Source organism: Pantoea stewartii subsp. stewartii (assembly GCF_008801695.1).
Lineage (GTDB): Bacteria > Pseudomonadota > Gammaproteobacteria > Enterobacterales > Enterobacteriaceae > Pantoea > Pantoea stewartii.
In genome coordinates, this window is sequence record NZ_VZPF01000034.1 from 1 (window position 1) to 48,589 (window position 48,589).

At 52.9% G+C, this 48,589-nt stretch carries 65 protein-coding genes and 4 pseudogenes; 50 read left to right on the plus strand and 19 right to left on the minus strand.

What is annotated here, in order from left to right; all coding sequences use genetic code 11:
* Positions 1–128: 128 nt before the first annotated feature.
* A pseudogene (locus tag F7Q90_RS11650) lies at positions 129–245 on the minus strand (LacI family DNA-binding transcriptional regulator); the annotation flags it as partial.
* Between the two features lie 217 nt (positions 246–462).
* Between F7Q90_RS11650 and F7Q90_RS11655 the strand changes: the two are divergent.
* Entirely contained in the window at positions 463–1,770 is a 1,308-nt protein-coding gene (locus F7Q90_RS11655; protein ID WP_006117594.1) for an MFS transporter, read from the plus strand.
* Between the two features lie 10 nt (positions 1,771–1,780).
* Positions 1,781–4,133: pseudogene (locus F7Q90_RS11660) on the plus strand (TIM-barrel domain-containing protein).
* A gap of 70 nt (positions 4,134–4,203) precedes the next feature.
* Here the strand turns inward: F7Q90_RS11660 and ftnA are convergent.
* On the minus strand, positions 4,204–4,710 hold the full coding sequence (gene ftnA, locus F7Q90_RS11665) for a non-heme ferritin (RefSeq protein WP_006117595.1): 507 nt from the start codon (positions 4,708–4,710) through the stop codon (positions 4,204–4,206).
* A 423-nt stretch (positions 4,711–5,133) separates the two neighbouring features.
* Between ftnA and F7Q90_RS11670 the strand changes: the two genes are divergently transcribed.
* Positions 5,134–5,733, plus strand: coding sequence for a pentapeptide repeat-containing protein (locus F7Q90_RS11670; protein ID WP_006117596.1), 600 nt, complete (start codon positions 5,134–5,136; stop codon positions 5,731–5,733).
* A gap of 637 nt (positions 5,734–6,370) precedes the next feature.
* Positions 6,371–7,576 carry a tyrosine-type recombinase/integrase gene (locus tag F7Q90_RS11680; protein ID WP_151160896.1) on the plus strand — a complete coding sequence of 402 codons (1,206 nt, stop codon included), beginning with the start codon at positions 6,371–6,373 and terminating at the stop codon, positions 7,574–7,576.
* Here F7Q90_RS11680 and F7Q90_RS11685 read toward each other — a convergent pair.
* The 14 genes and pseudogenes from F7Q90_RS11685 to F7Q90_RS11745 form a co-directional block, all read right to left on the minus strand.
* The gene (locus tag F7Q90_RS11685; RefSeq protein ID WP_023331974.1) at positions 7,566–7,760 is read right to left on the minus strand and encodes a helix-turn-helix domain-containing protein; all 195 of its coding nucleotides are present in this window, start codon (positions 7,758–7,760) and stop codon (positions 7,566–7,568) included. The genes F7Q90_RS11680 and F7Q90_RS11685 overlap by 11 nt on opposite strands.
* Positions 7,761–7,767: 7 nt before the next feature.
* A complete protein-coding gene (locus tag F7Q90_RS26675) occupies positions 7,768–7,914 on the minus strand; it encodes a hypothetical protein (protein WP_170283815.1) in 147 nt (48 codons plus the stop codon).
* Entirely contained in the window at positions 7,911–8,228 is a 318-nt protein-coding gene (locus tag F7Q90_RS11690) for a hypothetical protein (protein ID WP_151160898.1), read from the minus strand. The genes F7Q90_RS26675 and F7Q90_RS11690 overlap by 4 nt, the downstream gene beginning before the upstream one ends.
* Positions 8,225–8,383, minus strand: a pseudogene (locus F7Q90_RS27865) (ATPase); the annotation flags it as partial. The pseudogene F7Q90_RS27865 and the gene F7Q90_RS11690, both read right to left, overlap by 4 nt.
* A gap of 431 nt (positions 8,384–8,814) precedes the next feature.
* Positions 8,815–9,027, minus strand: a complete 213-nt coding sequence (locus F7Q90_RS11700; protein ID WP_151160902.1) for a hypothetical protein — start codon at positions 9,025–9,027, stop codon at positions 8,815–8,817.
* Complete coding sequence (locus tag F7Q90_RS11705; RefSeq protein ID WP_151160904.1) at positions 9,024–9,248, minus strand: hypothetical protein; 225 nt, start codon at positions 9,246–9,248, stop codon at positions 9,024–9,026. Before F7Q90_RS11705 ends, F7Q90_RS11700 begins: the two co-directional genes overlap by 4 nt.
* Positions 9,249–9,296: 48 nt before the next feature.
* On the minus strand, positions 9,297–10,124 hold the full coding sequence (locus F7Q90_RS11710) for an SPFH domain-containing protein (protein WP_135494767.1): 828 nt from the start codon (positions 10,122–10,124) through the stop codon (positions 9,297–9,299).
* The gene (locus F7Q90_RS11715; protein WP_151160906.1) at positions 10,121–10,309 is read right to left on the minus strand and encodes a hypothetical protein; all 189 of its coding nucleotides are present in this window, start codon (positions 10,307–10,309) and stop codon (positions 10,121–10,123) included. Before F7Q90_RS11715 ends, F7Q90_RS11710 begins: the two co-directional genes overlap by 4 nt.
* Before the next feature lie 8 nt (positions 10,310–10,317).
* Positions 10,318–10,710 carry a hypothetical protein gene (locus F7Q90_RS11720; protein ID WP_151160908.1) on the minus strand — a complete coding sequence of 131 codons (393 nt, stop codon included), beginning with the start codon at positions 10,708–10,710 and terminating at the stop codon, positions 10,318–10,320.
* Positions 10,700–10,939 (minus strand): hypothetical protein, encoded by a 240-nt coding sequence (locus F7Q90_RS11725; protein WP_151160910.1) that lies wholly within the window; start codon positions 10,937–10,939, stop codon positions 10,700–10,702. The genes F7Q90_RS11720 and F7Q90_RS11725 overlap by 11 nt, the downstream gene beginning before the upstream one ends.
* The gene (locus F7Q90_RS11730) at positions 10,929–11,276 is read right to left on the minus strand and encodes a hypothetical protein (protein ID WP_249042820.1); all 348 of its coding nucleotides are present in this window, start codon (positions 11,274–11,276) and stop codon (positions 10,929–10,931) included. Before F7Q90_RS11730 ends, F7Q90_RS11725 begins: the two co-directional genes overlap by 11 nt.
* A 380-nt stretch (positions 11,277–11,656) precedes the next feature.
* Positions 11,657–11,995 (minus strand): hypothetical protein, encoded by a 339-nt coding sequence (locus F7Q90_RS11735; RefSeq protein WP_249042821.1) that lies wholly within the window; start codon positions 11,993–11,995, stop codon positions 11,657–11,659.
* Positions 11,992–12,273: a hypothetical protein gene (locus F7Q90_RS11740; RefSeq protein WP_151160914.1), complete on the minus strand. Its 282-nt coding sequence runs from the start codon at positions 12,271–12,273 to the stop codon at positions 11,992–11,994. The genes F7Q90_RS11735 and F7Q90_RS11740 overlap by 4 nt, the downstream gene beginning before the upstream one ends.
* Before the next feature lie 97 nt (positions 12,274–12,370).
* A complete protein-coding gene (locus F7Q90_RS11745; protein WP_151160916.1) occupies positions 12,371–13,045 on the minus strand; it encodes a LexA family protein in 675 nt (224 codons plus the stop codon).
* Positions 13,046–13,134: 89 nt separating this feature from the next.
* Here F7Q90_RS11745 and F7Q90_RS11750 point away from each other — a divergent pair, with 89 nt between their 5' ends.
* From F7Q90_RS11750 to F7Q90_RS11775, 6 genes are all read left to right on the plus strand, one after another.
* The gene (locus F7Q90_RS11750) at positions 13,135–13,353 is read left to right on the plus strand and encodes a YdaS family helix-turn-helix protein (protein WP_151160918.1); all 219 of its coding nucleotides are present in this window, start codon (positions 13,135–13,137) and stop codon (positions 13,351–13,353) included.
* Positions 13,354–13,625: 272 nt separating this feature from the next.
* On the plus strand, positions 13,626–13,919 hold the full coding sequence (locus F7Q90_RS27190; RefSeq protein WP_151160919.1) for a hypothetical protein: 294 nt from the start codon (positions 13,626–13,628) through the stop codon (positions 13,917–13,919).
* Positions 13,920–14,291: 372 nt separating this feature from the next.
* Positions 14,292–15,875 carry a DEAD/DEAH box helicase gene (locus tag F7Q90_RS11760; protein WP_249042822.1) on the plus strand — a complete coding sequence of 528 codons (1,584 nt, stop codon included), beginning with the start codon at positions 14,292–14,294 and terminating at the stop codon, positions 15,873–15,875.
* Entirely contained in the window at positions 15,872–16,843 is a 972-nt protein-coding gene (locus tag F7Q90_RS11765; protein WP_151160923.1) for a toprim domain-containing protein, read from the plus strand. The genes F7Q90_RS11760 and F7Q90_RS11765 overlap by 4 nt, the downstream gene beginning before the upstream one ends.
* A complete protein-coding gene (locus F7Q90_RS11770; RefSeq protein WP_151160925.1) occupies positions 16,843–17,250 on the plus strand; it encodes an antiterminator Q family protein in 408 nt (135 codons plus the stop codon). Before F7Q90_RS11765 ends, F7Q90_RS11770 begins: the two co-directional genes overlap by 1 nt.
* Before the next feature lie 117 nt (positions 17,251–17,367).
* The gene (locus F7Q90_RS11775; protein ID WP_151160927.1) at positions 17,368–17,562 is read left to right on the plus strand and encodes a hypothetical protein; all 195 of its coding nucleotides are present in this window, start codon (positions 17,368–17,370) and stop codon (positions 17,560–17,562) included.
* Here F7Q90_RS11775 and F7Q90_RS11780 read toward each other — a convergent pair.
* Positions 17,552–17,845, minus strand: a complete 294-nt coding sequence (locus F7Q90_RS11780; RefSeq protein WP_151160929.1) for a DUF2622 domain-containing protein — start codon at positions 17,843–17,845, stop codon at positions 17,552–17,554. The two genes, F7Q90_RS11775 and F7Q90_RS11780, sit on opposite strands and share 11 nt — an antisense overlap.
* Positions 17,846–17,919: 74 nt before the next feature.
* Here F7Q90_RS11780 and F7Q90_RS11785 point away from each other — a divergent pair, with 74 nt between their 5' ends.
* The 37 genes from F7Q90_RS11785 to F7Q90_RS11965 all read left to right on the plus strand — a co-directional run bounded on the left by F7Q90_RS11785 (position 17,920) and on the right by F7Q90_RS11965 (position 44,559).
* Positions 17,920–18,471, plus strand: coding sequence for a motility associated factor glycosyltransferase family protein (locus tag F7Q90_RS11785; protein WP_151160931.1), 552 nt, complete (start codon positions 17,920–17,922; stop codon positions 18,469–18,471).
* Complete coding sequence (locus tag F7Q90_RS11790) at positions 18,468–19,406, plus strand: hypothetical protein (RefSeq protein WP_249042823.1); 939 nt, start codon at positions 18,468–18,470, stop codon at positions 19,404–19,406. The genes F7Q90_RS11785 and F7Q90_RS11790 overlap by 4 nt, the downstream gene beginning before the upstream one ends.
* Positions 19,312–19,926 carry a methyltransferase domain-containing protein gene (locus F7Q90_RS11795; protein WP_151160933.1) on the plus strand — a complete coding sequence of 205 codons (615 nt, stop codon included), beginning with the start codon at positions 19,312–19,314 and terminating at the stop codon, positions 19,924–19,926. Before F7Q90_RS11790 ends, F7Q90_RS11795 begins: the two co-directional genes overlap by 95 nt.
* A 69-nt stretch (positions 19,927–19,995) precedes the next feature.
* Entirely contained in the window at positions 19,996–20,328 is a 333-nt protein-coding gene (locus F7Q90_RS11800) for a phage holin, lambda family (RefSeq protein WP_151160935.1), read from the plus strand.
* Positions 20,325–20,936: a glycoside hydrolase family 19 protein gene (locus F7Q90_RS11805; RefSeq protein ID WP_151160937.1), complete on the plus strand. Its 612-nt coding sequence runs from the start codon at positions 20,325–20,327 to the stop codon at positions 20,934–20,936. Before F7Q90_RS11800 ends, F7Q90_RS11805 begins: the two co-directional genes overlap by 4 nt.
* The gene (locus F7Q90_RS11810) at positions 20,933–21,481 is read left to right on the plus strand and encodes a DUF2514 domain-containing protein (protein WP_151160939.1); all 549 of its coding nucleotides are present in this window, start codon (positions 20,933–20,935) and stop codon (positions 21,479–21,481) included. Before F7Q90_RS11805 ends, F7Q90_RS11810 begins: the two co-directional genes overlap by 4 nt.
* 137 nt (positions 21,482–21,618) lie before the next feature.
* A complete protein-coding gene (locus tag F7Q90_RS11815) occupies positions 21,619–22,068 on the plus strand; it encodes a hypothetical protein (RefSeq protein ID WP_151160941.1) in 450 nt (149 codons plus the stop codon).
* Complete coding sequence (locus tag F7Q90_RS11820) at positions 22,049–22,231, plus strand: hypothetical protein (RefSeq protein ID WP_151160943.1); 183 nt, start codon at positions 22,049–22,051, stop codon at positions 22,229–22,231. Before F7Q90_RS11815 ends, F7Q90_RS11820 begins: the two co-directional genes overlap by 20 nt.
* 317 nt (positions 22,232–22,548) lie before the next feature.
* Positions 22,549–23,310 (plus strand): tyrosine-type recombinase/integrase, encoded by a 762-nt coding sequence (locus F7Q90_RS11825; protein WP_170283816.1) that lies wholly within the window; start codon positions 22,549–22,551, stop codon positions 23,308–23,310.
* Between the two features lie 244 nt (positions 23,311–23,554).
* Positions 23,555–24,157: a hypothetical protein gene (locus F7Q90_RS11830; protein WP_151160947.1), complete on the plus strand. Its 603-nt coding sequence runs from the start codon at positions 23,555–23,557 to the stop codon at positions 24,155–24,157.
* 207 nt (positions 24,158–24,364) lie between these two features.
* Positions 24,365–25,981 carry a TerL protein gene (locus F7Q90_RS11835; protein ID WP_151160949.1) on the plus strand — a complete coding sequence of 539 codons (1,617 nt, stop codon included), beginning with the start codon at positions 24,365–24,367 and terminating at the stop codon, positions 25,979–25,981.
* 1 nt (position 25,982) lies between these two features.
* Positions 25,983–27,452, plus strand: a complete 1,470-nt coding sequence (locus F7Q90_RS11840; RefSeq protein ID WP_151160951.1) for a DUF1073 domain-containing protein — start codon at positions 25,983–25,985, stop codon at positions 27,450–27,452.
* Positions 27,453–27,522: 70 nt separating this feature from the next.
* Positions 27,523–28,056 carry a phage head morphogenesis protein gene (locus F7Q90_RS11845; RefSeq protein ID WP_151161010.1) on the plus strand — a complete coding sequence of 178 codons (534 nt, stop codon included), beginning with the start codon at positions 27,523–27,525 and terminating at the stop codon, positions 28,054–28,056.
* A gap of 263 nt (positions 28,057–28,319) precedes the next feature.
* Positions 28,320–29,600 carry a DUF2213 domain-containing protein gene (locus F7Q90_RS11850; protein ID WP_151160953.1) on the plus strand — a complete coding sequence of 427 codons (1,281 nt, stop codon included), beginning with the start codon at positions 28,320–28,322 and terminating at the stop codon, positions 29,598–29,600.
* Between the two features lie 11 nt (positions 29,601–29,611).
* Entirely contained in the window at positions 29,612–30,115 is a 504-nt protein-coding gene (locus F7Q90_RS11855) for a structural cement protein Gp24 (RefSeq protein WP_151160955.1), read from the plus strand.
* A gap of 10 nt (positions 30,116–30,125) precedes the next feature.
* On the plus strand, positions 30,126–31,073 hold the full coding sequence (locus F7Q90_RS11860) for a DUF2184 domain-containing protein (RefSeq protein ID WP_151160957.1): 948 nt from the start codon (positions 30,126–30,128) through the stop codon (positions 31,071–31,073).
* Between the two features lie 45 nt (positions 31,074–31,118).
* Entirely contained in the window at positions 31,119–31,517 is a 399-nt protein-coding gene (locus tag F7Q90_RS11865) for an STY1053 family phage-associated protein (RefSeq protein ID WP_151160959.1), read from the plus strand.
* On the plus strand, positions 31,489–31,899 hold the full coding sequence (locus tag F7Q90_RS11870; RefSeq protein WP_151160961.1) for a DUF4054 domain-containing protein: 411 nt from the start codon (positions 31,489–31,491) through the stop codon (positions 31,897–31,899). The genes F7Q90_RS11865 and F7Q90_RS11870 overlap by 29 nt, the downstream gene beginning before the upstream one ends.
* Entirely contained in the window at positions 31,896–32,408 is a 513-nt protein-coding gene (locus tag F7Q90_RS11875) for a hypothetical protein (RefSeq protein WP_151160963.1), read from the plus strand. Before F7Q90_RS11870 ends, F7Q90_RS11875 begins: the two co-directional genes overlap by 4 nt.
* Positions 32,408–32,812, plus strand: a complete 405-nt coding sequence (locus tag F7Q90_RS11880) for a head-tail adaptor (RefSeq protein WP_151160965.1) — start codon at positions 32,408–32,410, stop codon at positions 32,810–32,812. Before F7Q90_RS11875 ends, F7Q90_RS11880 begins: the two co-directional genes overlap by 1 nt.
* Entirely contained in the window at positions 32,805–33,353 is a 549-nt protein-coding gene (locus tag F7Q90_RS11885) for a phage neck terminator protein (RefSeq protein WP_151160967.1), read from the plus strand. Before F7Q90_RS11880 ends, F7Q90_RS11885 begins: the two co-directional genes overlap by 8 nt.
* A gap of 2 nt (positions 33,354–33,355) precedes the next feature.
* Positions 33,356–34,507, plus strand: a complete 1,152-nt coding sequence (locus F7Q90_RS11890; RefSeq protein ID WP_151160969.1) for a DUF3383 family protein — start codon at positions 33,356–33,358, stop codon at positions 34,505–34,507.
* Between the two features lie 9 nt (positions 34,508–34,516).
* A complete protein-coding gene (locus F7Q90_RS11895) occupies positions 34,517–34,957 on the plus strand; it encodes a DUF3277 family protein (protein WP_135494887.1) in 441 nt (146 codons plus the stop codon).
* 3 nt (positions 34,958–34,960) lie between these two features.
* The gene (locus F7Q90_RS11900) at positions 34,961–35,416 is read left to right on the plus strand and encodes a phage tail assembly chaperone (protein ID WP_151160971.1); all 456 of its coding nucleotides are present in this window, start codon (positions 34,961–34,963) and stop codon (positions 35,414–35,416) included.
* 17 nt (positions 35,417–35,433) lie between these two features.
* Complete coding sequence (locus F7Q90_RS27195) at positions 35,434–35,610, plus strand: DUF6889 family protein (protein ID WP_135494931.1); 177 nt, start codon at positions 35,434–35,436, stop codon at positions 35,608–35,610.
* Positions 35,600–37,612 (plus strand): transglycosylase SLT domain-containing protein, encoded by a 2,013-nt coding sequence (locus F7Q90_RS11910; protein WP_151160973.1) that lies wholly within the window; start codon positions 35,600–35,602, stop codon positions 37,610–37,612. The genes F7Q90_RS27195 and F7Q90_RS11910 overlap by 11 nt, the downstream gene beginning before the upstream one ends.
* Positions 37,612–38,199, plus strand: a complete 588-nt coding sequence (locus F7Q90_RS11915) for a phage baseplate protein (RefSeq protein ID WP_151160975.1) — start codon at positions 37,612–37,614, stop codon at positions 38,197–38,199. The genes F7Q90_RS11910 and F7Q90_RS11915 overlap by 1 nt, the downstream gene beginning before the upstream one ends.
* The gene (locus tag F7Q90_RS11920) at positions 38,199–38,501 is read left to right on the plus strand and encodes a phage baseplate plug family protein (protein WP_151160977.1); all 303 of its coding nucleotides are present in this window, start codon (positions 38,199–38,201) and stop codon (positions 38,499–38,501) included. The genes F7Q90_RS11915 and F7Q90_RS11920 overlap by 1 nt, the downstream gene beginning before the upstream one ends.
* 2 nt (positions 38,502–38,503) lie before the next feature.
* On the plus strand, positions 38,504–39,568 hold the full coding sequence (locus tag F7Q90_RS11925) for a hypothetical protein (RefSeq protein ID WP_151160979.1): 1,065 nt from the start codon (positions 38,504–38,506) through the stop codon (positions 39,566–39,568).
* Positions 39,568–39,900, plus strand: a complete 333-nt coding sequence (locus F7Q90_RS11930; protein WP_151160981.1) for a hypothetical protein — start codon at positions 39,568–39,570, stop codon at positions 39,898–39,900. Before F7Q90_RS11925 ends, F7Q90_RS11930 begins: the two co-directional genes overlap by 1 nt.
* Complete coding sequence (locus F7Q90_RS11935) at positions 39,897–40,238, plus strand: hypothetical protein (protein ID WP_151160983.1); 342 nt, start codon at positions 39,897–39,899, stop codon at positions 40,236–40,238. The genes F7Q90_RS11930 and F7Q90_RS11935 overlap by 4 nt, the downstream gene beginning before the upstream one ends.
* Positions 40,239–40,299: 61 nt before the next feature.
* Positions 40,300–40,953, plus strand: coding sequence for a Gp138 family membrane-puncturing spike protein (locus F7Q90_RS11940; protein ID WP_151160985.1), 654 nt, complete (start codon positions 40,300–40,302; stop codon positions 40,951–40,953).
* 3 nt (positions 40,954–40,956) lie between these two features.
* Complete coding sequence (locus tag F7Q90_RS11945) at positions 40,957–41,310, plus strand: hypothetical protein (RefSeq protein WP_151160987.1); 354 nt, start codon at positions 40,957–40,959, stop codon at positions 41,308–41,310.
* Positions 41,311–42,510, plus strand: coding sequence for a baseplate J/gp47 family protein (locus F7Q90_RS11950; RefSeq protein WP_151160989.1), 1,200 nt, complete (start codon positions 41,311–41,313; stop codon positions 42,508–42,510).
* Positions 42,507–43,187, plus strand: a complete 681-nt coding sequence (locus F7Q90_RS11955; RefSeq protein WP_151160992.1) for a DUF2612 domain-containing protein — start codon at positions 42,507–42,509, stop codon at positions 43,185–43,187. Before F7Q90_RS11950 ends, F7Q90_RS11955 begins: the two co-directional genes overlap by 4 nt.
* Positions 43,187–43,972, plus strand: coding sequence for a phage tail protein (locus F7Q90_RS11960; protein WP_151160994.1), 786 nt, complete (start codon positions 43,187–43,189; stop codon positions 43,970–43,972). Before F7Q90_RS11955 ends, F7Q90_RS11960 begins: the two co-directional genes overlap by 1 nt.
* Positions 43,972–44,559: a tail fiber assembly protein gene (locus tag F7Q90_RS11965; RefSeq protein WP_151160998.1), complete on the plus strand. Its 588-nt coding sequence runs from the start codon at positions 43,972–43,974 to the stop codon at positions 44,557–44,559. The genes F7Q90_RS11960 and F7Q90_RS11965 overlap by 1 nt, the downstream gene beginning before the upstream one ends.
* A 110-nt stretch (positions 44,560–44,669) precedes the next feature.
* Here the strand turns inward: F7Q90_RS11965 and F7Q90_RS11970 are convergent, their stop codons facing one another.
* A complete protein-coding gene (locus F7Q90_RS11970; RefSeq protein ID WP_151161000.1) occupies positions 44,670–44,918 on the minus strand; it encodes a DinI-like family protein in 249 nt (82 codons plus the stop codon).
* A gap of 178 nt (positions 44,919–45,096) precedes the next feature.
* On the opposite strand from F7Q90_RS11970, the gene prfC reads away from it, so the two are divergent.
* The 3 genes from prfC (at position 45,097) to F7Q90_RS11990 (ending at position 47,817) form a co-directional block, all read left to right on the plus strand.
* A complete protein-coding gene (gene prfC, locus F7Q90_RS11980; protein ID WP_151161004.1) occupies positions 45,097–46,686 on the plus strand; it encodes a peptide chain release factor 3 in 1,590 nt (529 codons plus the stop codon).
* 255 nt (positions 46,687–46,941) lie between these two features.
* Positions 46,942–47,556 carry a molecular chaperone OsmY gene (gene osmY, locus F7Q90_RS11985; RefSeq protein WP_006117598.1) on the plus strand — a complete coding sequence of 205 codons (615 nt, stop codon included), beginning with the start codon at positions 46,942–46,944 and terminating at the stop codon, positions 47,554–47,556.
* 99 nt (positions 47,557–47,655) lie between these two features.
* Positions 47,656–47,817 (plus strand): DUF1328 domain-containing protein, encoded by a 162-nt coding sequence (locus tag F7Q90_RS11990; protein ID WP_003848537.1) that lies wholly within the window; start codon positions 47,656–47,658, stop codon positions 47,815–47,817.
* Positions 47,818–48,005: 188 nt separating this feature from the next.
* Here F7Q90_RS11990 and F7Q90_RS11995 read toward each other — a convergent pair.
* A pseudogene (locus F7Q90_RS11995) lies at positions 48,006–48,479 on the minus strand (IS630 family transposase); the annotation flags it as partial.
* Positions 48,480–48,589: the final 110 nt, after the last annotated feature.

Genomic DNA, 48,589 nt, shown 5'->3' on the forward strand with positions numbered 1-48,589 from the left:
AATGGAGGCGAAGCGCCTCAAGGAGCCATGTCCGGTGTTTCACGCGATAGTGTCCATTAAAAAATGATGGACACTATTTTCCCGGAACCGGAGCCCGCTGCACAGACGGTTTAAATGTGACGCTTACGTACCTTGTCGCGCGTGGCAGGGCGAATGTTGGCTTTGCCGGCCAGAACGCGTGAAACCGTGCTCACCGACACACCGCTCAGGGCGGCAATTTCGCTCACTTTTAAGCTTTGTTTCATTCTGTGATCGCCCTCAAGTCTGCAAATGAAAAATTTTTCATAAAGTGCTGAATCGTGTCCTTTCTGGTGTGAACGGACATTTTTGTTGTGCTGCAAGCTTGCCATGAAAAGAGTTGCAAAAAATTGGCTGTACCCACGTTTTGCGCTTTTTTAAGGTCGGGGCAGAGAGAAGTTTGTTCACGGCAACGTGATAATCACTGGCTACAGGAGCGTCATCATGAGTCTCGACTCAACCTCTGCCCGCAGCGCATCGCGCCCGCTGCGGATCATAAAAAATCTGCGCTGGTGGATGCTGGGCATGTTTCTGCTTGGCGTGACGGTGAACTACATCACCCGAAACTCCCTGGGCATTCTGGCCCCTGAACTGAAAAACACCCTGAATATGAGCACCGAGCAATATTCCTGGGTCGTTGCCGCCTTCCAGCTGGCCTACACGTTGTTTCAGCCCGTGTGCGGTTGGTTAATCGATGTCATCGGTCTGAAGATGGGCTTTCTGATTTGCGCCGTCATCTGGTCGATCACCTGCCTGCTGCACGCCGGGGCGGGAAGCTGGCTGCATCTGGCGCTGCTGCGCTTTGTGATGGGTGCCTCCGAAGCGGCGGCGACGCCGGCCAACGCCAAGGCCATCGGCGAGTGGTTTCCGAAAAAGGAACGTCCGGTTGCGGCAGGCTGGGCGGGCGTGGGGTTCTCTATTGGCGCGATGCTGGCACCGCCCATCATCTATGTCGCCCATATCTCCTTTGGCTGGCAGGGCGCGTTCCTGCTGACCGGCGGCCTTGGCCTTATCTGGGTCGCGCTCTGGTGGTGGGGTTATCACTCACCGGAACGCCATCCTCGTTTGTCGGATGAAGAGCGGGATTTTATTACGCAGGACAAGGAAGTCATCGGTGAAAAGTTACCGTTCTTTACCGCGCTGAAAGTCATCGGCAAAGAAAAGAAATTCTATGGCATTGCCATTCCGGTCTTTTTAGCCGAACCCGCCTGGGCCGTGCTGAGCTTCTGGGTGCCGCTCTACCTCGCCAATGAACGCGGCATGGATCTGAAACAGATCGTGATGTTTGCCTGGCTGCCCTTCCTGGCGGCAGATATTGGCAGCGTGGCCAGTGGTTATCTGACCAAAATCTATGTGCGCTGGTTTGGCTGCACCCGGGTGAACTCGATCGTTGCCAGTTCGATCACCGGTGCGGTGCTGATGATCTCGCTGGCGTTAATGACGCTGGTTAAAGATCCCTACCTGGCCATCGCGCTGATCTCCATTGGTGGCTTCGGTCATCAGGTGATCTCCTGCATGTTGAGTGCGCTGTTGGTAGAGCGTTTTGATCGCCGCCAGATGGCGACAGTCAACGGCATGCGCGGATCCTGCGCCTGGATCGCCAGCTTTATCTTCTCGCTGATTATCGGCGTCACCGCCGACACGATTGGCTTCAATCCCCTGTTTATTGCCATGGGTTTCTTTGACCTGATTGGCGCGGTTTTCCTGGTGATGTTTATCGCCGAACGCCGCCAGAATATTGCTAAAAATTGAGGGTAACCTGATGAAAACGCTTAAGACATGGACGCTCCATCAGCAGGCAGCGCACTTCGTCGAACTGAAAACCGAGCAGCGTCACTTTTTACGTATTTACGTATTGGAAAGCGGGCTGATGCGCGTGTTATTAAAACGCGACGGGGAGCTGGCATTAAACCGGACCTGGAGCATTGCGCCTCAGGATGATGTGCCCTGGCAGGGGCGCGATCGGGAATCGCTGGAAGGCTTTTCGTTGCCCGCATTCACCTTTGAACAGGGGGCGCAGTTTGTTCGCTTGGCCACCGACCGGCTGCGCGTGACGGTGCACTCGCCGTTGTACCTTAGCTGGGAGCATTTCGATGGCACAGAGTGGCAGCCGCTGGCGGCCGATCGTCATACCGGGGCTTATCTGCTGAACATGCATGGCGATGGCGTTGAACATTACCAGCGCCGTCAGCCGCAGGATCGGGTGTATGGCCTGGGCGAAAAGAGCGGGGATCTTAACCGGGTTAATCGCCGCTATGAGATGCGTAATCTGGATGCGATGGGCTATAACGCGGCCAGCACCGATCCGCTCTATAAACATATTCCCTTCACGCTGACCCAGCGCGACGGCGTCAGTTTTGGACTGTTCTACGATAATCTTTCCAGTAGCTGGCTCGATCTGGGCAATGAGCTGGATAACTACCATCTGCCTTATCGCCGCTATCGTGCAGAGGCGGGCGATCTGGATTACTACATGATGCTGGGGCCGACGCTGCTGGATGTGACCAAGGCGTTTGTGCGCCTGACGGGCCGAACGCTCTTTCAGCCAAAATGGAGCCTGGGCTATAGTGCACTACACCGATGCGCCGGATGCGCAACACCAGCTGCTCTCCTTCATCCAGCTGTGCCGTGAGCATGAGATCCCCTGTGATTCGTTTCAGCTGTCATCCGGTTATACCTCGATTAATAACAAGCGCTATGTCTTTAACTGGAACTACGACAAAGTGCCCAATCCCGAGGCGATGACCGCCGCGTTCCATGATGCCGGGATGAAGCTGGCAGCCAATATCAAACCCTGTCTGTTACAGGATCATCCGCGCTATGACGAGGTGGCGGCTCAGGGACTGTTTATCCGCGATTCTGAGCAGGATCAGCCAGAACGCTCCGTGTTCTGGGACGACGAAGGTTCGCATCTGGATTTCACCCATCCCAAAACGGTGGCGTGGTGGCAGGAAAACGTCACGGAGCAGTTGCTGAAAAAAGGCATCGACGCGACCTGGAACGACAACAATGAATATGAAGTCTGGGACGGCGAAGCGCGTTGTCATGGCTTCGGCCAGCCGATTGCCATTAAGCATATTCGTCCGGTCATGCCGTTGCTGATGATGCGCGCCTCGCTGGAAGCCCAACAGCGTTTTGCCCCGGAAAAACGCCCGTACCTGATTTCCCGTTCGGGTTGTGCCGGTATGCAACGCTATGTGCAGACCTGGAGCGGGGATAACCGGACCAACTGGCAGACCCTGCGCTACAACATCCGCATGGGACTGGGCATGAGCCTGTCAGGATTGTTTAACGTGGGGCACGATGTCGGCGGCTTTGCCGGGGATAAACCGGATCCGGAGCTGTTTGTGCGCTGGGTTCAGAATGGTGTTATGCATCCGCGTTTTACCATTCACTCATGGAATGACGATCACACCGTGAATGAGCCGTGGATGTATCCGGAAGCCACGCCAATGATTCGCGAGGCGATTCGCCTGCGTTACCGGCTGATGCCGTATCTGTATACGCTGGCATGGCAGGCCAGCGCGCACGATGAACCGATGCTGCGTCCGACTTTCCTGGACCATGAGAACGATGCACGGACCTATGATGAGTGCGATGACTTTATGCTGGGACGCGACCTGCTGGTCGCCAGCGTTGTGGAGCAGGGCGCGCGTACCCGATCCGTATATCTGCCCGAGAATCCACACGGCTGGTATGACTGGCATAACGGCAACTGGCTGGCGGGCGGACAAACAGTTACGCTGGATGCACCGCTGCATCGCCTGCCGCTGCTGGTGCGCGCAGGTGCCGCGCTTCCGCTTGGCCAGTGTGAAACCACCACCGATGCGCAACGTGACAACGTGCGTGAACTGCAGGTATGGCCTGCGCCGGGCAACGCCACGACCCACGGTGAGCTGTTTGACGATGACGGCGAGTCGCACGGCTGGCGCCAGGGCAATGCACTCTGGCTGAGCTGGACGTTAACCAGTAGCGCGTCGCGGCTGGATCTGACGGTCGAGAAGCGCGGGGATTATCTGCCAGCATGGCGGGAAATGACGGTTATCTTACCGCCGGGTGAGAAACGTACGTTGTGGATCAACGGTGAAATGACGTCATGCTATCGGCTGGCATAAGCCGTAACGTGTCAGACCGGTAGGGTTTGTCACAATAACCACCGGCCCACCTGCGTGGGCCGGTTTGTATTCAGGCTGAGTGCGTTTCAGTGCTCATGCGTCCCAGGTCTTTATCTACCAGGAACAGGCCATTGCCGCCTTCACCGACCATCGCCAGTTTGTCCAGTACGGTTTTAAACAGCTTCTCTTCTTCATGCTGTTCCGCAACGTACCATTGCAGGAAGTTGAAGGTCGAATAGTCCTGGGTGGTCATTGCCGCATGGGCCAGCTCGTTAATCTTACTGGTGATCAGCTTTTCATGATCCAGCGCCTGAATCAGCACTTCGTTCAGTGAATTGTAGGCAACAGGCGGGGCTGCGATGGTACCCAGCACCGGCATCGCACCGGTATCGCTCAGGTAGTTAAACAGGCGCTGCATGTGTTCCATTTCTTCACGTGAGTGCATTTTCAGGAAGGACGCTGCGCCCTCATAGCCTTTATCGCTGCACCACGCACTCATCTGTAAATAGAGATTCGCGGAGAAAAATTCCAGGTTCAGCTGGTCGTTTAAACGCCCAGTCATTTCAGCAGTCAGCATGGCCGCGTCCTTATTTCATTGTAAATAGACAGGTGATAAGTGATGAATTATGCATCAGGCTAATAAGAAATGTGAAGCGTTTTGTTAAAAAAATACCATTTTATCTGATTGATTTAAAAAGAATTATTTCAACTCTTGAATGCGAGCAATTATCATTGTGGTCTGCTTTTCTGCCTGTGTCTGAGCCAGGTTGTGCCGGACGCGCGGGCGTGAAGGCGGTTTATCCAGTCGGCCCGGATCCGTCAGTGGACCGCGTTCTGCGGCGTTCTGCTACTGTCCGGCAACCGCTTTTTCCCGTCCCGGTGATAAGGTAAGGCCATAATCGCGTCAGGAAGCATGAGCAGCATTACACTGGTGTGCCTGGCCGGGGTTTACTATGCGGAGCGGGGCCTGTGTCTTCGCACGAAAGAGGATGGCGTAAAAATGCAATCTTTGGAAAGCAACACTGAATACTATGATGCGTGTTTTACCACCTGCGATCTCAGCGAACGGGTGCTCACGCAGGCGCATTTTGAAGACTGTGAATTTACGCACGTTAACTTTACCTCGGCGCGCTTTTCAGCCTGTAAATTCATTAACTGCGTCTTTACGCACTGTAACCTCAGTCTGGTCGATCCGTCCGGCACCCGCTTCTTTGGCGTTCACTTTAACGACTGCAAGCTGACCGGCATGGACTGGACGAAAGCCTGGTGGCCTGATTTTTACCTGGACCATGAATTGCACTTTTCAACGTGTATCCTGACCAGCGGATCGTTTTTTGGTCTGCGGCTACACGGCGTGAAAATGGAAGGATGCAAACTGATCGAGGTGGATTTCAGAGAGTGCGATTTAACGGGTGCCACGCTGACCGAATGTGACATGACGGGCAGCCTGTTTCATCACACCGTGCTGCGCGGGGCCGATCTGACGGAATCCTGGCATTACGCCATCAACATCTTTAACAACACAGTCGAAAAAGCCCGCTTTTCGCGGCTGGAGGCGGTTTGCCTGCTGGAAAGTCTGGGCATTGAGCTGGTGGATTAACCCGCTGGCGAGGCGGCGGGATGAATACCGTAAAGACGGGAGAAAACCCGGCGTCATTTCCCCCGCGTTGGCTTCACCAGCAGCCATCTGCTGCACGGTGACCCGCTGTTTGCCCGTGGCGCGACTTTCTCTTCCGTCCGCTGTAGGCCAATAGCGCAAAATATTGTATGCTATGCCGCCTTAAAGTTGACCAGGTAACCGGAATCACGCCAATGTAACTTTGCGCTCATCCCGCGACGACAGAAAGTCGCATCTGGCACCGTTTACTCGCCGGTAAAATTCTGCCGGCCACCGTGATTTATCTGCTGCGCCTGAGAGTGCGTGGCTACGTTGAGAAGAATTCACTCATGTCTAATCCCTTTTTAGAAGAGGTGGCACGCCGCCGCACCTTCGCGATTATCTCGCACCCCCACGAATCCCCCCTCATTAAGTAAAATAAAAACCTGTCAGATTTTTCAAACTCCTTTCACAAATCACCTGCCATTCCTGCTGCATCAACGATTCATTACTTTAATCCGCTTTAACTCCTTTCAATTGATCACGCTTTAATGCGATTGCTTTTAGCAAAATTCTGTACATGCGCTTGTACATAATGTACAAACCGAAGATGATTTTTTAAGTTTGTACAAGGTGGTTTATGGCGCTGTCTGATACATGGTTGCGTTCGGTCTCAGGGAAGGAACGCGATAAGGTAATGGTAAAATCCGATCGTGACGGCCTATCTGTCAGAGTGTCACCGAAAGGACGTGTTGTGTTTCAATATCGTTATCAGTGGGCCGGGAAAGGCGAGCGTATCGATATTGGTTCTTATCCTGCTACCGGGCTCAAAGAGGCTCGCGATGAAGTGATCCGGTTGCGTGGTGAGCTGGAAGCTAACCGAAATCCCAAGTTGGTCAGGATGGCTGAAAAACGGCGTGCTACGGGCGCGTTAACCGTTGAATCTGTGATCAGAGCTTGGTATGACACCTACTGTCTGAAAAATAAGAAAGGCGCGGAACAAATACTCAGATCTTTCGAAATTCACCTGTTCCCCAAAATTGGCAATTTGCCGCATGACATTGCCAGCCTTCACGATTGGCTGGAAGTACTGGAGCCAATCAGCGATCGGTTGCCTGGAATAGCTGATAGGCTACTGGTGAATGCAAAGCAGGCTCACGTATGGGCTTTCAAAAGAAAGCTGGTGGAGAATCGGCCTTTATCCGATATAACCAGCAAAGATATGGACATCAAAAAAGGTCAGGGTGAAAGATTCCTGAGCCATGAAGAAATCAAGATTCTATACGGTGCTGTTGATGGCTCCCGCTTAGTCCCCAAATACAGAGTCTTTATTAAGCTGCTGCTGCACTTTGGTTGTCGGCCTGCTGAGCTGATTGGGGCCAGAGTGAGTGATTTCGACCTGAGCAGCAAGGTATGGACGGTTCCAGCTGAGCGGCATAAAACGGGGGCGGTAACTGGGAAGCCACTCAAGCGCCCAATTATCGGGCCAGTCGAAGAGTTAGTGAAGTATGCCATTTCCATGAATAATGGCTCAGCTATGGTATTCACGAAAGAGAATAGCCGGGAGCCGGTTGGCAGATCATCATTACAGTCATTACCGTATAACCTGACGAAATATGCGTGGCGGCGGCTGGGGTATCAGTTCCCACACTGGTCACTGTACGATTTGAGAAGAACGGCGAGAACAAATTTTTCTGATCTGACAGAGCCACACGTTGCTGAAATAATGCTCGGCCATAAACTGCCAGGTGTCTGGCAAGTTTATGACAAGAGCGATTATATGGAAGAACAACGCAAAGCCTATCAGGCATGGTGGGATCGGGTGGAATCTCTCGTTACTGGATAACTCCGGCGAACCTGTGAATTTTATGTGCCGCCCATTTGTTCGGGCAGGATTTTATATCCGGATCCGGGAACTCTGGGCGGTACTTCTGGCCGGTTTTACCGTTGATGCTGTTCCAGCGCAGCACCGTTGACACCGAAACTCCGCAGTAATCGGCCACCTGCTTTGTTGTCATTAAATCGCTCATATGTACCTCACACTACGCTCAGGCCACGGCAGTGGCACCACACATCAAACATCCGCTTAACCACTTCCCGGCAGTAAAAGCCGTCACAATCTCGCGTCAGGTCGTAGCGGTTTCCGTACCGCTTGCGAACCCACATTTCAAAAGCCTTGTTCATCCGATTGCTCCCGTAGATAACGTGGTCACGATCGCGTGCTGTTCTTTTGGGAACACGATAAACATTGCTCGCCCGCTACTCAGCGTATAACCGCCGGCGCGGTCGGCCGCAGCAGCTGAAGCACAACATCTGCGAGAGTGGCCTCTTTGGTTAAAATCGAACAACCATGAACTGTCTATTTCCGCGATCATGTCTCCGGCATCGCCGCCAATACGCTCGATATAACGTTCGAGCGCGTGAACTGTGATCAGATAATGGCGATGGCGAATGCGGCCTGACGCTACCATCTTGGGTTCTGGGGCGTGGCTAATCATTTCACTTTCACCTCAATACCTGCGATAACGCAATTACGCTCGATCGCTTCTTTCACCCATCGGCGATAGGTTTCAGGGTGGAAAACCTCACTCTTACCTGTACCGCTCCAGAATGCCTTCGAGCTGGCATCGGGCAGGTTTATCGTCAGAGTTTTGGCTGTGGCCGCCACCGATGAGACAGAGGGCAGCATTGCTTTAAACGCTTCAATGCTGGCGTCACGCTTCATGCGTTCCTCTGGGGTCATGGCGTCAATTTCAGCGTAATAGTCGTCGCGACGTTGCAGTGCAGTAAGCAATGTCTCTGTTTTACAGCCTTTTCCGATAATCAGACCGGGTTTTAATTCAACGGTGCAGGGTAACAACTTTGGATACTCGGGTTGCTTATGGGCTCGCAGACGTTCGATCTCTGCTGCCATGTAGTAGCCGGTTTTGCTCCAGGTATCGACAGCATCCCCCGTCATATCCGGTTCCATTGTTGCCATTAAAACAGCATCGCGGTAGTCACTGCTGCCGCTGGTTATTGCGACGGCGTAGGTATCGCTATTTTCTCGTTTGTGAATAATCACCACGGGGTTCTGAATTTTGCTCACTTTGCCGTCTCCTTCTCCGCTTCAATAATGCTGTCGACCACCATCATTAGTGATCCGGCCATGTCGTCGTAATCATCCCAGGCGTTGCTTTCGAAGAACTGCGCAGCGACTACGGGCGCAAGCTGACTAACCAGGTGCTGGCGGTATGTCATGCCGTAGGGGGTTGCGTTACTGGGGCATGGATAGGCTGGTTGTTGGCCTTTGCTCATCGTTTCACCTCACGCTGTACGGTTTTATAAGCTCGCATCGCATCGCGGGTTTTCCCTGAGATAAACGTCTTCATGAAGAAGGAGCCGCGCCGTTCGCTGACCACTCCCGGGACCAGAAACAGAGTGGTGTCGACCACTCGGTTATGCTTGCGAAACTCAAAAATAGTGCTGGTGATCGTCACCGATGCCACGGCTCCGTAGTCGTTGAAGTCAATTTTCATTTCAGCCTCATTTTTTTGTTAGCCCGGCGCTACACCGGGCTGGTGCGATTACTTAACCTGGATAAATGGAGTGCCAGCGCCGCTGGTCATGTATTGCGGCAGGGTGCCATTCCATTTGTTAATAGCTTCCAGCTGCAGCACTTCGGGGTTCTCACGCATGGCCTGCCCACGGATCTGGATAGATTTCGCTTCAGCTTCTGCAAGCTTCAGTTTTGCATCTGCCTGGCCATCGGCTTCCGCGCGCAGCATATTGGCTTCAGCCTCACGCTGTTTCACCTCCTGCTCGCGCTGCAGCGTCTTTTGGTTGGCGGTGACTTTGGCGTTGATACTGTCGATAACTGTCGGCGGATACTCCGGGCGGCCAACATAGGAGAGGCTAATAACCTGAATGCCGACCGGCCCCATGTCGGACTGGATCTCTTTCAGGGCACTTTCCAGCAGATCAGCTTTGCCGCCATCAATAAACTTGTCGGTGCTCATGCGGCTGGCAAGGCGGTTAAGCGCATCGGCGATCTTCTGGCGAAGGTCAGTATCGGTAATGTCGTCCACACCTTTCCGGTAGGTCTGGAAAACGGTGGTGACTTTGGTCGGATCCACTTTGTACGCCACGCCGATGTGATAACCGATTGTCGTACCGTCGCTCATCTGGAAATTGAACGCGTCGTCGTAGGTTTTCATCTGTTTGAAGGTCGGGAAGATGTAGACCTCCGTGTTCCAGCCGGTCCAATAGCGGCCAACGCCGACAACCTCACCAACGCCTTTGTCGTCGCCCAGCTTGTTCACCTTGATACCCACGTTGCCGGGCTCGACGCGATCGCAACCAGTCAGGCCAGCAGCGGCGGCGGAAATCAGAACAGCGAAAATAACCTTTTTCATTTTTTATCCTTTCCGGAAGACAGACCCATAAAAATGGCGTAGAGGCACGGCGGGGTCAGAAATGCCAGTGCTAAGCCAGAGATAACGGACACGGTGTCCTTCATCGAAATGAGAGAAGGAACAAGGAGCCCGTAGACGCTGGCAAAGATCACCAGCGCGATAACGATGCGGAGATAAAGTTTCATCAGCGCCCTCAAAACGGTTTCAGCTTCATCAGCTCGTCACGCTGCGAGACCCATGCGTCGTACTTCTCACACCATTTCTGCATTTCACGCTTACGGGCCAGAATGCGACGCAAACGACGTTCACAGCGCTGGTGGGCGGCAAGGTAAGCCGTAGTAGTTTCGCCATCGCGCCACACTTCCATATCGTCACGATCAATTCGTACTCGCGGGTGACGGCATTTAAAGCCAGATGCTTCGAATGACCAGGTCGTCATGAAAAACGCCAGGTAGCGAATCGCGGTATCGCGGCTAAAGCACTTCTTAATGCGTCCGTTGCGTTTGGCGACGAATAGCGGGCCAACTGGGGTGTCGTGCTTCTGGAGCGCCAGGTCAATTGCGCTGACGGTGCGGTTATCGAACATTTGAAATCTCCTCAATGTGAAGCCCTGCTTTGCGGGCTAATTCGATAAAGGTGTCCAGCCCACAAATATGTTCGTCGTCGTGCACCCGGCGGTCGCATTTCACTTTGCCGCTCTCGATGTAGAGGACGATGCGCCCTGTAAAATCTGGAAGCACATGCAAATCAACATTCAAAACCGGACGAGGAATTTGCATTCCGCGATGCGTTATCATTTGTTGGTTATGCTGCATTCTGGTTTCTCCGCTTTTTCATTGCTTCTTCTGCGAGTGTTTCAATCAGTGCATCCATGAAATACACGGCATCAGGCGTTAATTTGCTTTTCCCGAGACAGTCCGAGTAATACCCGGAAATAATTGATTCCGCTTCGGAACGTTTATGTGTGTCATAAATCATTCCTTCGAATAGTTTTATCAGCGCCTTAGTTAATATTTCTTCGGATAACTCGACCGGAAACAACGTGCCGTTATCAAGTTTCGCCATCTGAATATTTCCGCCAGTTCTTCGCATAACAGAATCAAGCTTTGCATGAACGAGACGGCGGCGGCGAGTTTCAATTAATTTATCCACGTCGAACCTCTTCAGCATTCATCCAGTTGTCTACATGCCCAGATATTTCCCAAGCGATTTCTAACAGATGAAAACGCTGTGCATCTTCAAGCCTGTAATAGTTTTTCTGTAACTGTTTGCAGCAGGTAATACAGACGCTCTGTTACAACACTTATTTCGGTGAGTGTCATATTACTGCATGGTTTGGTTGTTGGATTGCGCTCACTCATAATTAGAGCCCATAAGCTTTGCGCAGAAACAGATTTGCAATAACGTCATAACCTGCATCAATAAATTGCCTTGCTGTTTTATATGCGCTTTTATCTTTGATACATGTCATTTCTCTTTCCTCAGGGTGCAGAGAGCCCCAGCGGTTAAGCTGTATTTAAATTTATTTTTGGTTAACTTAATTTAGATTGAATATTTTTTAATTCATTACGGGATTTTTCTGCATAGTCACGAATCGTAGCGGCTAAATATGTTTCTTGCCGTTCATTATCTTCATCTGTGAAGTATTGTTCACAATAAACGCCAGTAAGTGCCTCTAGCTTTCGGGCTGTAATGACTGCATCAAAAAAGAGATCATCAATGTCGCTTATAGCCGAACGTACATCTGCTATCAGAGTCATTGCTCTGTAAAGCCCTTCACCAGTATCTTTATCATGTGTGCCATTTTCGAAAATATCAGTAATGATTTTTTCAGCCTGAATAATAGCGTCATTTGCTGGAGTATTAATCATTTGCTTTCTCTCACTCCGCTATGATAGCTGGACTCGTTTGAAATTTTATTTGTTACCATGGCTAAATCTGCCAAGTCGGCGATAATACCTGACAGCGCGTTAATTTTTGTATTGCTCCCCTTTGAACTTTCGCTCATTTCCATAATTTTGAGGCTTATAAAATTTATAGCCTCAAGCAATGATGTTGTTTGATTTTCCGCTTCACTTGCAAGGTCGGTTACATTGATATCTCTGGTTAAGTCAATTTCAATTAACTGGATTATGTTATTGATGCTCATGATGTACCTCTTTGTCTTTGTGATAGGTACATTATGTACCTTAAGGGTACACTGTCAAGTATAAAAAAACCTGCCGCAGCAGGTTTCGTAGTTTATTTTATGGTTTGCTTATGTATCTTCTTGGTTTTCCAGAAAATATCACAGTACCAATGATTGAACAGTTTCCATCAATTTTTATATATGGCTCAGGCCAGTTCTGATTTAGAGCTTTGAGGTACCTGCTTCCACCATCTTCTATAAGTCTTTTAAAGGTGGTTTCTCCAGTGTCATGCATCAATGCAACTACATCATCACCATGAATTGCAGGTATTTCAGGATCTACAAAAATCATGTCTCCGGGACGGTATTCATCAACCATCGAATCACCTATTACCCGTAGGATATAGGTCATAGGACCACAAGGAACGGGGCATGGGTAGGTTTCAGTGCTATACAAATCAACCTCTTGATCATCCACTCTTGTCCACGCGCCAGCTTGAACCCACGAGATGACGGGGACCTTTCGAATATTTCTATTAGTATCTGAAACATCGGGGTTTTTTGCAATATTGGTTGTTTGATGCTCTTGATCCAGCCAGCCAAGGGGGAGGTCGAAACATTTTTCAATGTGCCGTGCCATGGCATCACCAATATTTTTGGTCGCGCCATCGCTCATAAACCTACTTGTTTGAGTAGGCTCCCGGTCGATCATGTTGGCAAAAAACGAGTTTCCACCAACTCCGTCTCGTAATTTTCTAGCGTTTATACGCCTGATTTCATGAACAGTTTTCATACAGTTATTCTCTCAGTTTGTATCCTTGCGGTACAAGTTCCTTTACGGTTCATTATTTTGATGTAATATGTACCACGGAGGTACATTTAATGAAAGCGTACTGGAACTCATTAACGAAGGCTCAGCAGGTTCGTTTAGCTAAAAACGTAGGCTCAACACGGGACTACCTGCGTTTGGTGTTCAACGGGCATAAAAATGCCGGATTCAATCTTGCTATACGACTCGAGCAAGAAACGGCAGGGGCGATCACTAGGTCGGAGTTGCGGCCTGATATTTATCAGCTCTCCGTGAAGCAGGTTGGGGCGTGACATGTCACCGGAAGAATTTATCAAAAAGCACATCTCTGATGCGCTGCTGCGTGAAGGCTTTCCGGCGGAAGTCGTCATGGGGGGGGGGCAGAGTGTGGCGTTGATTATTACCGTTGCTGCTCTCAGGCCACCCGTAAGGGGAGCATGTTTGCTGATTGTCTTTTCCGCGCCCGTCAGTGGGCTATCGGACAGACCACAGTGGCCGAACGGAGTGCAGGAAAGAAGCCAGCGCAACGTAAGGGCCAGAGCAGCCTGTTTTAACCGGAGGCGATATGTACCCGGATTATGTGCAGGTTGATCTGCCATCGGTCTACAGCCAGGCAGATGCAGCGTGGATCCAACAGCAGTTACTGAGTTTGCCTCCGTCCCTCCGACGCAAAGTCGCGCTGAAGTACGCAGAGGTTTACGAAATTACGCATGACGCCGAACCGGTTTCATACCGCAAGGAGAACCGGGCAAGGCATGAGGCCAATGTGAGGCTTCGCAGGTTCGTTGAAACACACGGGCGGGCAATTCAGGGCTACACGGCCCAGCCGCCTCTGGCAGGAACGCAACAGCGCTCCTGACGATACCCGGCTTAAAGGGGCCTGGTTGCAGTCTGACTTAAAGGCGTCAGCTGCTGATGAAGTAGGAACCACCCACTTACTTTTTTTTGCCCTTTCGTACTAGGTTGCTAGTACATGAATAAGGGAGAGGTAAGAGGGGGGTAAGGGGGGAGATCGGAGAGGGATGGGAATAGGCCTTTTCCAACAGGCAGCTCCATTGGTTAGACAGGTGCTGATCTATGAGACAGAGCCTAAAAATCGCCACTGTACTAGCAATGTGATACGAAATTACAGGGCAGAAACCGGGAATGGTTTTTCCTGGAAGAGTGAAACTTAAAGGGGTTGATAATGCTGAACATCACACCAAATTTTGCACAGGAACGCGCGCTTAACATGCTGCGCCGTGACTGGAAGGCATACGAATCTTTCATGATGTACATGCCAACCGGCAGCGGCAAAACGGGGCTGGCGGCATTTGTTGCTGATGGTCTGGTGAGCCGTGGCATGCGTGTGTTGTTTGTCGCCCCTTACACCATCCTGATTAACCAGACGGCGCAGCGTTTTGCACAGTACGGCCTTCCGGAGGACCAGATCAGCTTTATCTGGCGCGACCACCCAAATTACGACCCCAGCCTGCAGATTCAGATCGCCAGCGCCGACACCTTGATCCGCCGGGAATTCCCGCAGGATATCGATCTGCTTATTATCGACGAAGCCCATCTGCGCAAACGTCGCATTCTCAAAGAAATTGAGCGGATCACCACGGAAACCAAAGCGAAGGTTATCGGTCTGTCCGGAACCCCATTTTCCCCCTTCCTGGGGAATTACTACCAGCGCCTGATTAAGCCAACCACCATCGGCGAACTTATCCAGCGTGGCGATCTGAGTAATTACGAATTTTTCGCGCCAACGAAGCCAGACCTGAAAGGCGTTAAAACTAAAGCGTCGATGGAGTACGGCAGTGACTACGACGAAACGCAGCTGGCGGAGATTATGTGCGGATCCGATCTGGTGGGCGATATTGTCGATAACTGGCTGCGCAACGGCCGGGACCTTCCGACAGTGGCGTTCTGTGTTAATAAGGCCCACGCCAACTACGTGACCATGCAGTTCAATAAAGCGGGCGTTAACGCCGAAGTCATGGTTGCAGAAACGCCGCACGAAGAAAGACAGCTGATGATCCACCGATTCGAAACTGGCGCGACAAAAATCATTGTCAGCGTCGGCGTTTTGGTGGCGGGCTTCGACAGTGATGTTCGCTGTGTCATTTACGCCAGGCCAACTAAAAGCGAAATTCGCTGGCTGCAGGCGCTGGGGCGCGGCCTTCGTACAGCTCCTGGCAAAGATGCCTGTCTCATCTTCGATCACAGCGGCACAGTTCATCGCCTGGGGTTTCCTGACGCTATTGAGTACAACGACCTCCCATCCAAAAACGATGGCATGAAAGAGGCTGCTGCCCGTACAGCTGAGGAACGAGAGGAAAAACTTCCGAAGGAATGTCCGGAATGTCATTTCATGAAGCCTGCAGGCGTGTACGTCTGCCCGAAATGCGGGTTTAAGCCGCTGGCCGGCGAGGACGTGGAAACCGACACGCAGCGCAATATCAAAAAGCTCGGCAAGGGCGGAAAGGTTTACACCAAATCGGACAAACAGTCCTGGTGGAGCCAGATCAAATTTTATCAGCGCCAGCGTACTTCTATGGGAAAACCCATCAGTGATGGATGGTGTGCGCATACCTACCGCGAAAAATTCAATGAATGGCCCAACGGCCTGAGCGATTTCCCAATGGAGATTACCCCAGAGGTTAATAACTACATCAGGCACAAACTCATCAAATTTGCGAAGGGCAAGGAGAAGTCAGCTGAAAAGACTGAAGCCTCACACACCAACAACGATGCAGGAACCACCAGCAGGATTATTAACGCAAAACGCCAGGTAGAAAATATTCGCAGTACGCTTGGGAGAAGAACAGCGTGAAGACAGCAGAAGCGGCGAAGGGCCGCTGGTCAGAAATTTTTGAGCATTACGGCCTGCCACCGATAACCGGAAAAAATCACTATAAGGGAGAATGCCCGGTATGCAGCGCCCGGGGTAAATTCCGTATTGACGACCGTGACGGGGCGGGGACGTGGATCTGCGTATGCGGCAGCGGTGACGGCATGAAGCTGCTTTCAGCTACACAGACCAACAAAACCTTTTCGGCACTCTGCGCTGAGGTGGATCAGCTTATTGGCAATGACTACCAGCGCGAGAAAATTCCCGCGCACAGCTCTGCAGCGAAGTTGCGCCAGCGGGTCATCAGTAAATTTTCAAAGCTGCCACCCTTGCAGGGCACAAACGGTGCCGGATATCTCCGGCAGCGCGGGATCAACAAACTACCCGCTGAAGCCATCAGGTTCTGCGACAAGCAGCGCCATGCAGGCAAGATTTATCACGTCCTCTACGCCCTCGCCACCGATGATAAAGGTGAGCTGTGCTATCTCCACCGAACGTTACTCGAAGGGGACCGCAAAGCGCCGCTGGGCGAAAGTGCCAAACGGCAAAAATCCCTGCAGGAAGAAAACTATCTCGAATACGCCCGCTCAGTCGCCATTCGCATGTTTCCGGTTTCCTCAACGCTGGGAATTGCGGAGGGCATCGAAACAGCGCTGTCCTGTTATCAGATCTACGGTGTGAATACCTGGGCGGTGATGAACAGCAATTTCATGAAGAAATTCCGTGCGCCAGCAGGAGTAAAACACTTGGTTATTTTTGCTGATATGGATAAACACTCTGCCACCGGCCAGGCGGCGGCGTTTGAATGCGCCCACGCTAATTTACTGGCAAAAAATGACCTTGTGAAAGTCAGCGTTCGCTGGCCGGACAATGGGGATTTTAACGATATGCTCATGAACGGCGATCAGGTCCGTGAGCTGGTCTTCTACAAGAAAAAGGCGGCAGCATAATGCGAGACATACAACAGGTATTAGAACGCTGGGGAGCGTGGGCAGCCAATAATCATGAAGATGTTGCCTGGGCACCGATTGCCGCTGGATTTAAAGGACTTCTTCCGGCCCGGGTAAAATCACGGACGCAATGCTGTGATGATGATGCGATGGTCGTCTGCGGGTGCATCGCCAGGCTGAACAAAAACAACCGAGATTTGCACGATCTGCTGGTGGATTATTACGTGATGGGGATGACGTTTATGGCACTGGCCCGTAAGCATGGTTGCTCCGACGGCCATATTGGTAAAAAGCTTCAGAAAGCTGAGGGAGTTGTCGAAGGCATGCTGATGATGCTCGATGTCCGGCTGGAGATGGACAGATATGTTTCCCGTGAGCCTGAATCCAGATTGGCGGCGGGCGCATAAAAAAGTTTACGTACGTAAAAAACCGGATATCCTGTTAAGAGTGGTCACTTCGACACAACGCTTAATAATCGGAACCCTGCCAGCAATGGCGGGGTTTTGTCGTTTCTGGAGCCAGTAATGAAATTTAACGAATTGTCTTCTGAATCCCGCTACCAGGCAAAAATCGCACTGGGCCAGCTTATTGTGGCACGCGGTGAGTCGGGAGAGGCAGATTGTGAAAACCTGGGTCGTTGCGTGGCCGCCGCGTTTATTGCAATGGAGCGCCACGATAGCGCCCCTGTGGTTAAAATCGGTGATGGAACTACTTCTTAGGCGGTCGCAATCCAAGCACCTCTATGCTTGCAGCCTCAGTTACCAGTACACCAGGATTTGATTTGACGGAATCCGCAATCTTATAAACCTCGCTACCAATATCAGCTGTGCTCATTCCGGTTGCGGGATAGCGTATATATTCAGCATCCGGTAGCTGATAATTTTTGCCTGAATCCGCAATGATCTGGCGTTGGTATCCAGCACTTTCCATCTTGTCATGAAGTTCATCATAGTCTTCTGGTTCAGCATCATGCAGTTCGACGCGAACAATAAATGTACTCATTTAATCCTCCATATTTGATGTGGTTACTTTTGGCGATTTAACAATATCAAACTGAGGGTGGGGCATCTACCTAGATGAATACGGTCATTATCTGCGCATCTGGCCCATCTCTCACTTCTGAGGATTGCCAAACGGCTATCAGCAATGGCTTTCCCGTCATCGCTGTTAACTCAACCTGGCGAGCCGTGCCTGATTGTGAATACATTTACGCGGGCGATCTTCGATGGTGGGATGCAAATATCGACCTTCTGCCATCCTCCGCCTCTCGCTGGACCTGCAATTACCGGGCTCATAAACGCTATGGACTAAATCTGTTTGATACAGATACCCGGTGGGCCTTCAACTCCGGGCAGCGCTCGATTCTGTTTGCTGCCAGCCTCGGGGCGAAAAATATCATCCTTCTCGGTTTCGACTGCTCTATCACTGGTGGCAGCCACTGGCACGGGGAGCATGCGGGGCTCGATAACCCAACGGCGGAGTGCGTCGAGCGTTGGCGCGGCGAGTTCGCCAGTACAGCCAGAGCACTGGCCGGGAAGGTCAACATCATCAACAGCAGCCGCCAGACTGCGCTGAAGTGCTTCCGGCGGCTCGGCCTCAATGAGGCGCTTCGCGAGGTCGCACTTTGAACGTTCCTCTTTTCATCGATGGCATGCTGGGCATGGGCGACAGCATCTACCAGCGTGCTTTCGTTAAGCAGTTACCGCCGGGGAGTTACATCAAAACTGCCTGGCCTGAAATCTACGAAGATTTACCCGTTCTACCCGTTCGTAGCTTTACAACGCTCCGAACGCAACGCAAGAACGAATATCGGACACAAGCTGCTTTCCAGCAGCCGCCGGATATGCGGCAGACAAAGCGCATTTTCTACGGACCACAGCACCTGCGACGCGGCTCAATTTTTGACGCTATGCGCCAGCAGTTCGGCGTAGAGCCAGCAGCGCTGGATCTGCCTTCTTTCGGCCCGGCTGAATTCACCCATCAAAAGCCGATTGCGGTGATTCGTCCGGCAACAGTGCGATCTGAGTGGCGTAGCGACTCTCGCAACCCTGATCCTGATTATCTGATACAGGCCTCCCGGCTACTGAGGAAACATTTCTGTGTGATCAGCGTGGCTGACCTGCAGGAGGGGGAAGAGTGGGCGGTCGGCGAGCTTCCCGAAGCGGATCTGCGGCTGCACTCCGGACAACTCAATTTTAAATCGCTGATGCGCCTGATTGAACATGCTGCTGTAGTGGTTTCGCCGGTTGGCTGGGCGCTTCCTGCTGCCATCGCCTACAGAACGCCTGTTTATGTTGTTGCTGGCGGGCGGGGCGGCCACAACGCGCCGGAAATCGTGACAGATCCAGCGATGGACCTCTCGCGAGTCGGCTGGGCCATTCCGGACAACTACTGCCGCTGCGAAGAGTGGGATCACCACTGCGACAAGCGTATCTCTAATTTCGACTCAATATTTGAGGCCTGGCTGGATGAAGTCGTTTTATCAGGAATTAAACAGCGGGCTGGTATTTCTTCCCGAACTGGGGATCGGTCGTTATCCGGTCCCGCCAGCTCGCCCTTATGACGAAAGCTATTTTGCGAAGTATCAGCAGCTGGCAGATACCGACACCGGACGGGCGTTAACGCAATCCCGAATTGAGCTGGTGGAACGACACTTTCACGGTCCTGTGCTCGATGTTGGTATTGGTGCCGGCCAGTTTGTTTCTACTCGCCCGGGAACGCTCGGGTATGACGTAAACCCCGCAGGTGTCACTTGGCTGAATGAGCGGGGCGCATTCGCAGACCTTTACGCCAATCAGTGGCGGGCGTTGACGATGTGGGATGTTCTGGAGCACATCGACGAGCCAGAACTGGCGGTTCAGCAGGCCTCTGAATTCGTGTTTGTCTCGATCCCCATCTTTACCGATGCCGGCGACATTATCCGCTCTCACCATTACCGGAAGGCGGAGCACATCTGGTATTTCACCGATGCCGGTATTCAGCGCTGGTTTGCAGAACAGGGCTTCGAGTGCGTCGAACAGAACACCATCGAATGCCAGTTAGGGCGTAAAGGCGTCGCTTCGTACGCTTTCCGTCGGAAATAACCTCTTTTCTTCCCCACTTGGGCAACTCCAGTTTCACACACAGCACCCGCAAACAGGCGAGGTGGACCTATGAATGACTCTCACGGGATTTTTGAACAGACAATGAAATGGATCGCGCTATATCTGCCGTCAGTCTACGCCGGGTTATGCGCTCTGGGCATCTCAGCACTTATCGATATTCGCGCCGGGAAGCCAAAACTTTACACCGCCACCGGCGCGCTGATTTGTGGGATTTTCGCCCTTGCTGTTTCTGCGTTGCTGGAGTACCTGGGATTGCCTGCTAATTCGGGTGCATTCGTCGGCGCGCTGGTGGGGTTTGTTGGAGCGGACAGGTTGCGTGACATGGCTCTCGCCGTTGTTGCCAGACGTGCCGGAGTAAGCACCACCGAGGAAAATAAATGAACAAATCACAGTTTGAAAAGGCCGCAAATATCAGCGCTGAGCTGGCTGCACGCTGGTTTCAGCCAGTAAATGCGGCGATGGCTGAGTTCGGGATCGTATCAGCTGACGATCAGGCGATGTTTATTGCTCAGGTCGGGCATGAGTCCGGCGGTTTTACCCGTATTGTCGAAAACCTGAACTATTCCGCTGATGGGCTGCGAGCGACATTCGGCAAATATTTCACCCCAGAAACTGCGCAGCAATACGGACGAACGTCAGAGCATCCGGCAAACCAGCAGGCGATCGCCAATATCGTCTATGCGAATCGCATGGGGAATATTGAGAAAAACGATGGCTGGAATTATCGCGGTCGCGGTCTGATTCAGATTACCGGGCATGACAATTACAGCGATTGTGGCGCGGGCCTGAAGGCTGATTTGCTACTCGTGCCGCAGTTGCTTGAGCAGGATGATTATGCGGCGCGTTCGGCTGCATGGTTCTACAGCTCGAAAGGTTGCCTGAAGCGCACCGGCGATATTGTGGCCGTAACAAAAGTTATTAACGGCGGCACTAACGGCCTTGATGACCGAAAAGCGCGCTATGAAAAAGCGAAATCGGTACTGGTATGAGCGCGCTGATCGCCCTGACAGAAAAATACTGGAGGCCTCTGGCGCTGATGCTGCTGGTGGCCGGGGCGTTTATTGCCGGTGATACTTGGACGGATCGTGCATGGCAAAAAAAGTGGGCTGACCGCGATAGCAAAGAGTCTTCACAGGCTGCGAACGCGCAGACCGCCGCCCGCATGATTGAACAAGGGCGGATTATTGCCCGTGATGAGGCTGTCAAAGATGCTCAAGCACAAGCCGCAAAAGCTGCTGCCAATGCTGCTGGCCTGTCTACCACTGTTAGCCAGCTGCAGCAACAAGCCAGAAAACTCGCTACCCACCTGGACGCCGCAAAGCACACCGCAAATCTTGCCGCTGCCGTCGGAAGCAAAACAGCCAGCGCCAACGCCGCAATGTTCGCCGACATGCTCGGAAGCCTTGCAGACGAAGCTAAATATTATGCTGGACGAGCTGACGAAAGCTACCGCGCCGGAATGACGTGCGAGAAGGTTTACGAGTCGGTGAGGGTATCAAACAACAAGCCCGTTAATCAGGAGCCTCGTAAATAGCGGGGCTTTTTCTTGCGCATCGTACGCGCGCTATCAACGAGAGTCTTTCAGTAGTGAGCCTGGGGAGTGCTGCAAAGGTGGCGACCTCTCTCGGGCAGTACTTCCGTACGACAGGCTCACACCTTAAAGGAAACGCAATGAAAAAGTTTATGACAAAAGCTGTGTCGAACATCGTTTCGTACAGTCTTTTATGCCTCCTCGCTTTTGGCTCTGTCACGGGGGCAAAAGCTCTGGTCAGCATTACTGTAGCAGCTTACTGGGTGATCATTCTCCTCGGCTTGTTTGTGGGATTGCTCATTCTTGTGCTTAGTTATGCGAAAGAACTCGTAAAAGACGAAGAAGCAAAACAGAAGGTTGTCGATCTTGTCCGGGAAGCCGTAAAGCGGAAATCAACGTTTATGCGGTTTATTGACTGGATCTGCCTGGCCGCCATCGCCGTTTTACTGGCATATTCCGGCTGGGTATTTACTGGCGTCTGTTATGTGCTGATGGCGCTTATCGTGAAGTTTTGCCTCTCAATGGCCCGCGATAATGTTGCAACACTCAATGATAAAGAGGTGGGGCGAGATGGCACGATTAAATGTTGAAGTAATCCCGCCAGACAGCGAGCAGGTTAATCAGGTCTTCGACTGGATTGAGCAAAAATATGCGCGACTCCCGGTTAATCCTCGGAACATTGACGAGATGGAACGCGAGGCCGCTCGCCTCATTCGGCGGTTGATCCAGACGAAAGTCACCTACGTTAAATAATATCATTACAGAGGTCCTTCACCGAGGGGCCTCGATAATGCTTTGATTATTTTTAATACCGGAATCTGTTCAGTATGGCATCGATAAAACAATCTGCTGATGCCAATGGACAATTAAAATATTACGTTCACTGGCGGGATGAAAAATCCGGACATGGGCGTCGTCGTATTTTTAAGAATATTGATGATGCTGCATGCTATTTCTGGCAAAAACAGAATATCGAACTGGATTGTCGAACTGCCAACTGGAGCGGAATAGACCATTCATGGACTTTTCGGAAGTTAATCCTGTTTTTTCTTGGCTATCAGGCCGGGAAAATGGGAAAAAATGTTATACGACTGTCAACCTATACCAAATGCCGTCATGATCTTCTCGCAGTTGAAGGGCCAATACTGGAAAAAAACGTTCTCCATATCAGCCATCACGATATTGCAGAATCAGTCCGCTCTGGTTGCCAGCGTTGGATCCGTTCGGCATTTTTCCTGCTGATTGAAAAGCGGCTTATCACGTTTAACCCGGTGGATCGTCCGGTTCGGCGGCACCGTAGGCCGATAACCATTCCCACCAGAGAGACGGTGCGGCAACTCCTTAACACAGCACCACAGCGGGAACGCATTGCGTGCTGGCTGGGGATTTGCGGTCTGCGCCTCGGTGAAGCGCTGGCGGTGACCTACGAGGATGTTTCACCCGAGATAATCCAGATCCGGCGGCATATCGTTGACGGTGTTATCCACGAAGGGCTGAAACGCGGCGTTGAACGTCAGGTGAGAATGCCCCGTGAACTTCTGACGCTGCTGGATGAATCATTGTTCGGTACGCCTCAGCCGCTGGTATCAAACAGTTTTACCCGGGCCCCGCTGTCTATCAACTACGGCACCCAGGGCATATTGCAGAAAACGCTGTCAGCTCACGGGATTAAGAGATTTCACCATCTCCGCCATTTTGCTGTGTCTCGTCTGGCTGCCAGAGGTGTCGATATCACGCATGTTTCCCGTCTTATCGGGCATGTGAATATCAAGACCACCATTGACGTCTACGGGCATCTGTTTTGCGCGCCAGTAGACATGGATCTGGACTGAGTTATTCAGATAATGGAAATAATAGGGTGATCCACTATCTCCCCATTTCATGCGGTCTGCGGGCATCAAATCGCAGTTTTGCCAAAAAATACCATATGCCGCATTTTTACCCCCTTTGATATGCCGCACTCGGCACCAGAGAGGACAAGGCCTGCAAGCCAGAAATTGCAGCGTGATACGCCGCACTCGGATCCGGGAAATTGAGATTTGAACAAAAAATAAACACATTGACTTAGGCGGGCGTATGGCTCCTAAAAAAAGCTTCAAAAAAGCCTACGTCGGTATCGTTATGGACATGGCATTAGCCCGCAGCAAGATCAGTAACCGGATGGTTGCTCAGCGCTTAGGTGTGGATGAGACGACGATCCGCCGCTGGCGTAAAGAGAATATCGACTTCGAGCGTGCTTTTACCGAGGCTCGCGAAGTGCTGGCGGAGAAGATAAACAACGTCGCGGGAAAAAGCCTGAACGTTCGTAAGCGGAAAACCATCACCACTTCGCCTGATGGTGTGAAGACCACAGTTGAAGATGTACTACCAACGCACAATGATGTTGCCCTGTTTGCCAAATCCCTTGGGCTCGGTCGCAGCGTGTACGGGGAAGAAGATCGGCTTCGTGATGTGCTGCGTGACGTGATGAAGCATAAGGTGGCCGGGAAGTATACCGCGCTGGAGGCGGCGCAGCTGCTTGAGGCTGAGGGGATAAAAGTCCCGGAAACCTTGCTGATGGAACTGGAGACGCCGAAGCGATTCGAGCTATCTGGCCCCGGCGGTGGTGCGATTAAAACGGAGACAACAAACCTCTCTCCGCAGGAAGCTGCCGACATATATAAAAACGTCCTGGGCTGAAAATGCAAAAACAGGCGTTTCGACCATTGAAAACGCTATGCATTTTAGCCCCTGTTTTATGCACGCTTTATTCACTCGTTTTTCCCCCTCTCCGGGGGCTTAACCCGCACTTATAAACATCTCACGCATTTAACGTAATGAGTCCCCTTTTGATAGTTCGTGTAACGGTCATTATGTTAAATAGGGCCGATTTTAAGGAATTTATCTGTGCCAATCCCGTTCCCCTTCGATTTCAAAAAGCCTGATTACACACAGGTCTTCGAGTGGCGGATGGAGCGTTTGCAGCGCATTCGCCAGAACCCAGAGGTCCTTCCGGCGCTTCGGCAGTTCTACCGCGATAATCCGGCGCAGTTCATTATCGACTGGGGCATGACAACGGACCCGCGCAACCTCGACTACGGGCTCCCGGTATCCATCCCGTTTTTGCTGTTCCCGAAACAGGAAGAGTGGATCCACTGGATAATGGACCGACGCGGTAACCTGGAGAACGGTATTACCGAGAAAAGCCGTGAGATGGGGCTCAGCTGGACCTCGATCGGCATGGCCTGTTCACTTTGCCTGTTTAACCGGGAAATGGTCATTGGCTTTGGCTCCCGTAAAGAAGAGTACGTGGACAGCACCGGCAGCCCGAAAGCGCTGTTCTGGAAGGCACGAAAATTTGTTGAACTGCTGCCGGCAGAATTTCGCGGCAGCTGGAACGAGAAGAAGCACGCGCCGTATATGCGGGTTGAGTTTCCCGACAGCGGCGCAGTTATCACCGGCGAGGCTGGCGATAATATCGGTCGTGGTGACAGAACCACTATGTACTTTGTCGATGAGGCGGCTTTCCTGCCGCGTCCGTTGCTCATTGATGCTGCACTTTCCCAGACCACGCGCTGCCGTATAGACCTCTCATCGGTCAACGGCATGAACAATCCGTTCGCCCAGAAGCGACACAGCGGAAAAATCCCTGTGTTTACCTTCCATTGGCGCAGCGACCCGCGTAAGGACGATGAATGGTACAGCAAAGAATGCCTGAAGATTGATAACCCGGTCATCGTTGCCCAAGAACTGGACCTGAACTACAGCGCATCGGCAGAGGGCATCCTGATCCCTTCCGAATGGGTGCAGGCTGCCGTCGATGCGCACATCAAGTTGGGTATTCAGCCCAGCGGCCAGCGCCTCGGCGCAATGGATATTGCGGACGAAGGGAAAGACAAAAACGGCTTTTCTGCCCGCTATGGCTTCCTCCTGCAGAACGTCCACGAGTGGTCCGGCGAGGGGAGCGACATTTACGCCTCCGTCGTTAAATCGTTTGGTTTCTGTGACGACTACGGGCTGGATGAATTCCGGTTCGATGAAGATGGCCTGGGCGCTGGCGCGCGTGGCGATGCCCGCGTGATAAACGAGCACAGGCAGGCTGAGGGGCGGGCGACGATAACGGCCACGCCTTTCCGTGGTAGCGGCAGCGTGTTCGATCCTGACGATGAAGCGGTTCCCGGCGATAACGGGAAAGCGGCGCGTCTGAATAAAGATTTCTTTGCGAACGCAAAAGCGCAGAGCTGGTGGCATCTTCGCAAGCTGTTTCGTAACACCTTTCGCGCGCTGAATGGGATGGATTACAACCCTGACGAAATCATTTCGATAAGCGGCGAGATGGAGAACAAAGACCGCCTGCTGATGGAGCTTTCACAGCCCACATGGTCGAAAAATGCCGTCGGGAAGATCCTCGTCGACAAACAGCCGGACGGCACTAAATCACCGAACCTTGCGGACGCCGTAATGATTAATTACGCGCCGATGGACTCCTCTCTTGATGTTTGGGCCAAACTGGCCGGAGCGTGACATGTCCCGAAAGAAACGCCAGAACGGCGCACAAAAGCCCGTTGCGACTGCTGACGGGTACAATAATTTCAGAGCCAACCTTGGCAATAACACCAGGAACATCCAGACCGGCGGCACTTACATGCCAGGCTACATCACCCGTAACAGGGTGATGCTGGAGTTCGCCTATCGTTCGTCTTTCCTCGTTGGCGCTGGCGTTGACTCGATGGCGGACGACATGACACGCAAAGGCGTGTCGATCACCTCGAAGCTTGAGCCGGGGCAAAAGGGCAAGGTAGACACTTTCTGGGATGATCTCGCCATCTGGGATGGGCTCAACGACACCCTGAAGTGGTCACGCCTCTACGGTGGCGCGCTGATGGTGGTGCTTATTGAGGGGCAGGATATGTCCACGCCCCTGAAGCTGGACCGTATTAAAGAAGGCCAGTTTAAAGGGGTAATGACCCTTGACCGCTGGATGGTCAACCCGAGCTATTACGACCTTGTGACTGATTACGGTCCCGAGTTCGGTAAGCCGAAATTCTATAAGGTGATCACCAATCAGCAGGGTATTCCGCCCTGGAAGATTCACCACTCACGTCTGATTCGCATGGAGGGTGATTCGTTACCTTTCCAGCAGGCCCAGACGGAGAACGGCTGGGGAATGTCGGTGGTTGAGCGCATTTTCGAGCGTATTGAGGCGTTTGATACTGCGACCGTCGGCACCACACAACTGATCCACAAAGCGCACCTGCGTACCTACAGCATCGAAAAACTGAGGAATATTCTTGCCACCGGCGGCGACCTCGAAAAAGCGCTGATGAAGCATATGGACATGATCCGCGAATATCAGACCATCGAAGGCATGACCATTATGGATGCCTCCGATAAGTTCGAGACGCACAGTTATTCGTTTGCGGGTATCGCCGATGTTCTGCTGCGCTTCGCTGAACAGGTATCCGGCGCAACCGGCATCCCTCTTGTCCGTCTGTTCGGCCAGTCTCCCGCCGGGTTCAGTACTGGCGACGGTGATCTGGAGAACTACTACAGCCGCGTGAACTCATTGCAGGAGCGCCGCCTCCGTCGCCACATTCGCTGGCTGATGGATATTTCGTGGCGTTCTCTCTTCGGGCAGCCATTGCCAGACGACTTCAACTTTGAGTTTAACAAGCTCTGGGAAATGTCAGACACCGACCGCGCGACGATGGCGAATAACGTCACGACTGCACTGGCGACAGCCGTTCGTGAACTGGACATGCCACCTGCAGCAGCACTAAACGACCTCCGTAATTTGTCCGAGGTGATTGGCATCGGTGGTTCTATCACCGACGAGGATATCGAAGATGCGAAGACCCAGTGGCAGGAGGATGAACCTGAAGCCATCCCAGCGCCGCCGCTCGGAAATTCAGTACCGCAAAAGCCTGTTGGCGATAGCGAACCAAATCGGGCAAATCGTCGATGGTTCTTACGATGGTTCACAGGAAAGCGCTGACAACGTTTCAAAAATCCTGCTGGACTACGCCGAGATATTGACGCCGTGGGCTGAAATGGTGGCGACCAAAATGTTCGCCCAGGTCGAGCGGGAAGAGTGGGATCAGTGGAAATCGGTATCTGAAGAAATCGGTGCTGGTCTGCGTGATGTGGTGGGCAATACGCCCGTCGGCGCGGTGGCGCAGGACATTGTATTTCGCCAGATCCAGCTGATGAAATCCCTTCCACTTGAAGCGTCAGATCGCGTGATGGAGATTCAACAGCGTGCTCTGCAGGCGGTTGTCAGTGGTGAGCGTCCGGATCAGCTTTACGAGATGATTATGGAGTCTGGTGATGTGGCCGCCAGCCGGGCGCAGCTGATTGCTCGTACGGAGATTGGCCGCGCCACTGGCGCGCTGACACAGGCCCGCGCGCTGTCGGTCGGTTCAGAGGGTTACTGGTGGCGCATCCACGGCGCTGGCACGCGCAAATCTCATCGAGGCATGAAGGATAAATTTGTGCGCTGGGATAACCCGCCGACGCTGGATGGTATGACCGGTCACGCTGGCTGTCTGCCGAACTGCGAATGCTGGCCTGAAGTGCAGATTCCACCACCGAGAAAATGAAAAATACGGATTTGAGCAGGTATTCCATGCGAACGGCAATATCCGCGAAATGTTATGAAAATGTTGTATTTGAAAATCTCCATTTTCAGGCCCGATAACCGCGACTTTTACGGCTTAAGAGGGACATTTTAATCGAGTCCATTTTTCGCAGTACGTGTAAGAACCCTTATGTTAAATAGCCCGTTATTTTGAACATTTTTCCCATCCTACAAGGTCGCGCACTGAGCGGCCTTTTTTGTTGCCCGTAATCGAGCAGGTAACCCATGAAATATTTCTTCACCACACGCCTGGGCGAGACGCGCTATCTGCAGCCGGATGGTTCACTGCTGTGCAAAGACGTGCCAATAGCCCGAACAGGCACACAGGTTTATTTACCTGAGGAAATCGACCTTGAACCGGACGCCAGCGGTACCGTTACTGTCTGGCGCATGGAAGACGAGGTGTTTTCACCGGAGACGATGGCGAGCTTCGAAGGTGTGGCCGTCACGCTGGGGCATCCAGAGGATAGCCTGGGCAACATCGTTTTCGTTAACCCGTCCAATTTTTCTGAGCTGGCCCACGGACACATTCAGAACGTCCGGCGCGGCACCGGTGATAAATCAGATCTGCTTATTGCTGACGTGCTGATTAAGCGGCAGGAGGCAATCGACGCGGTGACCTCTGGGCTGACCGATGTCAGCTGTGGTTATGACGCGCAGTACAAGCAGCTGGCTCCCGGCAAGGGCAAGCAATATCAAATCACTGGCAATCATCTGGCCGTCGGCATTGACCGTGGGCGAGCTGGTGGCCGCTGTGCAATCGGGGATTCCACCCCATCACCCAAAGGAAGAACGATGAAACAACCAACGTTAATGCAGCGGATTTTGACAGCTATCCGCACGCGTGATGACGATGCGCTGGCGAAGCTGGTGGATGAGGCGGCTGATCTGCCGTCTGATGCTATGGGTGGTATCCCTGGCTCGACCATCAACATTAACCTCCCGTCACAGGCGACGGCGCTCCCGGAAGCGGAACGCACCACTACGGATAACACGCCGGGAACGGCAGATCCGAAGAAAGAGCAGACTGCTGATGAAGAGGCTCCTGCCTGGGCGAAAGCGCTTATTGCCCGTATCGAAACGCTGGAGAAAAAGACCGGCGATGGCGAACCAAACCCGGACAACATGACCACTGACGAAGACGCAGAAGAAGACCGAAAAGTCACAGGTGATGCAGCATTTAAGCGCAACCTGATTGCCGATGCGGAAATCATCTGCCCTGGCTTCCAGCCGAATGGCGACAAAGGCCTGAAGCGTCAGGTACTGAACCACGCCATGCGCACTGGTGATAGCCTGAAATCGTTCAATGTGAGCGACTTCAGCAAAGCGCCAAAAGCGACCGTTGACGCGGTGTTCACAGCAGCAGTAGCGCTGAACAAGGCGAAAAATCATCTGGCCCCGCTGAATAACGGTACCCGTACCACCGATGGCGCGCCAAATACCAAACACCTCTCCCCGGCTGAGCTGAACAAGATCAACGCCGACTTCTGGGCCAAACGCAAATAAGGTAAATCGACATGGCTGGTACTGCATATACAACCCGGATGCCTATTGGCATTGCCGGTGCTGTGACTCGTCCGCGTGATCTCACCATTGAACCGGTGGTCCTCGATCACACCAAACAATTCGCCTCTTATGGCCTCCCGGGCAAATACGTGAACGATCAGTTCGTTCCGCTGGAGTCCGGCGACACCATCGACAAGGTGAAAGGGATTCTGGTTCGCCCGTTCCCTATCACCTCAGCGGCTGACCTCGCCTATATCGGCGTGGAGGCTAATCAGGTCGGCGACAACCTCAAACGTGGCTACATCTGCGTGAAAGTCACCGCAGGCAACGCGACAGCGGCAAAAAAAGGGGATCCGGTGTACGTCCGCGTTGCTGGTGGCACCACACCGAGCCCTGTTGGTTCGTTTGTGCTGTCGCCGGATTCCACCGCCACAAACACGCCTCAGCTGACGAATGCAGAGGTTATGGGCCCGGGTGAAGCCGATGGCCGTATCGAAATTGCATATAACATCTGAGGAACATTGAATGTTTACTGTTGACAGAGCGACTATCGACTCCACCGGCGCGTTCCTGGTCGGTGAGCTGGAGCGCATGGATCAGACGCTGAACATGCCGCTGGTCTCCGTAAAATGGAGCCGTGACATGCCGCTGCGCAGCGATATTTCCATCGCCGATGAAGTGTCTTCCTTCACCAATACCGATTTCGCCAGCGTTGGCGGTCCTAACCCGACAGGTAAAAACTGGATGGGCAAAAAGGGGACTGCTACGCCGGGGCCAGAACTCGATATTACCCCAACCCGTAACAACCTGACCCCGTGGGCCTCCGAGGTGTCATGGACTGTTCTGGAGCTGGCTTCCGCTCAGCAGCTTGGCCGCCCGATTGACGTGCAGAAATACACGGCAATGAAAATGAAATGGAACATGGATACCGATGAGCAGGTGTATATCGGTGATGAGGTTCTGGGCGTCGCTGGCCTGCTTAACCTGCCGGATATTACTCCGCTGGCAGCAGCGGCCGCATGGAAGGCAACCACCGATCCAGATGTGATTTTGCAGGATATAAACCTGCTGCTGACCGATGTATGGGTTCGCTCTGGTTATGCCGTCTGCCCGGCAAAAATCGGTCTGGCTCCTGAGCTGTTCGGGCTGCTGACCACCAAGAAAGTATCCTCCGCCGGTAATATTTCCGTACTGGAGTACGTGAAGATTAACTGCATCGCCTATCAGGAAAACGGCGAACCGCTCGATATCGTCTCCATGAAATGGGCGTCAAAACGTGGTGCTGGTGGCTCTCACCGCATCGTGGCTTACACCCAGGACGAACAGTACGTTCGCTTCCCGATGGTGCCGCTGCTGAACACGCCGCTGGAATATCGCGGTATGCAGCAGCTGTCCGTTTATTACGGCAAGCTGGGGCAGGTGGAAGCGCCGTATTCCAATACGATCTCTTACCTGGACGTTCCGGCGTCTTAACCTGAAATCAGGCGGGGCAACCCGCCTTTTTTGTGGAGTAAAAACATGAAATACGTTGTTTCTGGTGGCGCGACGCTCAGCTTTGAAGACGGCACTAAATTTGAACTTTCCCAGGGTATTCATGACGGTTCGACCTTCCCGGCGGAAGTGAAGAAGCACTGGGCTTTCAAAGCCTACGCCAAACCGCTGGACGAGTCAGAACTGGCGAACGAGCAGAACGCCGAAGACCTCGCCGCAAGCCTGGTATTGCTGGCGCAGGAAAATAACACCCTGAAAGCGCAGCTGGTGGCCCATGAAAAGACCATCACCGACCAGGGGAACGAAATCACCAGCCTGAAAACGCAGCTGGTGGCCGCAGCCGGTAAACCTGCTGACACCACGGACAAAACCGATAAAACCGGTGGGGACGCGAAAGATGCCAAAAAACAGCAGGCTTCCAACTAACGAGCAGTTCCGCACCGACTTTCCTGAGTTTTCCGACACAACCCGTTATCCCGATCCCTCTGTAAATTTCTATCTGGGGCAGGCGGACACGCTTCTGAATCAGGACGTGCTCGGCGATCAGTTCGTCTACCTGGCTGAACTCTTCACCGCTCACTATACGGAGCTGCGTGGGAAAACACTTTCTGCGGCAAGTGCCGGCGGCGTGAACAGTAACGGTTCTGCGGGTGTTGTGTCCTCCAAATCGGTGGACAAAGTGTCGGTGAGCTACGACACCACCGGCGTTATCAACCCTGATGCCGGGTTCTGGAACAACACCGCCTACGGGCGCGAGTTCTACTGGTGGTGGTCGATGTTCGGCGCGGGGGGGAGACAACTTCTGTGAAAAGCGGACTGACAGTGACGACGGATAACTCTGTTGCGGTGCTGGAATCCCTGCGGCAGCTTTCCGGCATGGATGTGCTGGTGGGCATTCCGGCAGATAGCGCATCTCGTGAAGATGGCTCAAAGCTTAATAATGCCGAAATCGGCTACCTGCAGTCGACTGGGGCGACGATTGAAATCGACGGAACCACCGTCACGCTACCACCGCGCCCGTTTTTGGATATGGGGATCGAGAATGCGAAGCCCCGCACCACAGAGCACCTGAAAGCGGCGGCTATTGCAGCTCTGGACGGAAAACAGGATGCGGCCCTGCGTGAACTGGAAAGCGCCGGACAGATCGCGCGTGATGCGTCGAAAGCGGTTATCAGCTCAGGCGACCAACTACAGGCCCTTTCTGAGACAACCATTAAACGTCGTCGGGCATCAAAACCCCCGATTATTGATGACAAGCCCCTTTGGGCTCGTGGCTATCTGTTGCGCTCCATTAACTACATCGTGAGGTCGAAATAATGCCATTTCTCGACGTGAGCGAGGTTCTTCTCGATCCTGATTTCGCTGATGACACTCTGGTTTGCCACCGGCAGATACAGACGGTCGACAGCGATAATTTCCCGACCAATACCCCGCAGGATATCCCGTTTATCGGAGTTGTGACCGTTGACCGCTCTCTCGAAGCCAAACGCATGACTGCCGGGCAGAACATCAACGGTGCAATCCTGATCGTGACGCAGTTCCGGCTGACGCAGGGGCAGCCAGAAACGGATACCAGCCCCCAGCTGGATGCGGATGTGGTGACGTACTGTGGCCGCGAATACCGCGTAACGTTCGTTGACCCGTATACCCGCTACGGTGCCGGTTTTGTGCAGGCCCATTGTGAGTTGATGGATTTCGACGGAGGGGCACCAGTTGAGTAACGACAGCACCACGCGCGGCTACCTGACGCCAGTCGGGGAAAACCCGAAGTATGACGAGGAACTGGAGCGGGAAATCAGCCGCTGGATCCGTGGCGTTTCAGGACTGCCAGCGAAAGCGGTGTTCTCTCGCTGGACCGACCCTCAGCCGCTTATCCCGAAGAACGGTGTGACCTGGTGCGGTTTCGGCATTACCACCATTCCGCAACCGCTGAGCCAGGCGAATGTTCAGGTGTCGGAAGAAGAGTCCGAGCAGTGGACGTGGGAAAAGGTCACGGTGATTTGCAGTTTTTACGGGCCGCTAGGATCCGGAACCGCCTCCACTTTCCGGGCTGGCATTTTTGTTGAGCAAAACAACGCTGAACTGAACCGCGTCGGCCTGTCGCTACTCGACGCCGGGACTATCTACAACCTGCCCGAACTCATTAACAACCAGTGGGTGAGGCGCTACGACCTTACCGTCACCCTCAACCGGAAAAACATCCGGGCATACAACGTTAAATCCATCGTTGACGGCAACGTCGCGATTTCCACCGGAGATTAATCATGGCGAAAGGTTTGCCGTTAAACCGCGTTGCGAATACCACCGTGACGCTTTCGGCCAAAGCTGCGCAAGGGCGTAACTTCGGCTCGATGCTTATCCTGGGCAACTCAACCGTTATCCCTGTCAGCGAACGCCTGCGCGCCTATTCCGCGCCGGATGATATTGGTGATGATTTTGGGATCGACAGTGAAGAATACCAGGCCGCTATTATCTGGTTCTCTCAGCAACCACAGCCCACGCTGGTTTATGTCGGTCGCTGGGTTGATTCCCTGACCTCTGCCGAGTCTGGCACCACCGAAACGCTACTGGAAGCTGTTAACGCGCTGATGGATTACAACTCCTGGTATGGCCTGCATCTGGCAGTACCTGAGGTTGATTATCCGGATGATGCGGACATTATTCCGATCAGCGCAGCGATTGAAGCGGCCACGGTGTCACGTATCTTTGCGATCACCACGGCTGAAGAAAGTATTCTCAGTTCGTCTGACGATACCGATCTGGCGTCGAAGCTGAAAGCGGCGAAGTACAGCCGCACGTTCATTCAGTATTCGTCCACCAGCCGCTACGCGGCATTGTCTGCTTTCGCCCGCGCCTTCACTGTGGACTTCAATGGCAGCAATACCACTATCACCCTGAAGTTCAAGCAGGAGCCTGGCGTCACGTACGAAACGATTGGCACCTCTCAGGCCAACGCATTGGAGGCGAAGAACTGCAACGTGTACGTGTACTACGAGAACGATACCGCCATTCTGGAGCAGGGTGTTATGGCGAACGGCGACTTCTTCGACGAACGCCACGGCCTCGACTGGTTGCAGAACACCGTCCAGACGGCGGACTACAACACCCTCTACACCAGCACGACCAAAATCCCGCAGACCGATGCTGGTACCACTACCCGTATTGCGAACATTGAGCTGGTACTGGATCAGGCCGTTACCAACGGGTTATTCGCCCCGGGTAAATGGACAGGTGGTCCGATTGGGCAACTGAATACCGGCGACACCCTGACCAAAGGCTATTACATCTATGCACCGCGCGTGGATGACCAGCTGCAGGCGGACCGTGAAGCGCGTAAAGGCGTGCCCATTCAGGTGGCCGCAAAACTGGCCGGTGCCGTTCATTACGGCTCTGTAGCAATCACAGTCGTACGCTAAGGAGCGATAATGGCTACTTACTCTTTTATGGATGTGTCCGCATCGCTGACTGGCCCGACCGGGAAAATTGAGCTGGGCTACGGCTCGGCTAACTCTGAGGAAGGGATCACCGTTGCGATGAGCGGGCCGAAGAACACCATGACTATCGGTGCCGACGGCGAACCGATGCAGAGTCTGCATGCAGACAAGTCCGGGACGATCACCGTCAACCTGCTGAAAACGTCACCGACGAACAAAAAGCTGTCGCTGGCCTACAACGCGCAAAGCATGTCTTCCGCCACCTGGGGAAATAACGTCATCGTGATCCGTAACTCGGTGAGCGGTGATATTACAACGGCGCGCAGTGTGGCATTCCAGAAGCAGCCGGATAACGCCAACGCTAAAGACGGTAACACGATGGCGTGGGTATTTGACTGCGGCAAAATTGACCAGGTTCTCGGGGAGTTTTAACGGATGGAATTTACGATCAAAGGCCAGGATTATCGCCTGGCGAAACTCAGCGTTTTCGACCAGTTGAAGGTTACCCGCAAATTGCTGCCGGTGCTGGCCGGGATGATGGCTGATTTCGGCAGCATTCGGGCGCTGTTACCCCGCAATGTCCGGCTGGGCAATCTGGAAAATGTGGACCTCAGTCAGATGGGGCCTGTTTTTGAAAGGGTGCTGCCGCGCATCGCCGAGGAGCTTTCCGCGCTCACTGAAGAAGACACCAACGCGATTATTTACCCCTGCCTCGCGGTAGTGGCGCGCAAGCACATGAACGGCTGGACGCCGGTGTTCAGTCAGGGCGTTCTCGCATTCGATGATATCGACCTTTTCACGATGCTGCAGCTGGTGGCGCGGGTGGTCGCCGATTCGCTGGGAAATTTTTTGCCCGAACTCCCTACCAGCGAGACGGCGGACCAACCCTAAGTCTCACGCTAAACAGCCTGCCTGACGGGCTGTCATATCTCCTTGACCCGGTTGATGCCGGGTTAATACCCTTCAATGCGCTCAAAGATGGATCTGTCGATCTGTGCGATATCGCGCTGATGAATGACCACTTGGCTGTGAAAGCCGATAACCAGCGGCGTATCGATAAATGGAGAGAAGACAATGAACGCTGAGACGATTAAAGAGTTTCTTGTCTCTCTGGGCTTCAGCGTTGACGAAGCCGGGGCGCGGAAATTTAACGCCATTCTCGGCGGTGTAACGTCCAACGCGATAAAAATGGGGCTGGCGGTCGAGGGTGCGGCGCTGTCCGTGGTGGCCTATACCGCGAAGATTGCCTCTGGTCTGGATAATCTCTACTGGGCATCGCAACGCACCGGCGCGACGGTGCAGGGCATTAAGTCGATTAGCTATGCCGTTTCACAGGTAGGCGGTAGCGCGGACGCGGCGAAAAGCTCACTGGAAAGCCTAGCGCGATTCGTACGTAATAACCCGGGGGCCGAAGGCTTCCTGAATCGCCTGGGTGTTCAGACCCGTGATGCCAAAGGCAACATGCGCGATATGTCTGCCATCTTCACAGGTGTCGGCCAGAAGCTCAGCAGCATGTCGTATCCCCGGGCGAACCAATACGCGCAGATGCTGGGCATCGATGAAAATACCCTGATGGCAATGCGCCGAGGGTTAAACGGCTATCTTGGCGAATACAGCGCCATGAAAAAGGCTATGGGTTTTAATCCTGATCAGGCTGCCGTTGCGTCGAATAAATTTATGACGTCCCTCCGTTCACTCGGCGAGATGGCAAGTATGGCTAGGGATAAAATCGGCTCTAACCTTGCTAGTGGGCTGGCTGGCTCTCTGGACACCCTGCGCCGTCATATTCTGGACAATTTCCCACGCATCGAGCAGACCCTGACGAAAGCCATAAAAGGCATTCTGGCGCTCGGCGATATTATCGGGCGGCTGTTTTTCCGGCTTATTGAGGGAGCTTCCGACCTGATTAACTGGTGGGGATCGCTTGATAAATCGACGAAACAACTTATTGCCCTGTTTGGCGCGCTGACGATTGCGTTGCGTATTCTGAACAGTACTTTCTGGATGTCGCCCATAGGTCTGATAACAGGGCTGGCAGTCGCGATCGGTCTTCTGTGGGAGGACTATAAAACCTGGAAGGAAGGCGGCAACAGCCTCATTGACTGGGCTAAATGGGAACCCACCATCGAGAAGCTGAAAAAAGCTATGTCATGGATTAAGGATAAGTTTATTGGCCTGAAGGATGACATTGGCGGCTGGAAAGCAGCACTGGAAATATTTGCTGGTTACGTTGCGGGTGCATGGGTAAGCAAGGTACTCGGGGCGTTCGGCAAAATCGTCGGGCTACCGATTCCTCCGTGGCTCAAGCTGTGGGGACTATATGCCGGATACCTTGTCTCTGATAAGGAAAACATCAAAGACAGCGCTAAATCATCGTTGGACTACACCAAAGGCAACATCGGTGATGCACTCCGCTGGATGGGGTTTGATACCGATTTCGGACGCAATCCCAATACCGTGCATGGCGCTAATATTCAGTCAGATATTCCAGGCGCTGAACCGGAGCAACACGCCCAGTCAGTGAAGCGACCGCAGGCGACCGCTCAGGGTAAAGTGCTTCTTGACTGGATGGGCCCTACGCTCAACAGGCTGGAGGCTCTTTATCAACTTCCTGCAGGACTACTGAAAAGCGTTGCGATCACGGAATCGGGTGGCAATCAATTTGCAACGTCCGGAGCTGGTGCTAAGGGGCTATTTCAGTTCATGGATGGCACTGCGCGTGACATGGGGCTACGCGGGAACGATGTTTTCGACCCAGAGAAATCAGCGCAGGCTGCTGCGAAATATCTGGCTCAGTTACTGCAGGCGAATGGTGGCGACCTGAGTAAGGCGTTAGCGTCCTACAACTGGGGGATCGGGAATGTACAAAAGCACGGGATGGCCCTCATGCCTCAGGAAACCCGCAACTACATCCCTAAAGTGATGAGCAATATGCCGGGGTATGGTAGAGCGCCAGAAGTGAACCAGCAGAACACGTATCACATTTATGGTGGCGGTGACGCCCGGGCGGTTGGTAATGAAGTCGAACGCCGGCAACAGTCGTCCAATGCCCAGGTGATGCGCGGTAACCAGACTAAGGTGGGATAATGGACATTCTCTCAACTCTGTTTCACCAGCAGTCCCGGAAAATCGGAATGATTGTGCCGAGCGTCGTTGTTTCCGAAAAGCACAGCGACACGCTGGAAATCACAGAACACCCGGTGGAAGTCGGGGCCGCAGTAGCTGATCACGCCTATAAAAAACCGTCTGAAGTAACGATGGAGGTTGGTTTTGCTGGTGGTGGTTCTCTACTGGATTTTGCCAGTAATCTGACCGCTACCGGGCTGCTCGGCTTGAGTCCGCAGGAGACGTATCAGGAGATACTGAACCTGCAGGCCAGCCGTATTCCCTTCGATGTGGTGACCGGCAAGCGGCTGTATAGCAACATGTTGATCCGCGCGCTGGAGGTTACTACGGATAAGACGACCGAAAACGTTCTTTCCGCCGTCCTCACCCTGCGCGAAGTTCTCATATCCCAGACGCAGCAAATCAGCGTGGCGGATAAAACGGATATGAAAGAGGGGGTAAGCACCTCGGCGGTGCTGAATACCGGCACCAAAACCACGAAACCGCCAAATACCTCTCTACTGAAAAGTCTTAAGGATAATGCGGTTTCATTGCTGGGACTCGGCTAATGGCGATTCAGGAAATACCGCTGACGGCGGATAACCAGCAGTTCAGTATCAACATCGCAGGCGCTACCTGGCGGATCAATATCAACTGGCGCGATCTGTACTGGATTATGGACCTGCAGAACGACAGAGGGGAGTCGGTTATCTCCGGCATTCCCCTTGTCACTGGCGCTGACCTGCTGGCGCAGTATGGCTATATGAGGCTGGGCTTTAAGCTGGTGGTGGTCTGCGACGACAGCACACAGGATTATCCGACGAAAACCGACCTAGGTAGCCGCAGTCATTTACTGGTATCAACGGAGTAAGCATGTCACAGAACTGGATGAGACATTTCGAGCTGCAGCTCGTAGACGAGAACGGGCAGGGTATCGAGCTTAGCGATTTTAAAGTGACCTTCACGATCGACTGGTTCAATATCAGCAGCGCTTCCCGCGTGGGAACTTTCAAAATTTACAACCTGTCGGCTGATACGGTGAACCGCATTACCGGGCAGGAGTTTTCTAAGGTCCGACTAATTGCGGGATATGACGGCATCGCACCAGATGTGTCGGCCAGCAGCGTCGGAACGGCGCGGGAAGTTGACGCTGCGGACGTGGGCCAGAGTGATGGCCGCAACTACGGGCTGATATTCAGCGGTGAAATTCGCTACTCGGTGACCGGCAAGGACAATCCTATTGACTCTTACGTCCTGATTCAGGCGGCGGATACGGATCTAGCTTTTGCCACCAGCATAACCTCGCAGACGCTGGCAGCCGGTTACACGGTTGCTGATGTCAACCGCGCGCTGATGAAAGACTTCGAGGCCAAAGGTGCGACCGAAGGCCTGACACCAGAAATGCCCGTTACCGTATTCCCTCGGGGGCGGGTGCTGTTTGGCATGACCCGGCACCTGATGGATAACGTGGCCGGGCAATGCGGCGCAACCTGGCAGTTCGTGGACGGTCAGCGGCAGATGGTGTCGAATAACGAGTATGTTCATGATGCGATTGTGCTCAACAGTGCCACCGGACTGATCGGCATGCCACAGCAGACCATCGGTAACGGGGTGAACGTTCGCGCGCTGATTAACCCTAACATTCGGGTTAACGGGCTCATCCAGTTGGATCAGGCTTCGGTATTCCGTACCGCGCTGTCGAACAACGATATCGCGATGGCGGGCGGCCAGATCACCGACCAGAATATTGACGGCAATATCATGCTCAGCGGCACTACGGCGCAGCCTGCCAGCATCGCGACGGATGGCGTTTATATTGTGCGCGGGATTATGTACACTGGCGACACGAGGGGCCAGGCGTGGTACATGGACATGATGTGTGAAGCGCGTGGCGCGGCTGATTTGACTTCCTCCGCTGCGAGGGAAAAAGGGCTCTGATGAAACGTTTATGTTTGGCGTTAGTTTTCATGGCGACTACTCCGGTTATGGCTGCCATTCAGTGTGGTGGGTACACAATGACCGGCGAGGGAATGACCAAAATTAACGGAGAAACCGTAACATCGCAGAAAGTTAAATTTCTGGGGAAAGACGGTGACTACGCAAACATGAAAATGGACATGGGATTGATGCCAGCACGTGATGGTAACAATTACGGTTTTGAGTTCGTTAAGCGCAATGGGAAAGCGTTCCTGAACGTCCAGCTACTGCAGAACAGCATGGATGCGCCGAAAATCATCGGATCGTTTCCGTGCAAGAAGGTAAGCGAGTGAAACGATTATTTGCATTGTGGTGCATCATTAGCATTCAAGCATCAGCCGGAACGCTTGATGATTTTTTTCATCAACACCCTGCGTTAAATGACAATTTTATTATCAAGCGAGAGATAGCTGACAGAGCAACGTCCAATGCCTCGATTGATGCCGTTTCTTCTGGACATGATGTGAATTATGGCGATGAACTGATGAAAGAGCAGGGTGATAGCTATGGTGAAATAGCATTACGCCAAATTGCATCGGACTGTGGTTTTTCTTTTTCTGATAGCGGGCAATCACTTTCTGGCTTAAAGAAAGATGAATGCAGAATAGTGTTATCGGAAAACGGTAATTAGACATAGTAATTAATAGCAGACCCGCCACTCGGCGGGTTTTTTGCTTTCTGGAGCCTACCAAATGGCAGTATCTGACCAGACCCGAAGCGGCGATCTTGCCGAAACCCTCAAATCTGAGCGGGAAACCACAAAGAACCAGATCCGTGTCGCCATGCCTGGCATCGTCCAGTCGTTCGACTCGGACGCTATAACGGCGGTTGTGCAGCCTGCTATCCGGTCGGTTGAAACCGACAACGACGGGAACCGCATCACGAAAAACTACCCGTTGCTGGTGGACGTGCCGGTGGTATTTCCACGCGGCGGCGGCTGTACGCTCACCTTTCCGGTAAAAGCTGGGGATGAATGCCTGGTGATCTTTGCGGACCGCTGCATTGATTTCTGGTGGCAGAGTAGCGGAGTGCAGGAGCCCGTCGACGATAGGGTGCATGATTTATCGGATGCGTTCTGCATTGTCGGACCACAGTCGCAGGCGCAGAAAATCGGCGATATCAGCACCAGCGCCGTGGAGCTGCGTAGCGACGATGGCAGTACCAAACTCAGCCTTAATCCTTCAAGCGGGGCGATAACCGGTACCGCGCCGGGAGGCTTCGACCTGAATGGGCTGAAAATACTGCCTGACGGACGCCTGCAGTTGGTGGATGGTTCTATCGTCGATAAACACAAGCACGGTGGCGTACAGAGCGGCGGCAGCAATACCGCGCCGCTGGGAGGTTAAAACATGCGATACCGGCGTGAAGATGCCGACGGCGATTATACCTTTGGCAGTGGCGATGATACCTGGCTGATTAACTCGCCAGAGGCTGTGGCACAGGCGATAAAAACGCGATTCGAATTGTGGTATGGCGAATGGTTCCTCGATACGACGGCAGGAACGCCGTGGATCCAATCCGTGCTCGGCAAGCAAAAGCCGGAAACCTACAATCTGGCGATCCGCCAACGCATCCTCGAAACGCGGGGTGTGAAGTCCATCCTCTCTTTTAATACGACAGTGAACACCACGACGCGCCGCGTTGAGTTCACAGCTTCAGTCGACACTATCTACGGAACAACGACAGTAACCAGCGAGGCATAAATGGCCCTCAATTTGGACACACTCGGCTTATCGGCAACGGTAACCGCTGAGGGTATTAGTGCGCCCGATTACCAGACGATACTCGATACCCTGACGAGCTTTTTTCAGCAGATTTACGGTACTGATGTGTACATTGACCCGGACAGCAAGGACGGTCAGGTAGTGTCTCTTATGGCTTTGTCGATTCACGATGCCAACAACACCGCCATTACTGTCTATAACAGTTTTTCCCCGGCCACAGCGATGCGCAGCGCGCTAACCAGCAATGTGAAAATTAACGGTATCGCGCGCAAAGCTGCGACGAATTCAACCGTTGATTTACTGCTGGCCGGGACCGCCGGGACGACCATCACGAACGGATCGGTTAAGGATAGCAATAATGTGATCTGGAACCTTCCGGTCACTGTTTCAATTGGTGTAGATGGTACTCTTACGGTAACGGCGACATGTGCTAACTCTGGCGCAGTGGCGGCGCTGGCCGGGACAATCACCACCATTAACACGCCGACCCGTGGCTGGACATCGGTAACTAACCCAACAGCGGCCACAGTTGGTGAACCTGCGGAAAACGACACGCAATTGCGTCTCCGGCAGGGGCAGAGTGTCGCACTTCCATCCATCACTCCGTTTGAAGCTGTCGACGGTGCAATTGCCAATGTTGCTGGCGTGACACGTCACAAGCTATATGAAAACGATAAGGGCACAACGGACAGCAACGGGCTACCGCCACACTCTATTTCCGCCATTGTCGATGGCGGTGATGCAACCGAAATAGCCCAGGCGATCAGGGGAAATAAGGGGCAAGGGACCACTCCCTACGGGAAAACTATTGTCACGGTGCCGGATAAATACGGGAATCCTCATGATGTCGGCTTTTCACGGTCAACTGATGTGCCGATTTACGGGCATATCACGCTGAAAGCCTTCACCGGTTACACGTCACAAATTGGTACGCAGATTCAGCAGGCTGTAGCGGATTACATCAACGGGCTGACAATCGGTGATTCGGTGCTGCTGAGCCGAATTTACTCCCCGGCGAACCTCGGCGTGGTGAGTGGTGGCAACGCACGCTTTTACGATATTACCGAACTGCTGATCGGTAAATCTTCCGGCTCGGTTGCTGCGGCGAACGTTGATATCAGCTATGACGAATCAGCGTCCTGCAAGACCGAAAATATCGCTCTCACGGTGACGTCATGAGCAAATATACGGACAGGATCACCAACTACCACGCGACCAAGCCCAAATTCTTTGATCATGTTGACCTGAGTACCCGACCGCTTATCGATATTTCCAAAAGCATGGGTAGCTTTATCCCTGCTTTCGATATTGATACGGCCGTCGGCGTCCAGCTCGATACGCTGGGGCTTTGGATCGGACGTAGTCGCATCGTCAGCCAGCCGATCACCGGTGTCTATTTCAGCTGGGATACTGACGGGCTTGGATATGACCAGGGCGTCTGGCAGGGGCCGTATGACCCGGATTCGGGTTATACGTCACTTAGCGATGATACCTACCGAATCATTCTCAAGGCGAAAATCGCTATCAACAACTGGGACGGACGGAACGACTCGCTACCGCCGATTCTTGACGCTGCGACGGACGGCTCCGGTCTGAAGATGCAGATCGTCGATAACCAGGATATGACGATTTCTGTCTGGGTATTCCCCGAGACAGATATTGCTGATGTGTCGCTCGAACTGATTGCCGCTATCAAGCAGGGCTATCTCACTGTTAAAGCCGCTGGCGTATGGGCCGGTGATGTTGAGACGCCTTCGATAGAAACACCATCTGAAGGCTCTAAATTCTTTGGGTTTGATATGGATAACGAATACATCGCCGGATTTGATGACGGCGCTTGGGGGGTATTACTCTGATGGCAACAAACAACTTTAAGGCGTTCGCGGTTGATCCTAATGCTAACGTCACATCGCAGACTGACTGGGAATCGCTCCCGGCGCTGCTGTCTGGCTTTACTTCAGGGAAGGCATCCAGCGCCCAGGTGAACAAGGCGATTCGCCAGTCGACCACTATCGCTGCGATGGTGGGCCAGTTTATCGCGAACTCCGGCGTGGATGCGTTGGATAACGCTGATGTTAACGGTCTGGTGACTAAGTTCACTAACGCGCTTATGGCGAACCTCCGCTTGGGAGCAGGAGCGCCTGCTATTGGTATTCCGTTCTTCTGGCCGTCCTCGGCAATGCCCAATACCGTGATGCCCGAGTGGACTGACATGGTATTCCTCAAGTTCAACGGTGCGACGTTCTCGGCAACAACCTATCCGAAACTGGCGCTAGTTTTTCCGGGGTTAGCTCTGACTGAATCCCGCGGTGAATTTTTACGTATCTGGGATGACGGACGCGGCGTTGATAGTGGGCGAGCGTTGATGAGTGCGCAGGGGGATGCTATTCGAAATATTACCGGGACGTCAGCCATGTCCTTACAGACCGATTCGGGTTTTGGCTGGCTTGCTAATGCAAACTATAGCGGCGCCATGTCACCTCAGGTATTAAACGGCGGCGGCCGAGGTGCTACAACAGCCCAAAGTTCAGTTATCAATGGGAATCTCGGCATCAAATTTGATGCTTCTACACAGGTTCCAACTGCGTCTGAAAACCGTCCACGTAACATCGCATTTAACTTTCTGGTAAGGGCAAAATAATGAAACCAGTTTTTGATGAAAACGGCCTGGCAACAGAACCGGGTGACATTCGTTGCTTTTATTACGATGCGGTGACCTCTGAATATACCGGCTGGTCCGATGAATATATTAACATCGGCGTGAGTATGCCCGGGGATTCAACTAATAAAGATCCGGGTGACGAGGTATCCGGGGAAGTCGCTGTATTCACTGATGGGGCATGGACGCAGAAAGAAGATCATCGTGGTGACACCGTGTACTCGACCGACACCGGAGAAGAAAGCACAGTTGACTATATTGGCCCCGTTAAAGATGGTTACACCAGCCTTGCGCCCTCCGGACCGTACGATAAATGGGATGGAGAGAAGTGGGTAACGGATACCGATGCTCAGCACGCCGCAGATGTGGAAGCAGCGAACCAGCATAAGCAGGCGTTGCTCGAACAGGCAGCTGTAGTGACGAGTGACTGGAAAACTGAGCTGACGCTGGGGATCATCAGCGATGAGGATAAGGCGAGCTTGATAGAATGGATGAACTACGTTAAAGCCGTGAAAGCGGTAGACACCTCAACTGCGCCCGATATTACCTGGCCGCCAGAACCTTCATAAAGCAGGAGCTGCAGCCACGTCGTATGCAAGAACGGGCTGCAGTTGGCTCGCGATCGTTCGATAGTGCGAGTATTGAATGACTGCCAGCCGGCGGTGAGTTTACACGGTGATTACTGAACAAACCAGTCGTCCGCATTCTCCCAGGCATCCTGCAAGGTTTCCTGCACAAATGCCTTTGCTTCATCTTTATCTGGAGCGCGGAGGACTGACAAACCATCATTGCTGGCCGACTTCACAATGACCTCTACATCTTCATAGCGCTGGCTGACACGGCGCGTCATTTCCTGTTTTAATGCTTCGGTTGAGCCTTTCGGCATCTTGCCGATCTTCTCTTTAGCGATGCTGATTTCGATAATCATAATGGCACACCTATACTGGTTGGATACACATCAATTATTTAACTGGTTATTCATACAGTGTCAAGTGTGGGAGACGTCCATCAGCAGGTTCTGCTATGCTCAGGCGGCAGCAAAATGTACAATCAGCGGCATGAATTTTTCTTTGTACATACCGTTGTACATACTGGAATAAAAGAACATGACAATGAGCCCCTATCTCGCAGAGGTAGCCAAACGAAGAACCTTTGCCATCATCTCGCACCCGGATGCCGGTAAAACCACCATCACCGAAAAAGTTCTGCTGTTCGGACAGGCTATCCAGACCGCCGGTACGGTAAAAGGCCGTGGCTCTAACCAGCACGCAAAATCCGACTGGATGGAGATGGAAAAGCAGCGTGGTATTTCGATTACTACCTCCGTTATGCAGTTTCCCTATCGTGACAGCCTGGTAAACCTGCTGGATACACCGGGGCACGAAGACTTCTCCGAGGATACCTATCGTACGCTGACGGCGGTCGACTGCTGCCTGATGGTGATCGATGCGGCGAAAGGCGTCGAGGATCGTACCCGTAAGCTGATGGAAGTAACCCGTTTGCGCGATACGCCGATCCTGACCTTTATGAACAAACTTGACCGTGATATCCGCGATCCGATGGAGTTGCTGGATGAAGTGGAAAGTGAGCTAAAAATTGCCTGCGCGCCCATCACCTGGCCGATTGGCTGCGGCAAGCTGTTTAAAGGCGTTTACCATCTCTACAAGGACGAAACCTACCTGTATCAGACCGGTAAAGGTCACACGATTCAGGAAGTCCGCATCGTTAAGGGCCTGAACAACCCTGACCTCGATGCGGCCGTCGGGGAAGAGCTGGCCTCGCAGCTGCGTGACGAGCTGGAGCTGGTGCAGGGCGCATCACACGAGTTTGAACTGGACGCGTTTCTCAGCGGTCAGCTGTCGCCGGTGTTCTTCGGAACCGCACTGGGTAACTTCGGCGTAGATCATATGCTGGATGGCCTGGTGGCGTGGGCGCCGCGCCCTATGCCGCGCCAGACCGATACCCGCACCGTTGAAGCCAAAGAAGAGAAATTCACGGGCTTCGTGTTTAAAATTCAGGCCAACATGGACCCGAAACACCGTGACCGCGTGGCCTTTATGCGCGTCGTGTCGGGGCGTTATGAAAAAGGCATGAAGCTGCGTCAGGTCCGTACCGGCAAAGATGTAGTGATTTCGGATGCGTTGACCTTTATGGCGGGCGACCGTTCGCATGTGGAAGAAGCCTATCCGGGCGACATTATCGGCCTGCATAACCACGGCACCATTCAGATCGGCGACACCTTTACGCAGGGTGAAAACATGAAGTTTACCGGGATTCCGAACTTCGCCCCCGAACTGTTCCGCCGTATCCGCCTGCGCGATCCGCTTAAGCAGAAACAGCTGCTGAAAGGATTAGTCCAGCTGTCGGAAGAGGGTGCAGTGCAGGTGTTCCGCCCGGTGCATAACAACGACCTGATTGTCGGTGCGGTCGGTGTGCTGCAGTTTGACGTGGTGGTGGCGCGCCTGAAGAGCGAATACAACGTCGAAGCCATCTATGAGGCGATTAACGTGTCGACGGCGCGCTGGGTTGAATGCAAAGACGCCAAAAAATTTGAAGATTTCCAGCGTAAAAACGAGGTCAACCTCGCGCTGGATGGCGGCGATAATCTGACCTATATCGCCCCAACAATGGTGAACCTGAACATCACTCAGGAGCGCTATCCTGACGTCATTTTCCGCAAAACCCGCGAGCACTAATCGCGTTTTCAGGGCCATTCTCCCTGGGAATGGCCCGGTTTCCCACGATACAGAACCCTCCTAAAACACGCTTTTTCCTCGCTTTTGACGCACGATCAACCAATTACCCGAGCAAAGTGCCAAATCCCGACTATCCTTATTTCATCGGACGGTTAAAGAGACTTATTTCTCCATGCGTCCTGTGCCGCAGTAGCGTTGTTTGCTGCTCTTGCGCCCACAGTCTGGGGCGAATTAACAGATAGAAGGATGATATCGATGCACACAACTAAGCTTACTAAAACATTAATGGCTGCAATGGTAGGTACCGCACTGTTAAGCGGAAACGTCTTTGCAGAAGAGTCCGCGTCTCAGAAAGCGTCACAAACCGCTGACAGCGCGGGCGCGAAAATCGACAGCTCAATGAAGAAAGTCGGTGGCTTTATGGACGACAGCGCGGTGACCGCGAAAGCGAAAGCGGCGCTGGTGGATGACGACTCGATTAAGAGCACCGATATTTCGGTCAAAACCCACAACGGCGTTGTGACGCTGAGCGGTTTCGTGACTTCACAAGACCAGGCGGAAAAAGCCGTGGCCGTGGTGAAGAAAGTGGAAGGCGTGAAATCCGTTAGTGACAAGCTGCACGTAAAAGACGTGAAAAAGCAGTCCATGAAAGGTTATGCCGGTGACGCTGCCACAACCAGCGAAATTAAAGCTAAGCTATTAGCAGATGACAAGGTTCCTTCACGTAACGTGAAAGTTGAAACCACCGACGGTGTGGTACAGCTCTCAGGTGAAGTGGCGAACCAGGCGCAGTCCGATCGTGCCGAGAGCATCGCGAAAGCTATCGAAGGCGTAAAAAGTGTTAAAAACGACCTGAAGGTCAAGTCTTAACATGACTCCGTGCGGCCTCTGTCCGGGCCGCACAAATAAGAATACCCATCCTGGGATGAAACAAGCAGTTCAATATTAAAAATGGTTAAGGAGAGGCTTATGTTTCGTTGGGGCATTATTTTTCTGGTGATTGCACTGATCGCCGCTGCATTAGGTTTTGGTGGCCTGGCCGGTACCGCAGCATGGGCAGCGAAAGTCGTGTTCGTGGTGGGTATTATTCTGTTCCTCATCAGCTTGTTTACTGGCCGTAAAAAGCTATAGCGATGACCCAGACAGGTTAACGCTGGCATAGTCAGCGTTAAACGGAGACCAGTTATTTGTCGCGAAAGGTAGTGTGAAGCAAAGGATGCTTCATATTCGCAACGAAGTGTTAAAAAGCGCAACGCTAATAGCACAATTAATGGACACTCTGACTGGTTCTCCGTGCTAAATAACTGATCCTAATACCGCTACACTTTAGCCAGCCCATGTTTTCCCCCGGGGAATGGGCTGACGGTATTCATAAAGTGATGGACCTTTTTCAACAGTTGCCACATTGAACTGCACTGGTGATTTCGGGTTATTGTCTCATGAAGCGCCTGCCACAACCGTTCGACATGATTGACCCACGGCGAGTAAATCGGCTGGTAAATGACCCTGAACTTTGGGTTTGCTTTCAGCCAGCGCAACGTTTCACGGCTTTTGTGGATGATGTAGTTATCTACAATGAGCGTAATCGTTTTTGCACGCCGGTATGTCGCCTTCAGATGTTTTAACAGTCTGATAAATAAGGATGAACCTTTACTGTTTCCACCAACGTAGCTGACTTTTCCCGTACCGCTGTGCAGCGCACCGGCAAGATAGTACTTTTCATTCTGGCCCGGAGTGACAACTCGTTTTTGCTGCCCGCGTAACTGCCAGTCAGCAGTAAGCGTCACATTTAAACCGTCTGTGCAGCGGGCTCCGGTTCCGGGAAAATAGTGTCCATCATTTTTTAATGGACACTATCGCGTGAAACACCGGACATGGCTCCTTGAGGCGCTTCGCCTCCATT

Excerpts from the sequence above, each read along its gene's own strand:
- F7Q90_RS11850 (WP_151160953.1), top strand. The coding sequence starts at position 28,320 with ATGAAATATTTCTTCACCACACGCCTGGGCGAGACGCGCTATCTGCAG.
- F7Q90_RS11825 (WP_170283816.1), top strand. The coding sequence starts at position 22,549 with ATGGGAAAAAATGTTATACGACTGTCAACCTATACCAAATGCCGTCAT.
- F7Q90_RS11840 (WP_151160951.1), top strand. The coding sequence starts at position 25,983 with ATGTCCCGAAAGAAACGCCAGAACGGCGCACAAAAGCCCGTTGCGACT.
- F7Q90_RS11735 (WP_249042821.1), bottom strand. The coding sequence starts at position 11,995 with ATGATTAATACTCCAGCAAATGACGCTATTATTCAGGCTGAAAAAATC.
- F7Q90_RS11710 (WP_135494767.1), bottom strand. The coding sequence starts at position 10,124 with ATGAAAAAGGTTATTTTCGCTGTTCTGATTTCCGCCGCCGCTGCTGGC.
- F7Q90_RS11865 (WP_151160959.1), top strand. The coding sequence starts at position 31,119 with ATGAAATACGTTGTTTCTGGTGGCGCGACGCTCAGCTTTGAAGACGGC.
- F7Q90_RS11815 (WP_151160941.1), top strand. The coding sequence starts at position 21,619 with ATGAAAAAGTTTATGACAAAAGCTGTGTCGAACATCGTTTCGTACAGT.
- F7Q90_RS11760 (WP_249042822.1), top strand. The coding sequence starts at position 14,292 with ATGCTGCGCCGTGACTGGAAGGCATACGAATCTTTCATGATGTACATG.
- F7Q90_RS11805 (WP_151160937.1), top strand. The coding sequence starts at position 20,325 with ATGAACAAATCACAGTTTGAAAAGGCCGCAAATATCAGCGCTGAGCTG.
- F7Q90_RS11920 (WP_151160977.1), top strand. The coding sequence starts at position 38,199 with ATGGCGATTCAGGAAATACCGCTGACGGCGGATAACCAGCAGTTCAGT.
- F7Q90_RS11870 (WP_151160961.1), top strand. The coding sequence starts at position 31,489 with ATGCCAAAAAACAGCAGGCTTCCAACTAACGAGCAGTTCCGCACCGAC.
- prfC (WP_151161004.1), top strand. The coding sequence starts at position 45,097 with ATGACAATGAGCCCCTATCTCGCAGAGGTAGCCAAACGAAGAACCTTT.
- F7Q90_RS11770 (WP_151160925.1), top strand. The coding sequence starts at position 16,843 with ATGCGAGACATACAACAGGTATTAGAACGCTGGGGAGCGTGGGCAGCC.
- F7Q90_RS11945 (WP_151160987.1), top strand. The coding sequence starts at position 40,957 with ATGCGATACCGGCGTGAAGATGCCGACGGCGATTATACCTTTGGCAGT.
- F7Q90_RS11780 (WP_151160929.1), bottom strand. The coding sequence starts at position 17,845 with ATGAGTACATTTATTGTTCGCGTCGAACTGCATGATGCTGAACCAGAA.
- F7Q90_RS11745 (WP_151160916.1), bottom strand. The coding sequence starts at position 13,045 with ATGAAAACTGTTCATGAAATCAGGCGTATAAACGCTAGAAAATTACGA.
- F7Q90_RS11700 (WP_151160902.1), bottom strand. The coding sequence starts at position 9,027 with ATGAGCAAAGGCCAACAACCAGCCTATCCATGCCCCAGTAACGCAACC.
- F7Q90_RS11890 (WP_151160969.1), top strand. The coding sequence starts at position 33,356 with ATGGCGAAAGGTTTGCCGTTAAACCGCGTTGCGAATACCACCGTGACG.
- F7Q90_RS11830 (WP_151160947.1), top strand. The coding sequence starts at position 23,555 with ATGGCTCCTAAAAAAAGCTTCAAAAAAGCCTACGTCGGTATCGTTATG.
- F7Q90_RS11845 (WP_151161010.1), top strand. The coding sequence starts at position 27,523 with ATGTTCGCCCAGGTCGAGCGGGAAGAGTGGGATCAGTGGAAATCGGTA.
- F7Q90_RS11990 (WP_003848537.1), top strand. The coding sequence starts at position 47,656 with ATGTTTCGTTGGGGCATTATTTTTCTGGTGATTGCACTGATCGCCGCT.
- F7Q90_RS11775 (WP_151160927.1), top strand. The coding sequence starts at position 17,368 with ATGAAATTTAACGAATTGTCTTCTGAATCCCGCTACCAGGCAAAAATC.
- F7Q90_RS11720 (WP_151160908.1), bottom strand. The coding sequence starts at position 10,710 with ATGTTCGATAACCGCACCGTCAGCGCAATTGACCTGGCGCTCCAGAAG.
- F7Q90_RS11915 (WP_151160975.1), top strand. The coding sequence starts at position 37,612 with ATGGACATTCTCTCAACTCTGTTTCACCAGCAGTCCCGGAAAATCGGA.
- F7Q90_RS11965 (WP_151160998.1), top strand. The coding sequence starts at position 43,972 with ATGAAACCAGTTTTTGATGAAAACGGCCTGGCAACAGAACCGGGTGAC.
- F7Q90_RS11910 (WP_151160973.1), top strand. The coding sequence starts at position 35,600 with ATGAACGCTGAGACGATTAAAGAGTTTCTTGTCTCTCTGGGCTTCAGC.
- F7Q90_RS11860 (WP_151160957.1), top strand. The coding sequence starts at position 30,126 with ATGTTTACTGTTGACAGAGCGACTATCGACTCCACCGGCGCGTTCCTG.
- F7Q90_RS11685 (WP_023331974.1), bottom strand. The coding sequence starts at position 7,760 with ATGAGCGATTTAATGACAACAAAGCAGGTGGCCGATTACTGCGGAGTT.
- F7Q90_RS11725 (WP_151160910.1), bottom strand. The coding sequence starts at position 10,939 with ATGCAGCATAACCAACAAATGATAACGCATCGCGGAATGCAAATTCCT.
- F7Q90_RS11960 (WP_151160994.1), top strand. The coding sequence starts at position 43,187 with ATGGCAACAAACAACTTTAAGGCGTTCGCGGTTGATCCTAATGCTAAC.
- F7Q90_RS11655 (WP_006117594.1), top strand. The coding sequence starts at position 463 with ATGAGTCTCGACTCAACCTCTGCCCGCAGCGCATCGCGCCCGCTGCGG.
- F7Q90_RS11925 (WP_151160979.1), top strand. The coding sequence starts at position 38,504 with ATGTCACAGAACTGGATGAGACATTTCGAGCTGCAGCTCGTAGACGAG.
- F7Q90_RS11930 (WP_151160981.1), top strand. The coding sequence starts at position 39,568 with ATGAAACGTTTATGTTTGGCGTTAGTTTTCATGGCGACTACTCCGGTT.
- F7Q90_RS11715 (WP_151160906.1), bottom strand. The coding sequence starts at position 10,309 with ATGAAACTTTATCTCCGCATCGTTATCGCGCTGGTGATCTTTGCCAGC.
- F7Q90_RS11690 (WP_151160898.1), bottom strand. The coding sequence starts at position 8,228 with ATGATTAGCCACGCCCCAGAACCCAAGATGGTAGCGTCAGGCCGCATT.
- F7Q90_RS11955 (WP_151160992.1), top strand. The coding sequence starts at position 42,507 with ATGAGCAAATATACGGACAGGATCACCAACTACCACGCGACCAAGCCC.
- F7Q90_RS11670 (WP_006117596.1), top strand. The coding sequence starts at position 5,134 with ATGCAATCTTTGGAAAGCAACACTGAATACTATGATGCGTGTTTTACC.
- F7Q90_RS11880 (WP_151160965.1), top strand. The coding sequence starts at position 32,408 with ATGCCATTTCTCGACGTGAGCGAGGTTCTTCTCGATCCTGATTTCGCT.
- osmY (WP_006117598.1), top strand. The coding sequence starts at position 46,942 with ATGCACACAACTAAGCTTACTAAAACATTAATGGCTGCAATGGTAGGT.
- F7Q90_RS11940 (WP_151160985.1), top strand. The coding sequence starts at position 40,300 with ATGGCAGTATCTGACCAGACCCGAAGCGGCGATCTTGCCGAAACCCTC.
- F7Q90_RS11750 (WP_151160918.1), top strand. The coding sequence starts at position 13,135 with ATGAAAGCGTACTGGAACTCATTAACGAAGGCTCAGCAGGTTCGTTTA.
- F7Q90_RS11970 (WP_151161000.1), bottom strand. The coding sequence starts at position 44,918 with ATGATTATCGAAATCAGCATCGCTAAAGAGAAGATCGGCAAGATGCCG.
- F7Q90_RS11810 (WP_151160939.1), top strand. The coding sequence starts at position 20,933 with ATGAGCGCGCTGATCGCCCTGACAGAAAAATACTGGAGGCCTCTGGCG.
- ftnA (WP_006117595.1), bottom strand. The coding sequence starts at position 4,710 with ATGCTGACTGCTGAAATGACTGGGCGTTTAAACGACCAGCTGAACCTG.
- F7Q90_RS11785 (WP_151160931.1), top strand. The coding sequence starts at position 17,920 with ATGAATACGGTCATTATCTGCGCATCTGGCCCATCTCTCACTTCTGAG.
- F7Q90_RS11705 (WP_151160904.1), bottom strand. The coding sequence starts at position 9,248 with ATGAAAATTGACTTCAACGACTACGGAGCCGTGGCATCGGTGACGATC.
- F7Q90_RS11900 (WP_151160971.1), top strand. The coding sequence starts at position 34,961 with ATGGAATTTACGATCAAAGGCCAGGATTATCGCCTGGCGAAACTCAGC.
- F7Q90_RS11680 (WP_151160896.1), top strand. The coding sequence starts at position 6,371 with ATGGCGCTGTCTGATACATGGTTGCGTTCGGTCTCAGGGAAGGAACGC.
- F7Q90_RS26675 (WP_170283815.1), bottom strand. The coding sequence starts at position 7,914 with ATGAACAAGGCTTTTGAAATGTGGGTTCGCAAGCGGTACGGAAACCGC.
- F7Q90_RS11795 (WP_151160933.1), top strand. The coding sequence starts at position 19,312 with ATGAAGTCGTTTTATCAGGAATTAAACAGCGGGCTGGTATTTCTTCCC.
- F7Q90_RS11740 (WP_151160914.1), bottom strand. The coding sequence starts at position 12,273 with ATGAGCATCAATAACATAATCCAGTTAATTGAAATTGACTTAACCAGA.
- F7Q90_RS11950 (WP_151160989.1), top strand. The coding sequence starts at position 41,311 with ATGGCCCTCAATTTGGACACACTCGGCTTATCGGCAACGGTAACCGCT.
- F7Q90_RS11820 (WP_151160943.1), top strand. The coding sequence starts at position 22,049 with ATGGCACGATTAAATGTTGAAGTAATCCCGCCAGACAGCGAGCAGGTT.
- F7Q90_RS11855 (WP_151160955.1), top strand. The coding sequence starts at position 29,612 with ATGGCTGGTACTGCATATACAACCCGGATGCCTATTGGCATTGCCGGT.
- F7Q90_RS11800 (WP_151160935.1), top strand. The coding sequence starts at position 19,996 with ATGAATGACTCTCACGGGATTTTTGAACAGACAATGAAATGGATCGCG.
- F7Q90_RS27190 (WP_151160919.1), top strand. The coding sequence starts at position 13,626 with ATGTACCCGGATTATGTGCAGGTTGATCTGCCATCGGTCTACAGCCAG.
- F7Q90_RS11895 (WP_135494887.1), top strand. The coding sequence starts at position 34,517 with ATGGCTACTTACTCTTTTATGGATGTGTCCGCATCGCTGACTGGCCCG.